Source organism: Bdellovibrio sp. NC01 (assembly GCF_006874625.1).
In the GTDB taxonomy this organism is placed as follows: Bacteria; Bdellovibrionota; Bdellovibrionia; order Bdellovibrionales; family Bdellovibrionaceae; genus Bdellovibrio.
The window spans coordinates 3,850,469-3,906,572 of sequence record NZ_CP030034.1 but is presented as its reverse complement, the minus strand read 5'-3'; the positions used below and the strand labels follow the sequence as shown (position 1 = coordinate 3,906,572).

General features: G+C 44.0%; 63 protein-coding genes and 1 tRNA gene (2 of these 64 cut by a window edge). 29 read left to right on the top strand and 35 right to left on the bottom strand.

Annotated features, from left to right (window positions below):
• From DOE51_RS18765 to DOE51_RS18735, 7 genes are all read left to right on the top strand, one after another.
• Positions 1–1,283, top strand: partial view of an Rne/Rng family ribonuclease gene (locus tag DOE51_RS18765; RefSeq protein ID WP_142698049.1) — the 3' portion only. It extends 238 nt beyond the left edge of the window; only the last 1,283 of its 1,521 coding nucleotides appear in the window; its start codon lies off the left edge, out of view; it ends in the stop codon at positions 1,281–1,283.
• Positions 1,284–1,373: 90 nt separating this feature from the next.
• Positions 1,374–3,227, top strand: a complete 1,854-nt coding sequence (locus DOE51_RS18760; RefSeq protein ID WP_142698048.1) for a hypothetical protein — start codon at positions 1,374–1,376, stop codon at positions 3,225–3,227.
• Between the two features lie 338 nt (positions 3,228–3,565).
• The gene (gene rplU, locus DOE51_RS18755; RefSeq protein WP_142698047.1) at positions 3,566–4,135 is read left to right on the top strand and encodes a 50S ribosomal protein L21; all 570 of its coding nucleotides are present in this window, start codon (positions 3,566–3,568) and stop codon (positions 4,133–4,135) included.
• A 28-nt stretch (positions 4,136–4,163) separates the two neighbouring features.
• Positions 4,164–4,424 carry a 50S ribosomal protein L27 gene (gene rpmA / locus DOE51_RS18750; RefSeq protein WP_142698046.1) on the top strand — a complete coding sequence of 87 codons (261 nt, stop codon included), beginning with the start codon at positions 4,164–4,166 and terminating at the stop codon, positions 4,422–4,424.
• Between the two features lie 114 nt (positions 4,425–4,538).
• On the top strand, positions 4,539–5,570 hold the full coding sequence (gene obgE, locus DOE51_RS18745) for a GTPase ObgE (RefSeq protein ID WP_142698045.1): 1,032 nt from the start codon (positions 4,539–4,541) through the stop codon (positions 5,568–5,570).
• A complete protein-coding gene (gene nadD, locus DOE51_RS18740) occupies positions 5,570–6,589 on the top strand; it encodes a nicotinate (nicotinamide) nucleotide adenylyltransferase (protein ID WP_142698044.1) in 1,020 nt (339 codons plus the stop codon). The genes obgE and nadD overlap by 1 nt, the downstream gene beginning before the upstream one ends.
• A gap of 3 nt (positions 6,590–6,592) precedes the next feature.
• A complete protein-coding gene (locus DOE51_RS18735) occupies positions 6,593–7,063 on the top strand; it encodes a 23S rRNA (pseudouridine(1915)-N(3))-methyltransferase RlmH (protein WP_142698043.1) in 471 nt (156 codons plus the stop codon).
• 38 nt (positions 7,064–7,101) lie between these two features.
• Here the strand turns inward: DOE51_RS18735 and DOE51_RS18730 are convergent, their stop codons facing one another.
• Entirely contained in the window at positions 7,102–7,887 is a 786-nt protein-coding gene (locus DOE51_RS18730) for a protein-glutamine glutaminase family protein (RefSeq protein WP_142698042.1), read from the bottom strand.
• 99 nt (positions 7,888–7,986) lie between these two features.
• Here DOE51_RS18730 and DOE51_RS18725 point away from each other — a divergent pair, with 99 nt between their 5' ends.
• The 3 genes from DOE51_RS18725 to rimO are packed head-to-tail and all read left to right on the top strand — an operon-like array spanning position 7,987 to position 10,695.
• Positions 7,987–8,664 carry a ComF family protein gene (locus DOE51_RS18725; protein WP_142698041.1) on the top strand — a complete coding sequence of 226 codons (678 nt, stop codon included), beginning with the start codon at positions 7,987–7,989 and terminating at the stop codon, positions 8,662–8,664.
• Positions 8,665–8,671: 7 nt separating this feature from the next.
• Positions 8,672–9,322 carry an outer membrane lipoprotein carrier protein LolA gene (locus tag DOE51_RS18720; protein ID WP_142698040.1) on the top strand — a complete coding sequence of 217 codons (651 nt, stop codon included), beginning with the start codon at positions 8,672–8,674 and terminating at the stop codon, positions 9,320–9,322.
• Positions 9,319–10,695: a 30S ribosomal protein S12 methylthiotransferase RimO gene (gene rimO, locus DOE51_RS18715; RefSeq protein ID WP_142698039.1), complete on the top strand. Its 1,377-nt coding sequence runs from the start codon at positions 9,319–9,321 to the stop codon at positions 10,693–10,695. The genes DOE51_RS18720 and rimO overlap by 4 nt, the downstream gene beginning before the upstream one ends.
• Here the strand turns inward: rimO and DOE51_RS18710 are convergent.
• Positions 10,692–11,918 (bottom strand): tetratricopeptide repeat protein, encoded by a 1,227-nt coding sequence (locus DOE51_RS18710; RefSeq protein ID WP_142698038.1) that lies wholly within the window; start codon positions 11,916–11,918, stop codon positions 10,692–10,694. The genes rimO and DOE51_RS18710 overlap by 4 nt on opposite strands.
• A 19-nt stretch (positions 11,919–11,937) precedes the next feature.
• Here DOE51_RS18710 and DOE51_RS18705 point away from each other — a divergent pair, with 19 nt between their 5' ends.
• From DOE51_RS18705 to DOE51_RS18695, 3 genes are all read left to right on the top strand, one after another.
• A complete protein-coding gene (locus tag DOE51_RS18705) occupies positions 11,938–12,837 on the top strand; it encodes a hypothetical protein (protein WP_142698037.1) in 900 nt (299 codons plus the stop codon).
• A 143-nt stretch (positions 12,838–12,980) separates the two neighbouring features.
• Positions 12,981–13,334, top strand: coding sequence for a DUF2203 domain-containing protein (locus tag DOE51_RS18700; RefSeq protein WP_246845544.1), 354 nt, complete (start codon positions 12,981–12,983; stop codon positions 13,332–13,334).
• Positions 13,331–14,953: an NAD+ synthase gene (locus DOE51_RS18695; RefSeq protein WP_142698035.1), complete on the top strand. Its 1,623-nt coding sequence runs from the start codon at positions 13,331–13,333 to the stop codon at positions 14,951–14,953. The genes DOE51_RS18700 and DOE51_RS18695 overlap by 4 nt, the downstream gene beginning before the upstream one ends.
• A gap of 104 nt (positions 14,954–15,057) precedes the next feature.
• Here the strand turns inward: DOE51_RS18695 and DOE51_RS18690 are convergent, their stop codons facing one another.
• Entirely contained in the window at positions 15,058–15,675 is a 618-nt protein-coding gene (locus DOE51_RS18690) for a PolC-type DNA polymerase III (RefSeq protein WP_142698034.1), read from the bottom strand.
• Between the two features lie 69 nt (positions 15,676–15,744).
• On the opposite strand from DOE51_RS18690, the gene DOE51_RS18685 reads away from it, so the two are divergent.
• Positions 15,745–16,047: a 2Fe-2S iron-sulfur cluster-binding protein gene (locus DOE51_RS18685; protein ID WP_246845190.1), complete on the top strand. Its 303-nt coding sequence runs from the start codon at positions 15,745–15,747 to the stop codon at positions 16,045–16,047.
• On the opposite strand, the gene DOE51_RS18680 is transcribed toward DOE51_RS18685, so the two are convergent.
• From DOE51_RS18680 to DOE51_RS18610, 15 genes are all read right to left on the bottom strand, one after another.
• Positions 16,044–17,255: a hypothetical protein gene (locus DOE51_RS18680; protein ID WP_142698033.1), complete on the bottom strand. Its 1,212-nt coding sequence runs from the start codon at positions 17,253–17,255 to the stop codon at positions 16,044–16,046. The genes DOE51_RS18685 and DOE51_RS18680 overlap by 4 nt on opposite strands.
• Positions 17,252–18,568, bottom strand: a complete 1,317-nt coding sequence (locus tag DOE51_RS18675) for a glycosyltransferase family 39 protein (protein WP_142698032.1) — start codon at positions 18,566–18,568, stop codon at positions 17,252–17,254. Before DOE51_RS18675 ends, DOE51_RS18680 begins: the two co-directional genes overlap by 4 nt.
• A 2-nt stretch (positions 18,569–18,570) precedes the next feature.
• Positions 18,571–19,713 (bottom strand): RodZ family helix-turn-helix domain-containing protein, encoded by a 1,143-nt coding sequence (locus DOE51_RS18670; RefSeq protein WP_142698031.1) that lies wholly within the window; start codon positions 19,711–19,713, stop codon positions 18,571–18,573.
• Positions 19,713–20,474 (bottom strand): tetratricopeptide repeat protein, encoded by a 762-nt coding sequence (locus DOE51_RS18665; RefSeq protein ID WP_142698030.1) that lies wholly within the window; start codon positions 20,472–20,474, stop codon positions 19,713–19,715. The genes DOE51_RS18670 and DOE51_RS18665 overlap by 1 nt, the downstream gene beginning before the upstream one ends.
• A gap of 26 nt (positions 20,475–20,500) precedes the next feature.
• On the bottom strand, positions 20,501–21,643 hold the full coding sequence (locus tag DOE51_RS18660) for a class I SAM-dependent RNA methyltransferase (protein ID WP_142698029.1): 1,143 nt from the start codon (positions 21,641–21,643) through the stop codon (positions 20,501–20,503).
• Between the two features lie 3 nt (positions 21,644–21,646).
• A complete protein-coding gene (gene ndk, locus DOE51_RS18655) occupies positions 21,647–22,072 on the bottom strand; it encodes a nucleoside-diphosphate kinase (protein ID WP_142698028.1) in 426 nt (141 codons plus the stop codon).
• A gap of 14 nt (positions 22,073–22,086) precedes the next feature.
• Positions 22,087–22,389, bottom strand: coding sequence for a hypothetical protein (locus DOE51_RS18650; RefSeq protein ID WP_142698027.1), 303 nt, complete (start codon positions 22,387–22,389; stop codon positions 22,087–22,089).
• Between the two features lie 147 nt (positions 22,390–22,536).
• Positions 22,537–23,421 (bottom strand): LamG domain-containing protein, encoded by an 885-nt coding sequence (locus tag DOE51_RS18645; protein WP_142698026.1) that lies wholly within the window; start codon positions 23,419–23,421, stop codon positions 22,537–22,539.
• Positions 23,421–25,712, bottom strand: a complete 2,292-nt coding sequence (locus DOE51_RS18640; protein WP_142698025.1) for a hypothetical protein — start codon at positions 25,710–25,712, stop codon at positions 23,421–23,423. Before DOE51_RS18640 ends, DOE51_RS18645 begins: the two co-directional genes overlap by 1 nt.
• Positions 25,713–25,851: 139 nt before the next feature.
• The gene (locus tag DOE51_RS18635; RefSeq protein WP_142698024.1) at positions 25,852–27,012 is read right to left on the bottom strand and encodes an AGE family epimerase/isomerase; all 1,161 of its coding nucleotides are present in this window, start codon (positions 27,010–27,012) and stop codon (positions 25,852–25,854) included.
• A 51-nt stretch (positions 27,013–27,063) separates the two neighbouring features.
• Positions 27,064–27,273 carry a hypothetical protein gene (locus tag DOE51_RS18630; RefSeq protein ID WP_142698023.1) on the bottom strand — a complete coding sequence of 70 codons (210 nt, stop codon included), beginning with the start codon at positions 27,271–27,273 and terminating at the stop codon, positions 27,064–27,066.
• A 46-nt stretch (positions 27,274–27,319) separates the two neighbouring features.
• Positions 27,320–28,759, bottom strand: coding sequence for a catalase (locus DOE51_RS18625; protein WP_142698022.1), 1,440 nt, complete (start codon positions 28,757–28,759; stop codon positions 27,320–27,322).
• 11 nt (positions 28,760–28,770) lie between these two features.
• Positions 28,771–29,259 (bottom strand): ankyrin repeat domain-containing protein, encoded by a 489-nt coding sequence (locus DOE51_RS18620; protein WP_142698021.1) that lies wholly within the window; start codon positions 29,257–29,259, stop codon positions 28,771–28,773.
• Positions 29,260–29,392: 133 nt separating this feature from the next.
• Positions 29,393–30,298, bottom strand: coding sequence for a cation:proton antiporter (locus DOE51_RS18615; protein ID WP_142698020.1), 906 nt, complete (start codon positions 30,296–30,298; stop codon positions 29,393–29,395).
• Entirely contained in the window at positions 30,295–30,816 is a 522-nt protein-coding gene (locus DOE51_RS18610; protein ID WP_142698019.1) for a hypothetical protein, read from the bottom strand. Before DOE51_RS18610 ends, DOE51_RS18615 begins: the two co-directional genes overlap by 4 nt.
• Before the next feature lie 147 nt (positions 30,817–30,963).
• On the opposite strand from DOE51_RS18610, the gene DOE51_RS18605 reads away from it, so the two are divergent.
• Together DOE51_RS18605 and DOE51_RS18600 are read left to right on the top strand one after the other, a co-directional pair.
• On the top strand, positions 30,964–31,410 hold the full coding sequence (locus DOE51_RS18605) for a hypothetical protein (protein WP_142698018.1): 447 nt from the start codon (positions 30,964–30,966) through the stop codon (positions 31,408–31,410).
• A gap of 70 nt (positions 31,411–31,480) precedes the next feature.
• Complete coding sequence (locus DOE51_RS18600) at positions 31,481–32,392, top strand: hypothetical protein (RefSeq protein ID WP_142698017.1); 912 nt, start codon at positions 31,481–31,483, stop codon at positions 32,390–32,392.
• Between the two features lie 97 nt (positions 32,393–32,489).
• On the opposite strand, the gene sucD is transcribed toward DOE51_RS18600, so the two are convergent.
• Genes sucD through mdh form a run of 3 tightly spaced genes read right to left on the bottom strand, consistent with a single transcriptional unit; the run spans position 32,490 to position 35,489 of the window.
• Positions 32,490–33,362, bottom strand: a complete 873-nt coding sequence (sucD, locus tag DOE51_RS18595) for a succinate--CoA ligase subunit alpha (RefSeq protein WP_142698016.1) — start codon at positions 33,360–33,362, stop codon at positions 32,490–32,492.
• A 6-nt stretch (positions 33,363–33,368) separates the two neighbouring features.
• Positions 33,369–34,532, bottom strand: coding sequence for an ADP-forming succinate--CoA ligase subunit beta (sucC, locus tag DOE51_RS18590; protein WP_142698015.1), 1,164 nt, complete (start codon positions 34,530–34,532; stop codon positions 33,369–33,371).
• 12 nt (positions 34,533–34,544) lie between these two features.
• The gene (gene mdh / locus DOE51_RS18585) at positions 34,545–35,489 is read right to left on the bottom strand and encodes a malate dehydrogenase (protein ID WP_142698014.1); all 945 of its coding nucleotides are present in this window, start codon (positions 35,487–35,489) and stop codon (positions 34,545–34,547) included.
• Positions 35,490–35,636: 147 nt separating this feature from the next.
• On the opposite strand from mdh, the gene DOE51_RS18580 reads away from it, so the two are divergent.
• From DOE51_RS18580 to DOE51_RS18515, 13 genes are all read left to right on the top strand, one after another.
• A complete protein-coding gene (locus tag DOE51_RS18580; RefSeq protein ID WP_142698013.1) occupies positions 35,637–36,392 on the top strand; it encodes an ABC transporter ATP-binding protein in 756 nt (251 codons plus the stop codon).
• 84 nt (positions 36,393–36,476) lie between these two features.
• On the top strand, positions 36,477–37,208 hold the full coding sequence (locus DOE51_RS18575) for an ABC transporter ATP-binding protein (protein ID WP_142698012.1): 732 nt from the start codon (positions 36,477–36,479) through the stop codon (positions 37,206–37,208).
• Positions 37,205–37,987, top strand: a complete 783-nt coding sequence (locus tag DOE51_RS18570) for an ABC transporter permease (RefSeq protein WP_246845189.1) — start codon at positions 37,205–37,207, stop codon at positions 37,985–37,987. Before DOE51_RS18575 ends, DOE51_RS18570 begins: the two co-directional genes overlap by 4 nt.
• The gene (locus DOE51_RS18565; RefSeq protein ID WP_142698011.1) at positions 37,984–38,703 is read left to right on the top strand and encodes an ABC transporter permease; all 720 of its coding nucleotides are present in this window, start codon (positions 37,984–37,986) and stop codon (positions 38,701–38,703) included. Before DOE51_RS18570 ends, DOE51_RS18565 begins: the two co-directional genes overlap by 4 nt.
• A gap of 8 nt (positions 38,704–38,711) precedes the next feature.
• Entirely contained in the window at positions 38,712–39,488 is a 777-nt protein-coding gene (locus DOE51_RS18560; RefSeq protein ID WP_142698010.1) for an MlaD family protein, read from the top strand.
• A 15-nt stretch (positions 39,489–39,503) separates the two neighbouring features.
• Entirely contained in the window at positions 39,504–40,151 is a 648-nt protein-coding gene (locus DOE51_RS18555; RefSeq protein ID WP_246845188.1) for a hypothetical protein, read from the top strand.
• A gap of 448 nt (positions 40,152–40,599) precedes the next feature.
• Positions 40,600–41,340: a hypothetical protein gene (locus DOE51_RS18545; protein WP_142698008.1), complete on the top strand. Its 741-nt coding sequence runs from the start codon at positions 40,600–40,602 to the stop codon at positions 41,338–41,340.
• Complete coding sequence (locus tag DOE51_RS18540) at positions 41,328–41,765, top strand: hypothetical protein (RefSeq protein ID WP_142698007.1); 438 nt, start codon at positions 41,328–41,330, stop codon at positions 41,763–41,765. Before DOE51_RS18545 ends, DOE51_RS18540 begins: the two co-directional genes overlap by 13 nt.
• Positions 41,766–41,793: 28 nt before the next feature.
• Positions 41,794–42,003, top strand: coding sequence for a hypothetical protein (locus DOE51_RS18535; protein WP_142698006.1), 210 nt, complete (start codon positions 41,794–41,796; stop codon positions 42,001–42,003).
• Positions 42,004–42,009: 6 nt separating this feature from the next.
• Positions 42,010–43,056 carry a PLP-dependent cysteine synthase family protein gene (locus DOE51_RS18530; protein ID WP_142698005.1) on the top strand — a complete coding sequence of 349 codons (1,047 nt, stop codon included), beginning with the start codon at positions 42,010–42,012 and terminating at the stop codon, positions 43,054–43,056.
• Positions 43,057–43,066: 10 nt separating this feature from the next.
• Positions 43,067–44,230: a cystathionine gamma-synthase gene (locus DOE51_RS18525; RefSeq protein WP_142698004.1), complete on the top strand. Its 1,164-nt coding sequence runs from the start codon at positions 43,067–43,069 to the stop codon at positions 44,228–44,230.
• A gap of 52 nt (positions 44,231–44,282) precedes the next feature.
• Positions 44,283–44,358: transfer RNA gene (locus DOE51_RS18520), tRNA-Phe, on the top strand.
• Between the two features lie 156 nt (positions 44,359–44,514).
• Positions 44,515–45,048 carry a hypothetical protein gene (locus DOE51_RS18515; RefSeq protein WP_142698003.1) on the top strand — a complete coding sequence of 178 codons (534 nt, stop codon included), beginning with the start codon at positions 44,515–44,517 and terminating at the stop codon, positions 45,046–45,048.
• Between the two features lie 49 nt (positions 45,049–45,097).
• Here the strand turns inward: DOE51_RS18515 and DOE51_RS18510 are convergent, their stop codons facing one another.
• The 14 genes from DOE51_RS18510 to rpsB form a co-directional block, all read right to left on the bottom strand.
• Complete coding sequence (locus tag DOE51_RS18510; protein ID WP_142698002.1) at positions 45,098–45,586, bottom strand: hypothetical protein; 489 nt, start codon at positions 45,584–45,586, stop codon at positions 45,098–45,100.
• A 144-nt stretch (positions 45,587–45,730) separates the two neighbouring features.
• The gene (locus tag DOE51_RS18505; RefSeq protein ID WP_142698001.1) at positions 45,731–46,321 is read right to left on the bottom strand and encodes a DNA-3-methyladenine glycosylase; all 591 of its coding nucleotides are present in this window, start codon (positions 46,319–46,321) and stop codon (positions 45,731–45,733) included.
• Positions 46,306–47,004 carry a peptidoglycan editing factor PgeF gene (gene pgeF, locus DOE51_RS18500; RefSeq protein ID WP_142698000.1) on the bottom strand — a complete coding sequence of 233 codons (699 nt, stop codon included), beginning with the start codon at positions 47,002–47,004 and terminating at the stop codon, positions 46,306–46,308. The genes DOE51_RS18505 and pgeF overlap by 16 nt, the downstream gene beginning before the upstream one ends.
• On the bottom strand, positions 47,001–47,993 hold the full coding sequence (locus tag DOE51_RS18495) for an RluA family pseudouridine synthase (RefSeq protein ID WP_246845187.1): 993 nt from the start codon (positions 47,991–47,993) through the stop codon (positions 47,001–47,003). The genes pgeF and DOE51_RS18495 overlap by 4 nt, the downstream gene beginning before the upstream one ends.
• Positions 47,994–47,997: 4 nt before the next feature.
• Positions 47,998–48,627 (bottom strand): helix-turn-helix transcriptional regulator, encoded by a 630-nt coding sequence (locus tag DOE51_RS18490; protein ID WP_142697999.1) that lies wholly within the window; start codon positions 48,625–48,627, stop codon positions 47,998–48,000.
• Between the two features lie 8 nt (positions 48,628–48,635).
• Positions 48,636–49,601 carry a P-loop NTPase gene (locus DOE51_RS18485; protein WP_142697998.1) on the bottom strand — a complete coding sequence of 322 codons (966 nt, stop codon included), beginning with the start codon at positions 49,599–49,601 and terminating at the stop codon, positions 48,636–48,638.
• A gap of 17 nt (positions 49,602–49,618) precedes the next feature.
• Positions 49,619–50,323, bottom strand: a complete 705-nt coding sequence (gene tsaB, locus DOE51_RS18480; protein ID WP_142697997.1) for a tRNA (adenosine(37)-N6)-threonylcarbamoyltransferase complex dimerization subunit type 1 TsaB — start codon at positions 50,321–50,323, stop codon at positions 49,619–49,621.
• Positions 50,320–51,996: an RIP metalloprotease RseP gene (gene rseP / locus DOE51_RS18475; RefSeq protein WP_142697996.1), complete on the bottom strand. Its 1,677-nt coding sequence runs from the start codon at positions 51,994–51,996 to the stop codon at positions 50,320–50,322. The genes tsaB and rseP overlap by 4 nt, the downstream gene beginning before the upstream one ends.
• 76 nt (positions 51,997–52,072) lie before the next feature.
• Positions 52,073–52,906, bottom strand: a complete 834-nt coding sequence (locus tag DOE51_RS18470; RefSeq protein WP_142697995.1) for a phosphatidate cytidylyltransferase — start codon at positions 52,904–52,906, stop codon at positions 52,073–52,075.
• A complete protein-coding gene (locus DOE51_RS18465) occupies positions 52,878–53,609 on the bottom strand; it encodes an isoprenyl transferase (RefSeq protein ID WP_142697994.1) in 732 nt (243 codons plus the stop codon). The genes DOE51_RS18470 and DOE51_RS18465 overlap by 29 nt, the downstream gene beginning before the upstream one ends.
• A 13-nt stretch (positions 53,610–53,622) precedes the next feature.
• Positions 53,623–54,189, bottom strand: coding sequence for a ribosome recycling factor (frr, locus tag DOE51_RS18460; RefSeq protein WP_142697993.1), 567 nt, complete (start codon positions 54,187–54,189; stop codon positions 53,623–53,625).
• Positions 54,190–54,203: 14 nt separating this feature from the next.
• Complete coding sequence (pyrH, locus tag DOE51_RS18455) at positions 54,204–54,917, bottom strand: UMP kinase (RefSeq protein WP_142697992.1); 714 nt, start codon at positions 54,915–54,917, stop codon at positions 54,204–54,206.
• Between the two features lies 1 nt (position 54,918).
• Positions 54,919–55,848: a translation elongation factor Ts gene (tsf, locus tag DOE51_RS18450; protein ID WP_142697991.1), complete on the bottom strand. Its 930-nt coding sequence runs from the start codon at positions 55,846–55,848 to the stop codon at positions 54,919–54,921.
• Between the two features lie 111 nt (positions 55,849–55,959).
• A protein-coding gene (rpsB, locus tag DOE51_RS18445) for a 30S ribosomal protein S2 (protein ID WP_142697990.1) crosses the window boundary here: on the bottom strand, positions 55,960–56,104 show its 3' end. 782 nt of this gene lie beyond the right edge of the window; 145 of the gene's 927 nt are visible here — the last part of the coding sequence; its start codon lies beyond the right edge, outside the window; its stop codon occupies positions 55,960–55,962.

Here is a 56,104-nt window from a genome sequence, read left to right as displayed (position 1 = left end):
ATTTCTTATCAAACGTCGATCGCGACGAACCACTGGAAATGGAAGGCGATGATGACAAACCACCAAGTCATCACAACAAAACTCCAATTCAAGATTTGCTTAAAGAAGGCCAATCGATCCTGGTACAAGTGGCAAAAGATCCACTGGGCACAAAAGGCGCGCGTTTAACAACGCACATCTCGTTGCCGGGTCGCTTCGTCGTATTCTTGCCGACGGTAAGACACTTGGGGATTTCTCGTCGTATTGAAGACGAAGAAGAACGCGAACGTTTGCGCAAACTTGTACAAAAAATCAATCCATCAGGCGGCGTAATCGTCCGTACTGCTGGTGACGGCGCTTCGGAAGAGATGTTAAAAGCCGACATCGAATACTTGGATCGTTTAAGCAAAGAGATTTTCAAAAACTACGAAAAGAAAAAAACTCCAGGCGCACTTCACACCGAGCTTGATGTTGAACTTCGTGCGCTTCGCGATTTGATGTCTGAAGATGTGACAAGCGTGTGGGTTGACGATGTCGAGATTCACAAAAAAGTTGTGAAGTTCGTATCGCAATTCATGCCGAAGTATAAGCAGAACATCGTGCTGTACGAAGAAAGAAAACCTCTTTTCGATTTGTACGATATCGACATCGAAATTTCACGTTCGATGGAAAGAAAGATTTGGTTGAAGTCGGGTGGTTACATCGTGATCGACGAAGCGGAAGCTTTGGTGGTGATTGACGTCAACACTGGTAAATTCGTAGGTAAAAAAGACCTTGAAGATACAATCTTGAAAACCAATCTGGAAGCGGTTCGCGAGGCGGCCCATCAACTTAGAATTCGTAACTGCGGTGGTATTATCATTATCGATTTCATCGATATGGAAAAAGAATCTCACCGCGATAAAGTCATGGAAACTTTGGCTGAAGAATTGGGTCGTGACCGCGCACGCACAAACGTCGTGTCGATGTCACAATTAGGCTTAGTTGAAATGACTCGTAAACGTATTCGCCCAAGTTTGATTAAAACTTTGTGTGAACCATGTTCATACTGCGATGGTAAAGGTTATATCAAACGCAAATCAACAGTAGCGAATGAGATCTTCCGCGAACTTGAACGTGATGCCGACATGCTGACGAATAAAAAAACCAACGTTGTCGTTCACTGTCACAGCGAAGTTGTTGATTGGATCTACGAAGTGGAAGGTGAAAGCCTAGAGGGCATCGAAAAGAAACTCGGTCGTTCCGTCGCGTTTAAAATTGAACCAAATTACCATATCGAACAATACGAAATTTTCTTCGTATAACCGTTTCTAATAAGTAAATACCTTGGTCATGATTCATATCGTGACCAAGGGCCTGTTCAGTAGCCTAGCTTACGTTCCGAATAAACAGATATGAATCAACTCGTTTTGGCTCTATCTATTTATATCGTCATGATGCTTGGGCAGTTCGCTCACGCGGATGCGCCAGCTTGTTTGACCAAACCGGATTCCGGCCTAAAAGGCCTTGCTGCATTTTCAAAACAAACCTGCCAAGACACTTTAAAATCAAAAGAGTGCCAGGATCTATTTGCCAAGATGCGCGCCAATGGGGAAAAACCAGAGGAAAAAGCGCTGAAGTGTTACGACCGTAGTTCAATCACTGCTTTCTTTGAAGATGATTTTGATTATCGCGTGGGTTGTGCGATCGGTGGCTGGAATTTTGTTAAAGACACCGTTGTCAGTCTGTGGGATGCCGCTAAAGGCGTAGGCAGCGCCGTTAATCAAGTCGTCATTGATGCCAAAGCGGCGAAAGCAGAAAACGATATTTGCGACGCTGACTTTAGTATCAAAAAGAACCTATTTAAAATTTATAACGATAGTGTTCCAAAACTTTTGCAAGCAGATGTGCCTGCAGATGCAATGCTGAAAACTTTGAAGTGCGGCAATATTAAAGCCACACTGAAGATGATTGCGCTGACAAAAGAACAAGAAGCGAACAACAATCTGATGCGCAAAGTTCTAGCCAAGAAACCTCTGACGGCAGATGAAGAAGAACTAAAAGCCTTCAACGCCTCTAAGATTTCAAAAAGCAACATCGACCTGATTGGACTTGCGAAAGCAAAGATCAACGAGATGGGCGTGAAGCTTGAATGTTATAACGCTCAAGAACGTGCGGCGATGATTTGCGAAGCAGTTGCTGAAGTCGCGTCCCTTGCGGCAGGTCCTGCGGGTGCAGCTTTGAAAGCGGCCAAAGCAAAAAACATTTTCAAAATCGCAGGTATTGCAGCGGATGCAGAAAAAGCCGCAGCCACTGCGAAGACTGCGGAAACTGCAGCGACTGCAACTCGTGCTGTGGCAAGTACTGCCGCTGACAATGCGAAACTTGCAGCAGAAGCGACAGCTAAAATGAAAGCCGGTGCCTCCCAAGAAGAAGTTTTAGCAAGTGTTGGCAAAATCAACGACGCTGCTGACGGTGGTAAAGCTCGACTGGCTTTGGCAGAAGATACATTGAAGCGTCCGCTTTCAAAAGAAGAACAGGACTGGGTTTTACAAGCTCACAACAAAGCCTCTGATAAATCATATCGTTTAAAAAAAGATGGCTCGGCAGATGAATTGTCTGTCGCTGATTTAAAAGACAAATTGAAAGACCGCCCGAAAACTCTATCAGCCAGCGAATCACGTGATCTGATTGAAAACGGCATTCTTGGAAGCTCATCGGCCGCCACGAATCCGTATTTACGCTTACAAGCCCAGAAGGGCATCATCGCGGGCTTAGAAAAAGGTTCGAAAGACGTTGTCCAAGATGGTTTCAAGGCTGGCCAACAATATTATAAGAGCATCACGCCGCAATCACTGCACGCTGACTATCGTGGCGCAAGCGACATCATGGAAGCGAACACGTTTGGTTTAAACACCAAAGAATCAGCCGACCTCTTTGATAAATTCCTTGCTGTGAACAAGGCCGACGTGAACTCGAACTATAAGTCGATGATTGGTTCTTTATCTAAAGAGATCAAACGTCTTGAAAACGTGAAAACGCAAGACGCTGAATTCAACGCTTATAAAATCTGGCGCGCCAAAGAGCTGCGTTTAGAATTGACCGAGCGCTATTATAGTAAGAAGTACGCCGACAAATGGGGCGACATCGATATAGATAAGATCGGTGAGCGCGAAACCAACATTCGCCAATCTTTATTCGCTGACACCAAAAAAGCCCGCGAGTATGCGCAAAAAAGAGGTTGGCCAACTTCGGGCGAAAATAACTAAATCGCCCTTAATCGATCTGGGGTTTTTGGCCCCGATCCGAATCTTCCTATAAACAATGCACGGCCACTTTTTATGACGCTCTTTCTGATGAGCGTCGATTTTTCCCAAAGAATGAATTTTAGCTGCCTGTTCCTTAAGCTAAGTACTCGATAATTATCAGCTTTAAAAGAACATCTAGAATCTTAAAAAACCTTTCTTTTTTATTGCCAAGCCCCACTTCGCCACGTAACCTCTTCTTCTCCCTGAAAAGCTGAAAAAAATAGCATGTATTAGGTTGACAAAGCCTAGTGCGAGGTGGCATTTACCATTGGCTTAATTCGGGTAGCTGGAGGTCAAAGATGTACGCAATTATTCGTACTGGCGGTAAGCAATATAAAGTTCAAGCGGGTGATGTTGTTCAAGTTGATAAAGTTGAACAAAAGCTTGGAGCAGAGTTTGATATCAACGAAATCTTGATGGTTGGTGGTGAGTCCACTCATGTTGGTCAACCTCTTGTTAAAGGTGCGAAAGTAACTGTTGTAGTTACTAAACAAGCACGTACAAAAAAAGAAATCGTTTTCAAAAAGAAACGTCGTCAAGGTTACAGAAAGTTTGCAACTCACAAACAAGAGTTCACTGAACTTTTCGTGAAAGCAATCACTTCACCAGACGGTAAAACAACTAAAACAGATGCTGCGCCAAATGTAGTAGACGTTGATGCTAAACGTGCGGATGCTAAAACAGCTCGCATGGCTGCTCGCAAAGAACGCGCTGCTAACAAATCAAAAGGCGAAGAAGTTGTAAAAACAGCGGCTAAAAAAGTAGCGAAAAAGAAAGTTGCTAAGAAAGCAGTTAAAAAGACTGCAAAAAAAGCGACTAAAACTGGCGCGAAGAAAAAAGCAGCTAAAAAAACTTCTAAAAAAGCGTAATTAAAGATTTTTTTAAGAGAGGTTAGTCATGGCAAGTAAGAAGGCCGGCGGTAGTACAAAGAACGGACGTGATTCACAGAGTAAACGCTTGGGCGTTAAACGCTTCGGTGGTGAACAAGTTCTTCCAGGCACAATCATCGTTCGTCAACGTGGTACAAAATTCCACTTGGGCAACAACGTAAAAATGGGTCGCGACTACACGATCTATTCAGTAATTGATGGTCTTGTTAAATTTGAACGTTTCTCTAAAGAGCGTTTCAAAGTTAGTGTTTATCCTAAAGCAGGTTAGTCGTTAAGACTCTCTACGCTCGATAAGCACCAAGAGTTTTTTTCAATACAGAAAAAGGAGCCATCCACGGCTCCTTTTTTGTTGTATATCACTCTGCATAAACGGTGCTAAAAAATGAAATTCATCGACGAAGTTAAAATCACAATTGCATCTGGTCGCGGTGGCCAGGGTTGCGTAAGTTTTCGCAGAGAATCCGGAATGCCTCGTGGCGGCCCAGATGGCGGCGACGGCGGTAAAGGTGGGGATGTCTACATTCGCACTTCTCGTCACATCAATTCCCTTGTCGATCTAAGACAAAATAAAAGATATGCCGCTCAGAATGGTGAGATGGGCTTCGGCCGTCAAAAAGCCGGTCATGACGGTGAAGATCTTGTGATGATCGTTCCTGAAGGAACAATCATTCGTAATCTTGAAGGCGAAATCATCGTCGATATGACTGGTATCGATAACTACCTTCTGCTTAAAGGTGGTCGTGGTGGTAAAGGAAATGAATTCTTTAAAACCAGCGTGAACCAAGCTCCAGAACATGCACAGCCAGGTGAAGAAGGTGAAGAGATCGAAGTGGAGCTTGAACTAAAGCTTATCGCTGACGTCGGTATCATCGGTTTCCCGAATGCTGGTAAATCAACTTTGATCTCTCGTATCTCTGCAGCGAAACCTAAGATCGCAGATTATCCGTTCACAACTCTGACACCAAACTTGGGTGTGGTTAAAGCGGGTGATTATAGTTCTTTCGTTGTTGCTGATATTCCAGGTCTGGTGAAAGGCGCACACGAAGGTGTGGGTCTTGGTATTCAATTCTTGAAGCACGTTGAACGTACTCGCATCTTTATCCATTTGGTGGATGCATCAGGTATGTCAGGTCGTGATCCTCTTCAAGATTTCGAAGACATTAACTATGAACTTAAAATGTACGACGAAAAAAATCAGGACAAAGAAGGATTCTTCCCTCTTTCCACGCGTCCTCAGTTCGTTGTTCTTAATAAAATAGACACTCTAAGTGCTGATCAACTTCAGAAGCTGATTAACTCGTTTAAGAAAGCTACCGGCAATGCTCCTTTAGCCATTTCTGCGGTGACCGGCAAAAACATCAATGAATTAGTCATTGAGTTGGGTCGTCAAATCCTTAAAGAGGAAGAAGCATAATGAAAATCGGTATTTTTGGTGGAAGTTTTAATCCTCCGCACATGGGTCACATCAACGCCATTCAAACAGTGGCGAAAAAAATGGGCTTGGGCAAAGTTCACATCGTTCCCGCTGCTCAAAACCCACTAAAAACTCCTGTTGAGGGTCCAACAGCTGAACAACGTGTTGAATTGACGAAACTTGCTTTCGCTCAATACGGCGACACGTACTTCGTTGACGATCAAGAAATCAAACGTGGCGGCTTAAGCTACACAGTTGATACAGTGATGAATCTTCGCAAAACATACGAAGCTTCTGATTTGTATTTGATCGTTGGTGCTGACAAATTTGAAGAGCTAGCGCAATGGAAAGACTTCCAAAAGATTCTTTCTGAAACGAACTTGGTTGTTACAACTCGTCCTGGTTATGACGTTCCAGAATCTTTGGAAGAGATGCCAGGTTACTTGAAACCTTTGGTTGCTGATTTCGATTTCAACTTCATCGAATTAACAACAGGTCGTAACATTCAATTCATCACTTTGCGTGATATTGAAATTTCATCTTCAGAAGTTCGTAAATGGCTTCGCACTGGTAAACCAGTCGAAAAGTATTTGCCACTTTCTGTTGAGTCTTACATTAAAGAACACAAGCTTTACAGAAACCTTGGCGAGCGCATCGGTGACTACAAGAAGTTTACTGAATTCTGCGCGAACGTTTTGTTCTCTAGAAAAGGTATTGCGGTTCGTGGCTTCGATTTAACTGAAGCTTCTGCGCCTAGCGAATACACTTTGATCGCTTCTGGTACATCAACTCGTCATGCGGCTGCGATGGCTGAAAACGTAGTGATGGCTGTGAAAGAAGAATTCAATCTTCACCCGCAAAGCGTTGAGGGTATTGATGAAGGTCGTTGGGTTGTTGTGGACTACGGTTCATTGATCATCCACTTGTTCTATGATTTCGTTCGTCAGGAATACAATCTGGAAAATCTTTGGAAGCAAGGTAAAGACCTTGGTTTGAAAGATCCGCATCCAGAGGCGTAATTCATGAAATTCATCTTGTACAATCTCGCCACGGCTAAAGAGGCTTGGGCTGATGCGGTCAGCGAGCTGTACAAGAAGAAGATCTCGTTCTTTATTCCCTTCGATATTCAGTCACTTAAAGCTAAGAAGTCTGCGCGTGAAGATGCAGACTTCAAACGCAACGAAGAATCCGAACTCATTCTGAAAAATATCAATAGCGACGACTACGTGATCTTATTCGACGAACGTGGCTCGGTGTTGGATTCGATTCAATTTTCTAAAAAAGTAGAAAACATCTTAGGCAGTTCAAAGAAGCGCGCGATCTTTATTATCGGCGGTGCTTTCGGTGTGAATGAAGATGTGCGCAAACGCGCGGATTTAAAGGTGGCTTTGTCGCCGATGGTGATGAATCACTTAATGGCTCAAGCAATGAGTCTTGAGCAGATCTATCGTGCCTTTACGATCATTAAGAAAATTCCCTATCACAATATCTAGTACAATTAAAAAAGGCTCCCTGGTGGAGCCTTCGTTTTTTAGTGTTTCCAAGGAGGATTGTCGCCAAGTTCCTCTTGCGGATTGCGGTGGAGTTCTTCAAGTCGATCCCATTCGTCTTGCAAGAAACCGCGCTGTTCGTTTTCAGCTTGTTCCAAACTCATCGGACGACCTTTTGTGCAGTCGCCATCTGGATCGAAGGTATCGTGTGAGCAGATCGCGTATTCAACGTGCGTTTGATCGCCGCCAACGGCTGTATTCCACTCTGTCAAAGTCATGGGCTGTTGAGGATTCAAAGCCGGATCGACGACGTAAGGAGTTGTGCCCACGCGATAGATCACAGCAACGTGGTACCACCACTGAACCGAACCGCTAGAAGCGTTGTCAGTTTTTGCGGAAAGATCACCGAACACGAAGATCTTTTTTGGCTCTACGAATTTTTGTGCAATCAATTTTTGTGACGCCATTTCAGCGCGCGCATAACAACCGTCATCAGGGAACAACCATGTTAAACGGCGAGGAAAGTTTGGATCTTCCGTTTTCAAAAAGCGCGTATCGCGAACATAGTTAAATTGTGCCGTCAAAGCTTGCAATGAACCTGCGTCAGGAAGTTCTTTAACGTTCAATTTTTCCATCGATTTTTTAATACGCTCAGGAGTCGTTTTAGAAATCTCAACGCTGTCGGCATCAGAAATTGAATCGCCGTGGTTGCGTTGTGAAGCCTCACGGTAAGACTCGCCCGAGTAACGGTGAGCTGAAAGACCTGCTGCCACAGACAGTGCTGGAGCGATACTGATTGCGAAAAGAACCCCTACAATACTTTTCATAAACCCCTCTTAATTTCGTTCTAGGCCGGGGTTTTTGGCTTGTCAAAGAAAGAACTCAACAAAAGGTAAGTGGTTACGATTTTGCGAAAGGGTTGCGACATGAAAATGATGTGGCAACTCTTGCAAGCTTACTTCTTTCCCTGTCTGTATTGCGGATCCTTACAAGGAACGAAGGCTTTGTTGTGTGAACGATGCGCACGGCAATTGGAATATTACGAACATGAACAGGGACTTTTTCATTACAACGAAGCGCCTTATCCGATCTTTGCGCTGTATGAATGGAATCCCGGGCAGAGTGATCTTTTAAGTTCGACCGTCTTAGCACTTAAGCAAGGTCAGCGGCGGGAAGCTTGGAACCATTACGCGCAGAAATTTTCGCAAAAGCGCATGGCGCTTAACATGACTCCGTCTAAAAAGATTCGTTTTGTCCCAGCGCCTTCTTCAAGCGGGCATAAAGATCACGCCTTCGCCCACGCCGAAGCCCTGGCCAAACACTTTAGCGGCGAGGTCGTTCCGTGCTTAAAGAAACTTAAAAAGAAGAGCCAGCGGGGAGGAAACCGCCAGCAGAGGCAGAGACTGCGCCTAGGGCTTGATGAAAAATATTCAGAGGTGTCCAAGGATTCGACAGATACGCTGTGGGTTTTCGTGGATGATATTCTTACTACGGGCTCTACAGCACATGCCGCCTATGAAGTCCTTGGGAGTCCGACTCACTTTGAAGTCTGGGTCTTGGGAAGACGGAGCCTCTCTTGCGGAGCGTCCAGGTATCTGCTATAACGCCCGAATGATTAGAAATATCAGCACCTTGATTTTTGTCCTTACTTTGTCCATCTCGGGCTTAGCAGCACAAAAAACAAATGAGACACTTCAGAAACTTTCCAAAACTTATCTGGCAGCAAAGCTTGTTGAAATGAATGTGGAAAAGACTGTGAAGCTTGAGCTTCAAGGTCGTGAAACAAAATACGACGGCAAGATTTATCTCGCGAACGGAAAGTTCCGTTGGGAAAACACAACTCCAGAAGAAACATTGTTGGTCTTTGATGGTTCAACAATTTGGAGTGTGCAAATTCCTCCGAAAGAATTCGGCGGAGCACCTCAAGTGGCTCGCGGCAAAGTTGATAAGAAAACTAAATCACAAATTCTTATCTCGACACTTCTTGGTGGCAATTTAGAAAAGAACTTCAAAGTTGTTGATGAGAAAAAAGAAAACGGTACTTCAAAGATTGAAGTCGCTCCTAAGACTGGTGAGCTGCAAGTGAAAGCACTGACTCTGACAGTCGATACTAAGAAATCTCAACTGACTGAGATCTCTTACAAAGACGATCTTGGAAATCTCACGACGATGAAATTCTCCAACATCAAATTTTTGAAAAAAGCTGATAATACGAAATTCAAATACGAACCGCCTAAAGGTGCGCAGGTGACGGATCTATGAAACAAGAAACTTCTCAAACTTCAAACAAAGTTCATTTCATTAGCTTGGGTTGCCCTAAGAACCTCGTAGACAGTGAGATCATGGCCGGCACTTTGATGAAGGACGGTTATCAAGTTGTTGGCGAAGCTGAAGACGCTGATACAGTTATCGTCAATACTTGCGGTTTCATCGAAGACTCGAAAAAAGAATCTATCCAACGTATTTTGGACATGAGCGATCTTAAAGCAGAAGGCAAAATCAAAAAGGTTGTTGTCGCTGGTTGCCTCACTCAACGTTATAAAGATGAACTAGTTGAAGGTTTGCCAGAGGCAGATCTTTTCGTTGGCTCTGGTGAGTTCCAAAACATCGCTAAAATCTTGAAAAAATCAGATGAAGGCGAAAAACAAAAAACGTTCTTCAATCTTCCTACTTACTTGCAAGAAGAAGAAACTCCACGCGTGAACTCTCAACCGGGTCACCGTGCTTATTTGAAAATTTCTGAAGGTTGCATGAAGCGTTGTGCTTTCTGCGCGATCCCTTTGATCCGTGGTAACTTGCAATCTCGTTCTATCGACGCCATCGTTGCGGAAGCAAAATTGTTGGTAGCGGGCGGCGTGAAAGAGTTGATCATCATCAGCCATGACTTCACTGATTATGGTTTCGATATCCGTCGCAAAGATCCAACTCGTAAAGAAAGCCCTGTTGAATTATTGAAAGCCCTTGATCAAGTTGAAGGCCTTCAATGGATTCGTTTGATGTACTTGTATCCAGATGGAATCACTCAAGAGATGGTTCAAGTTATCAAGAACAGCAAAAAGATCGTGAAATACTTCGATATGCCTTTGCAACACATCAACGATCAGGTTCTTAAATCAATGAACCGCAAGATGACTCGTGATGAAATTGAAACGGCGTTGATGAACATCCGCGAACATCTTCCAGAAGCTGTTGTAAGAACTCAGTTCATCGTTGGTTTCCCTGGCGAAACTCAAGAGCAATTCGAAGAGTTGTTGGCGTTTATCGCTGAACAACAATTCGATCGCGTTGGTTGCTTCAAGTACTCTCCTGAAGAAAACACTCCAGGTGGTCGTATGGACAATCAAATTGACGAAGAAACAAAACAATTCCGTCATGACGCTGTGATGGAAGTTCAGCAAAATATCTCTCGCGAAAAACACCGCGACTTCGTTGGTAAAACTATCGACGTGATTGTTGAAGGTTTCTCTGAAGAAACTGATTTGTTGTTGCAAGGTCGTTTCTGGGGTCAAGCTCCAGATATCGATGGCGTTGTTCTTATCAATGATGGTGAAGCTAAAGTCGGTGACATGGTTAAAGTACACATCACCGACAGCATGGAATACGACCTTCTTGGTGAGATCGTAACAGAAAACTAGAACGTACAGTTGTCGGAAGCAGTTTCAAACTTTCCGATCCAGTCGTTCACTCGTGCATTTCTTAAAACTGTCGTGGCTCTTCTAAAGGCCACGGCATTTTTTTTATCGTACTTACAAGCGTTCTTGTAAGCGATAAGCGAAATTTCATACTTCTTCATGTCGAACGATGTTGCCGCTAAACCCAACCAGCTGCGCGCTGATTCAGGGTCTGCTTCTGTACCGGCTTTGTAGTACTTCATGGCATCGACTGAATTCTTAGCCTCTTCCAAAGTTTTACCGTATGAATACTGTGCATATTCAGATTTCGGGAATTCGTTGGCAGCTTTCTTTAGCGTCGAAGTCGCCTCATCGGTCTTCCCAGCGGTTTTCAGGCTGTTACCTAGGTTCACCCATGCGTCGGCGGTTTTCGGGTCTTTAACGGTGGCCTGGCGGCACGTATCGATGGCTGTTTCAAACGTGTTATCGTCTTTGGCATTCACTTCACAGAGTTTTTGCAAGTAAGCGCCTTTAGCGCCCAAGTTATCGATCATATCTTGATACAAGATACGCAATTCATACAAGTTCGGTGGATTGCGTTTTTCATAAAGACTTGCAACGCCCAAGTATGCAGGTTCGTATTTGCTGTTAGCTTCGATCGCACGTTTGTAGGCATCAAGAGCGTCTTTGGTTTTTTTCTGAAGAACGTAAGCATTACCCAACAACGTCAAGGCTTCGAAATCTTTTTCGTCTTTACCAACCAAGATATTCAACGCGCGAATCATTTCGCCGGGTTCTTTACGTTGTTCATGAGCGCGTGCTAACAACAAAATTCCATTACGATCTAATTTGTCGATTTGTTTCCACAACAACAAAGTCGTCTTTTCATAATCTTTCTTTTGATAAAAAAGATCTGCGAGATCTTGAATTTGTTTGATGTTGCGTGGGTTCTTTTTGATTTCAACTTTCAACGCTTCAATCTTTGCATCCAACGGATCCGCAGGTGTCGTCACAGTCGCTGCCACAGTTGCAGGTGTTTCCGGTGTCACTGCGGGGGCGGGAACTGCTGTCTTAGCCTCTGCTGGAGCGGCTTTCGCGGGAAAACCTGCGGGTGCTGGAATTGGCGGAGGAGTTTTCGGCGTGACCTGACCTGAAGTCGGGGCCTGTGCGAAGGCGATGTCTTGAATTGAGACAAAAGACAAGATCAATGTTAATACGCAGCGATTGAAATTCAGTCTGTTATTCATGTGTTGTATTATGACTTAAATGCCTTCACGAGTGAAGAAATCTAAGTATGTAGCTGGACTACTCATCGGGGCCAATGAACGCGGCCAAGCAGCGATTGAGTATATTCTTCTTTTGATCATCTCTGTATCGATGGTGTTGGCACTTATTTATCAAGTCTTTAAGCCTTTCCAAAAATTTGTGGATAATTACATGGGTTCGTACACGGCGTGTTTGCTTGAAACCGGTGGACTGCCAACATGGGATGCAAGTGATGCGGATACTCCAACCGCGGCAGACATGGGTTGTGAAATTGCCGAGTTTGAAAAAGTCGACGGAAAGTTCGGAACTGGGTCAGGCAGTAGTTCCGGTGGTTCTAAATCAGGTGATAGTGATTCATCTGATTCCAGCAAGTCTTCATCGAGTTCATCCAGTGATTCCAGTTCGGGAAGTTCCGGAAGCAATAGTTCATATGCAGGTTCGGCATCACGTAACGGTAGCAGGAACATGCGTTCGCCTCGTCGTGCGGCTGCGGGAATTGATGGTGGCAATGCTTCCGGTGGAAAAGTCGTTGAAATTGCTCTTGAGGGTGGTGGTTCGGGAAGTTTCTTTGGCGGTCGTGGCGGCAGCAGTTATGCCGTTCGTAATCGTAAAAAAACTACACAAGTGAATATGGCCGGATGGACAGAATCCGAGCGCAAAAAACTTGAAAAGAAAAACGACACAGGAAGAACGACAACAATTGCTGGCGATGATTTTCAAAAACCTCCTAAGAAAATTGGTGTGAAACCTCCAGAGAAAAAAGCGGAAGTCGAAAAAGAAGAAGAGCCGTTTACCGTTGGAAATTTTATACGCTATTTATTTATTGCCGCATTGATAATTGCGCTCGTCATTTTCATTGGGGGCCAGGCCGTTTCAATGTCGAAAGGTTCCGAAAGTTAGCGTTCTGTTAACTGCGTCGCGTTTAGAATTTTTCCATACATTTTCTTAACTATTCTTACAGCGGTCGCTTTATCTTGAAACCCATCGTCCTTTCATACATACAGGTCGACGTACCGAGATTGTTGGGGGGACATTTGGATACTGTGATTGAAATCAATCGCAAGAAAACGTTTACATTGGCTGATGCACGTCATCTTTTGCCAATCATCTTCCGTTTCACAGAAGAGTCCTCTCGTGAAGTAAAAGCTCATGTTAATCGCATTGAAGCTTTCTCGGATAAAACTCATCCAGCCGTAGTTAAAATCGAAGAACAAATCAACGATGTCATTGAGCGTTGGCAGTCTAAGATCGAAAAGCTGGGCGGCGAGCCTAAAGGCCTTTGGATGGCCGATTTTGACAACGGCGAAGGCTATTATTGCTGGAAGTACCCAGAGAATGAAATAAATCACTGGCATGGCTACCAAGATGGGTTTTCTGGGCGTATAGTTCTGGAATGAGAATCGCCTTAGCACAAGTAAATCCAACTTTAGCAGATTTCAAACTTAACAAAGAAAAGATCCTGGATTTTATTCACCAGGCTCAACAAAGAAAGTGCGACCTTGTGGTTTTCCCCGAGTGCACTCTTTTTGGTTATCATCCGTTCGATCTTCTTGAGCGTGCAGAGCTGGTGAAGAAACAAGAAGCGGAATTCAAAGATCTCGTCAAAAAAATTCCAAAAGGCATGGCCGTGATTATGGGTTTGATTACTCGTAATCCTGAAAAGAAAGGCCGTCCTTATTTCAATTCCGCAGCGTTCTTGGTTAAAGGACAAAAGCCACGAATCTTCAATAAACAACTTCTCCCGACGGGTGACGTATTCGATGAAGCTCGCTTTATCGAGCCGGGTGATTTTTCGAAAAATTACTTCACTTGGAAGGGTAAGAAATTCTTCCTAACTATTTGTGAAGATATTTGGGGCTGGCCAGATGCCAAAGGCAAATCACCATATAAAGTGAATCCACTTGCGAAAGTGAAGAAACAAAAAATTGATATGGTTGTGAACTTGAGCGCTTCACCATATTTCGTTGGCAAGATGAAACAACGTGAATGGGTGACTCAGCAAACAGCGAAATATTTTGGTGCTCCAATTCTTTATGCAAATTTAGTTGGTGCTCAAGATGAAATTATTTTCGACGGGGCAAGCTTCATCATGGATAAGAACGGCAAAAAATTAATGACGTGCTTACCATTCGAAGAAGACATCAACGTTTTCGATCTTGATACAAAAGAAGTCTGGAATAAGAATCCACGCATTGAACAAATTGAAGAACTTCGTCGCGCGCTTGTTTTGGGTCTTCGTGATTTCTGTGAAAAAACGGGAATGAAGAAGGTTCATCTTGGTTTAAGCGGTGGTATTGATTCGGCTGTGGTAGCGGCTTTGGCCGTTGATGCCTTGGGGCCTGCGAATGTCGCGGGTGTTGGCTTACCGGGTCCTTACAACGCACCGGAAAGCTTGGCCTTGGCGCATGAGCTTGCCAAAAATTTAGGTATCGATTTCAAGATTGTCGAAATCGGCCCTATGTATGATCAAGTTGTGAAGGGTCTTGAAAAGGGTATTAATCTTGAAGGCTTCAGTCTTGTGAATGAAAACCTGCAAGCACGTCTTCGTGGTTTAAGCTTGATGGCCTTTTCAAATAAAGAAAACAGCATGCTTCTTACAACGGGTAACAAGAGCGAATACGCAACTGGATACTCGACGATGTATGGTGACATGTGCGGTGGCTTAGCTCCGATTGGTGATTTGACGAAGGAACAAGTTTACGCTTTGGCTCGTCACTATAACAAAGAGGGCGAAGTGATTCCTGTGGATATTATCGAGCGTGCTCCATCAGCGGAACTTCGTCCGAATCAAAAGGACCAAGATTCTTTACCGCCGTATGCAGAGCTTGATAAGTCTGTGTCTTACCTTGTGGAAAAAGAAGGACCGGCGAAAACAAAAACAGATAAATGGCTTTTGCCGATTTTGATGCGCACGGAATTCAAACGTTGGCAGGCGCCACCGATCTTGAAAGTGTCTTCGCACTCATTCGGTCGTGGTCGCAGATATCCGATCGCTCACCGTGCGAAAGAAATCTAATTCAATTTTACAGTTGAAACGAAAAAAGGCTGACGATCTGTCAGCCTTTTTTATTTGAAAACTAAGTTGTTAGAATTCCTTCGACGTTACGAAGAAAGATCCAATTAAAGAGCGCCGAAGAAATCCATTTGTTTCGGTTGGCGCACGATTTGTGGGAAGCGGTATTCAGGTTTACCAGTCAAAGCAACCAAGTTCGCAGCTTGTGGAGCAGCTCCACCAACTGAAATTCTTTTGATCATTTGATAGAACATGTGACCCAAGTAAGTCGCATCGGCTTCCGCTCTGTGGAATTCAGCAGTAGGAATTTTCAAGTGCTGAACCAAAGTTCCCAATTTGTAGTTTGGAAGACCTGGGAATACTTTTCTTGCGATTGGCAATGAATCCAGAATCACTCCACGTGGAGCTTTTGATTCATGCTTTTTGATATCAGCAGATAAGAACTGGCAATCGAAAGGCGCGTTGTGCGCAACCATCAAATCGTCACCACAGAATTCTGCAAAAGAATCCAAAAGAGTGTCGATTGTTGGTTGGCCTTTAACCATGTGGTCATAGATTTTATTTACGTTCGAAGCACCTGGTGGGATCGGACGAAGAGGATCTACGAATGTTGAATAAACGGCTTCCGGCTCGCCATTTACAAAGCGAACAGCACCGATTTCAATAATTTGGTCAACGCCAGGAACCGTACCAGTAGTTTCGAAGTCAAAAGCTATGAATCTCATGAATTCATTGATACAAAATGGATGGGGCTGATTCAACTAAAGAGTGCCCTTTTGAAGGAGTTCCCGGACATGAAGTCTAAGTCTGGAAAATCTATAACCTTTTTGCCGGAAAACGAACTTGTCTTGGTGAGTCAAAAAGACGAGAGCGTTTTGGATGCGGCTTTACGCGCAGGCGTAGAGATCAATCATACGTGCGGCGGCTATGGAACGTGCGGAACATGCGTAGTTTTTGTGCGTGAGGGACTGGAAAAACTCCCTGAACGCAATGAAATTGAAGCCGAAATCGCCACTGACCGAGGCTTCAGCGATGATGAACGCCTGTGCTGTCAGATGCCGCCTATTGAAGGCCTGGTGCTGGAAAAAAACTATTAGGGCTTAATGTAGAACGGATTCGTGTAAATCCACGTGATCCATTTTTTAGCGTCAGGCAACGGCAACATGGGGCTTACGCGCACTTGCACACGATAAGTCCCAGCTTCGCTAATTGGGAATGTTGTTTCGGTTTTATTAATTCGCGCAACGGATTCGCCATTTCTATAAATCACGATTTCAAAGAAATCTTTCGGTTCGGCCGGAAGCTTCACGCGCAAGTGCATCCCTTTTGTCAGTTTCACTTCGCTACCCATCAAGAACGAATGACCCTCTTTATCTTCAACCGTTGCCACGAAACCTTTGGGATCACCCAACATGTCCAAAGCTAAATAGGAGTTTCCGTTTTTCAAAGCATTGAAAACTTTCACGCGGTCACTGTTAAAGCTTCCTGTTAATTCAGACTTCAACAAGATGTGATTGCTCATCACTTCGAAAGTTCTTTTATAACTTGGGAAACGCACAAGATAATTTGCAAGAGGAATGGCACGTGCAGAAGCTTCAGTGCCTGCGTAAGCAACGATTTTACGTTGTGTACTTAGTTTATCAAACAAGGCCACTTCGTCTGTGGGTTCCGTGTAAAGACGCAACAAAGACAATCGTGGATTGAAAGGATAAATCAGCAAGCTCCAGATAACCGAAAGTTTTGATTCACCCCAAGCACGATTCGATAAGCTCTTTTGATTCCATAACTCGAACCCATCAAGACCTGTAGGAATATCGCCGTTCCAGTTGTAACCAGCTTTGTAGGGATGGGCCAAGATCGTCAGAGTGTCTTTGCTGGCGCCCGTTTTTTGCGACAATAAATCGGCAAGCTTCACTTGGGCTTCACCCAAAGTGTTGCCGATGCTTTCTTGCGTGAGTGAATAATAAATCAAACGCGCATCAAGGTAAGAATATTTTCCGGCAGAAAAAACTAACAAGTTGCCGTGATAAGATTCAAAAGTTGTTGGTACGTTAAACATGTTCACGTCAGTGAACATCATGAAATCAAGGTTCGCTAGTTTTGCAGAAGTGATAACAAAGCTTGCGGGGGCAGAACCAGAACTTAAATCGGTGTGGATGTTCAAAGCACCTTTGTAGTCGTAATAGCTGGAAGCATGTTCAATCGCCAGCTGTTTTGGAATAACGCTGACCTCGTACTGGTTAATGTAAAAACCGTACAAGAAATAAGTAACTGCTAAAAAGGCGATGACGACTAAAGACTTCATGGGTGTGTGAATTCCAACAACACAAAATCAGGGGAGATTTTCTTAACTTCCCGTTGAACCCATTGTTGTTCGGAAAGCCATTCAGGTACACCATTTCTTTCGCGCTTCACTAAATAAAACTTATTTCCCGCAGGAACAGCTTCCGGAAGTGTGTCAAAGAAATCAAAACGGCTAATACCTTTCAGCTTAAACACCGGTGTTTTGCTAAAATACCAAAGAGACGCCGACATTTGATAACTGGCAGCATAAAGCGGCGAGTATTCATGTGCGATTTCACTAAGCTCTTGAAGTTCAAACGGTTCACGAATCTTGTCGTTAGAATTGCGAATCGCAGGCACAAATAACGCCGTTAAAACGAAGATAATGATGACAGCCCAAAAACCAACGTAATAGCGCAACCATTTTTGAATCTTTGGGTGAGCGGCTGCAAGGATACAAACCGCAGGTAAAGCAATAATGGGCCAATTTGCTTCCACCAATGCGCGGAACGAAGTCAAAAAGAAGAACGCAAGAGGGAACCAAGCAAAGTAATAAACGAAACGAATTTTATCAGGAACCTTCGCGCGCAAGGCAGCCCACAAAACCCATGGGAAAATAATCCCGATTTGCCCGAACACGTAAGAACTTGTCCACGAGAAGTGATAAGACTCGCGCTCAAGGCCGTGTTTTAGTTGGAATGTAAAGGAAGCCCATTCGTTTTGATAGTTCCACAAAATCACAGGCAAACAGAAAATTAGACCCGTGAGGATAGTTAGCGGAACATATTTCCACTGAATCTCTTTCCATTTTTTTTCGAACAGAAAATAGAGAATCAATGCCGGCACAAACAGCACGATGTGATATTTTGCGCAGAAACCAAGTCCTAAAGAAGCACCTAAGAGCAAATAACTTTGCGCGGATTTCTTTTCTAGAACCTCTTTCAGCAAATACAGCGAAAGCATCCAGAAGAAAACGACCGGCAAATCAGGTGTCACGATCATTGAGCCAAAACCCAATAGCGGCGAAAACAAAATTAAATACATCCACCAGCGGATTTTATTCAGATCAAAAACATCTTTAAGAAATAAAATTCCAAGCGCTAGTGTGCAGTGGCCTAAAAGAACCGCGGGCCAACGAACAGCATTCATGAACGGCTCAAGAAAGTGACCCAAATAGAATAACCACGCCACCATCGGGGGGTGATCGAAATAACTAAGTTGTAAGCGGTGAGACCAAACCCAGTAATAGGCTTCGTCGGCACTAAGTGGAATCAATGCCGACAGGACAAGTTTAACGATAAGGCTGATAAGCCAGATGCGCTTAAGATCTTTCAAGACTAGTAGCTCAATTTAATTGGCTTACCTAGGTCACCCGGGATGCCGATTTCTTTACCATTCAAGATCAAGTTAACTGCGCCACCGTTTGAAAAACTGATTTTCAAACCGCTGCGGCTTTTAAATGTATGAACTTGTTCAGCAGACAAACGAATTTTTTGTGGTTTGCCGTTTGGAGCAGAATATTCGATATCCACAGAATCCAAAGCTTCAACAATCAACTCGACCGGTTTGTTTTTATCTTCCGGTTTAGGTGACGGAGATGGGCTTGGTGTCGGTGACGCTGTTACAACCGGAGTTGCAGCAGGTGTTGCCGATGCTGCAGGAGACGCCGCTGGTGTTGGCGAAGCTTTCGTTGCAGGGGTCGCAGATGGCGTTGGTGCCGGAGTCACTTCAGTCGTCGCCATTGTTGCAGGAACTGGCGTTGGCGAAGAGTGAGTTAAATTGCTAAGTGGCGATGGTGCCGGCGAAGCTTCAGGATTTGCCGATTCAACCGGGGCCGTCGTTGCAACAGGTGTCGCGCCTTCCATCGTTTTTTCAACTTGAGCTGTTGGCGGAACTTCTGCCTCTTTTGTATATTTGTCGATCATCTTTTTCGTGAAGATGATTAAGCCAACAAGAATCGCACCAATTACGATCACCGCGATTGTTTTCGTATTTTTCTTTTCATTCAACGGGCTGTACGGTTCTGCTTTCGCTGGCGCATTGCTTGGTTGACGAATCGGCGTGACAGTTGCTTCTGGTTGAACTGCTTTTGGAGTTTCTTTTTTCGGCGCTGGTGCCGGAGCTGGAGCTTCGGCTTTTACTTCAGGTTCGACAACTGGTTTGCTTGTCGCTTCAACGGGCTTTTCTTCCGCTGGAACTTCTTTGACCGGAGTATCAGTGGGACGGATGTAAGGTTGCGGGCGAGTAGAGCCCATTTCCTCATAAAAAGTTTCAAGAACTTTATCAGCGTTTAAATGAAGGTAACTTGCGTAGCTTTTTACGAAACCACGAAGGAATGTTTTTGCAGGAAGATTTTTTTCGTCGCCTTCTTCAATCGCTTTAAGAACTTTGCTGCTGATCTTAAGAGCAAGACTGACTTCATTTAGGGAAAGTCCTTTTTCTTCACGGGCTTTTCTTAAAATTTCACCAGTTTTTTTCATTAGTGTCCCTTTCGAATCAGATCCAACATGCCCTTCGCCTTTTGGCGATATTTTCCGTCGGGATATAATTTAATCAGCTCTTCAAAACGTGCCATCGACTTTTCTTTGTCTCCCAAGCGATAGTAGGCAAGGGCGCTGTAGAAATGTGGCTCATCAAAAAGATTTTTTTGGCAGAAGCCGATAGCGCGATCTAATGCTTCGGCGGCGCGACTGTAATCTTTTTGTTCAAAGATCGAACGGCCGTAGTAATCGCTTGCGATGCAATCATCGGATTTAAGTTTTAAAACTTTCACGAAAGCTTGTTCGGCTTGCGTGAATTGTTTTTGATTGAATTTCGCAAGACCCAAATTGATGTAAGCACGATCTGCTCCACCGTAAGTCAAATCTGCAAGTACGATGTTCAATTCTTTTTCTGCTTCAGCGTACTTTCCTTGCTCGATCAAAACACGAGAAAGATTGTTGCGAGCATCGGTATAGTCTTTTTGTAATTCGATGGCTTTGCGGAATTGTTTTTCTGCAAGCTCGTATTTCTCGCGCAAGAAATAAACTTGTCCCAAGTTGTTAAGGATAAGCGGATTTTGCGGATCAAGTTCTTGAGCCTTCAAAAGTGCAGAAAGAGCACTTGGGTAGTTACCTTCTTCGATCAGTGAACTTCCCATACGCAGATAAAGATCTGCCTTTTCTTTTTCCTGTTTAGTTGCGCAGCCCATCATGGTGATACTCACCGTAAGCGCGCATAAAGCGATAATCCATTTACGCATCCTAAAAAGGTATCATTCAGAGAGGATTAGTCAACCCTCAGCTCTGCAATAGTCTCTACATGGTCTGTCTGAGGGAACATCTCGAAGGCTTGAACCTTTGCCAGCTGGTATTTGTGACCTAATTTTTGTGACCATTCAAAGAACCACTTCAAATCTCGAGCTAAAGAGACCGGATGGCAGCTAATGTAGATGATCTTTTTGGCTTGGCTCGCCGCTAATGCACGCATGATGTACTCACTTGCACCGGCACGGGGAGGGTCTAGTAGCACAAGGTCCTGTTTTCCTACGGAAGCGCGCTTCATATAGCTTTCAACGTCAGACAAGAAATAGCGAAGACGCTTATCCTTGTTTTGTGCTCGGCCTCTTTCCACAAGCTTTGGATTTAACTCAACTGCGGTGATGCCCGAGTTTTTGTATTTCGCAGCCAATGGGAACGTAAAGTTGCCGGAACCTGCATAGAGATCAAACACGTGTTCGTATTGATGATCACCGGCCCACTCTAAGGCCGTCTTTAACAGGTCTTCATTTTGGAAACGATTTACTTGAGAAAAGCCGATGCCGTCGTCTTCGTCTGTAATCAAACCGAAACGAACTTCTTCTTGGTCAGAGATGTACATCTCCATGCGTAGAAGATCTTTTGATTTCTTTGCTTCAGCGAAAGCGCGAGCTTCTGGGAATTTTGCAGTCAGGACTTCTTCGGTGATCGGGCAATCCGTGATCTCTACGATGTCATGGGAATTGCGCGCGAAGAAACCAAATTTGCCATTGTGATATTTTGGTTGAATACGATTGCGATAGCGGAAAACGCGGGGGCTTTCTTTTAGCGGAAGGTATTCAAATTCCAATGTGGGATTGAATTTCTTGATCGTTTCAAGAACTAAAGATTCTTTCTGACGACGTTGTTCTTCTTCGGTGATGTGTTGCCAATTGCAACCACCGCAAACATTCGCGACAGGGCACGGAGGTGTGCGACGAGATGGTCCTGGCTTCAGGATCTCGACGATTTTTGCTTCCGCAAAGTTTTTCTTTTTATTCGTGAATTCAACAAGAAGTTCGTCCTCAGGGGCGGCCTGAGGTACAAAAATAACAAGGCCATCGTGGCGGGCGATGCCCGCGCCTCCGATGGCCAATTTCTCGATCTTAATTTTGATCTGAGAAGAGGAAACCATTAACTATGTGTTGCAGATTTCGTGTTTTTCGAAGAACAAAGCAAGTTCGCGAGCAGCTGATTCAACAGAGTCAGAACCGTGAACTGCGTTTTCGCCTACGTTGTCGCCGAATTTAGAACGGATTGTGCCAGCGTTAGCTTTTTTAGGATCAGTTGCACCCATGATTTCGCGGTTTTTCAAAACTGCGCCTTCACCTTGCAAGCACATCAACATAACTGGGCCAGAAGTCATGAAAGAAACAAGTTCGCCGAAGAATGGACGAGCTTTGTGTTCAGCGTAGAATTCGCCAGCTTTATCAGCAGTCAAAACTGTGATTTTTGCAGCAGCGATTTTCAAACCGTTTGCTTCAAACATGCTAACGATATCGCCGATAGCATTTTTTTTCATCGCGTTTGGTTTAATGATAGAGAATGTTTGTTCGATTGCCATGAGGAATCTCCTTGTTAATTACAAACTGTTTTAGAAATTTCGAAGAACGTAGGAGTTTTAACGAATTGAGTGTTGCATGTCCACTCTTGAGTTCTTCCAGTATGAACATTTCGGACTGAAAGCTTGGTTTCAACCGCTAGATCCATACCTTGCTCAGGTTTCGCAAAGTCCTGATAAGTGATTTGGTAAGACTGATCGCCGTTAGTGAGGTTCAAAACGAACTCAACATCTTCCGTCGTCATAATCACGATTTCGTTGATTCGGCCGGCAAATGCTGGCGCAGAAACGAGCAAAAGTGCCGCTACCAATTTCTTCATTTTTAGCTCCTGGTTTTGGAGCTTTGAATAGCGGCGATGGGGCCATCCTGTCAATGAATAGCGACGTAATTACCGTAATTTAGATTAGATCATTTAAAGTTTTGTTTAATTTATAGGAAGTTTAACAAAAGCCTGATTTGGAACGAACTAATTGCACTTTTGATGGCGGTAAACACGGGCCACTTCTGCCGGAGTTAGCACCCTGTTCCACACCGCGAACTCGTCCATGGTGCCTGAAAATGCACTGGAGGCAGGGTTCGTGGAAGTGCTACCGGGGTTGCCTAACAAATAGAAGGGATAACTAGCGTCAGAGGCTGGCGTTCCAGAACCATTTTGCGAATAACTGGTGTCACCACTGGAGGTATCAATGCGTGAATCAGCAACGTTATAAACGACCTCTGTTCCATCCACATATATTTTTACGCCCGAAGCATTCAAGCTTCCATCCCACGTGACGATGACCTGATGCCAGGCATTTGAAAGATAGGCGGTCGTTAGAGTCGGCGTGAATTTTTGCATGTTCGTTGTCGGTGCGACTTTCACAAACACAAAACGGCGGTCATCTTTCATTATGAAAAAATATCCAGCAGAACCGTTGTTATCACTTTTATAAAATAACTTTCTAGAAGTTCCGGTAGTCGCTTTAATCCACATCATGAAGCTGCCGGCCGAAAGATCATTGAGCACGGCTGGCGTTCCAGCACTAACGATATCCGCAGCAGTCGCATTCGCAGTGATGCCTTGATTTAAAATTCCTGTTGCATAGGCAAGAGAGCTTGAACCATTCGTTACCGTCGCGGTAGGGCCACCTGCAATCGCAGACGCCAGCGTCGATCCGTTACCGACTGTGCCAATCGTGCCATCCATATTCCAGTACGCAACTAAGTTTGCTGCAAAGCCCGGTGTTTGTGGATTGTAAAGCACGCGACACTCGGTCACATCAGTGCCTAAAAGACCGCGAAAAAATAAATTCTGAGCGAATGAAATAGAAGGCAGAAATAAAAATGCTAAAACGAATTTAGCAAATTCCATTATTGGAATCCTGTCGACCACGTGATGTAGCAGTCATAATTCGTACCGTTGTAAACGGACAAGATCGCATAGACGGAGTGAGTTCCCGCAGTCGTCGCTTGATTCGGCGGAGAATACTTGCTGGTATTGCAACCCGTGAATGTATACGCACGAGAGGTCGTATCTTGAATCACCAGAGTATAAGTACCACCGTGGGCGAGATTATTAAGCGTAATCGCAGAGCCACCAACGCTTGTTAATAGTTGCGTGTTACTTGTCGACACATCCACCGTTGCGCCAGTGAATGGTGCTGGCGGAGTACTGACGATGGCACCAGCAACCGTCAATTTCGCAGCAGGAGCCGTTGTGCCGATGCCGACATTACCGGTTGAGGTAATACGCATTCTTTCAGCAGAGTTCACTTGCATCGACATATATTGATTTGCAACCGTATCGTCCGTTCTATAACGGATGTAACCTTGTTGCGCTTGTGCAGTGTCACCAAAATAAATTGAAGCGTTGTTAGTAGATGAAGCAAACATATTAATTGCAACACCACCAGCACCTTCCTTATCGAAAGAAGCAACTGATTCTGCAGAAGGTCCGTTGGCTGAAAAGACGTCCCCTTTGACTGCTAAAATACCGCCTTTAATTTGCAATTTATAAGCAGGGGAGTTCGTGCCAATACCGACGTTACCCTGCGAAGTGATGCGCATTCTTTCTGTGCCTTGCAACGTGTTCTTTGTAGGTGTGGTAAAGAAGATGATGTTTTGAACAGCAGCTTGAGCTTGCGCAAAACTGCCACCGTCATTCTGCCCACCAATAAGAACTTCATCACGATCCAAGTACGAGTTACCACCGATTAACGAAAATGGTGTGTCCGTCGTATATGCTGGAACTTGTGAAAGGGATTGTGTTTGATTCACACCGTTGCTGGTCGGATCACCAAGAAGTACCGTCGCGACGTTATTTGAAGGAACTACGGTCAATGCTGCGGGTGACGAAGTCGTATTTACGCCAACTTTTCCAGAATTCACTGACAGAGGGGAATTCGCAAATGTCGAAGCACTACTATAATAAGGAATATAATTTGTTGTTCCCGTACCAGTCATGATTCCCGCAGGTAAATCACTCGAAGCGATTGTTCTAAAAGTCGGAGTACCTGAACCAGAAGTAGGCGCCGCTAGGAAAGTATTTTGCGCATGGGAAGAGTAAGTAATGTTTGATTCACCAATCGCAATCGCAGAACAAGTGAACGATCCACTTGGCGAAATAAATGTCAGTGTCTGGTTCGCGGCACAGCTTGCAGGGAATTGTGATTGTGTCACAAGGCCACTTAGTGCCGTTGAAAGACCCGAGATATCACTTGTTGTTAAAGTTGCTGGCGACCATTTTGAAGAAGCAAATTTTAAAACCTGACCGGCTGTTGGTGCCGTTGAATCAACGTCTTGACCGTTGATTTTTGCAACTGTTGGATTTGGATAAGTTCCTGATAAATCCCCACCTGCAGAACCATTGGGTGCACGTGAATCTGTAAAGCGTGAATCATTTCCTGCAGCGACTGTATTTGCACCCGTGCCTACATTCAAAGTTAGCAACGGAGTGGCTGATCCATTTGCAACCGTTAAATACGAATTTGCAGAAGACACATTGGTAACCGTACCACCCGAAGCACCACTGACACCGGCACAACCAAATTGTTTTGTTGTGGCATTCCAAGTTAAGAAACTTCCGCTATCGCAAGTGGTGTTGCTGTTGACTTCGGCTTTAAGGACGAAATCACTTGCCGTGTTTGTTCCAAGCTTTTGTGCAGAATCTGCGAAACCCGCAAAGGGTACGGATCTTACGATGGAATCGGGTGAAATGGTTTGCCAGCCGCTGCCATCAAAGAACTGCACGCGCAATTTTCTGTTATCTCCAGCAGACCCATTATAAGTGCCCGAAGCATTGCTGCATGAGTAAGAGGCGCCACTTGCAGAACACGTTCCGCATGTGAATGATTTTGTATTATTAAAAGCATCAAGAATCGTGAACGAACCTGTCGTTGGATATTGTACGCTGCCCGAACCAATGGGCACGTCAAACACACCACCAGAGTTCACCATGTTATAGCCGGAAACTTGTTCTTGATAGATAAGGCAAGTGCCTGAAGGATCTAAAATCTGAAAGAGAAAATTGACGTTTGCGTACTGAAGAGGGGTGCCGTCAGTTTTAAGAATGCGTCCCTGATAGGTCAACGCCGCGGGCGACGCAAAAGTGCGTAACGCCGCAAACATGATTATGAAAAGAATCAGGAGACGCTCAGTTTTCATATATAACTGATCGGTCTACCTTAGTAAAAATGTAGTTAAATCGCCGTGAATTCACGTCATATTAGAGTGAGATTTGTACCGTATATGAGCGCAAGCTCGCGGAACAGTCTCACCCTGAGACGTTTATGTAAAATAGCTGTTAATTCACCTTAGGACGATAGTTGAGGTATTCTTCCATCGCATTCACAATATGATAAAGCGAACTTGCTTTCGCAGATGTTCCGCTAAACGTATCAGATGCAGATAGTTGATCGAACCACATGCCTTTCATCGGTGTCTCAAAAAACTTGAACAATGTCTCAAGAGCTTCGTCAGCACCTTTGGCGTAAATGTGTTTTTGATCGCTCGCCGCTTCAGTGCCCAGACGTGCGGCTGCTTTAATACGTTCGCATTGTGGCCAGAAGCGTGATGATTGAAGTTTCGGAGTGTAGTTACTCCACATTTCATCGAAGGCAATTTTACGAATGCACGAAGTGCCGTATTTATCTGCCAACAAATACAATTTATGACGAACAGCTTTTAAATCTTTGCCAGTTAGATCTTCATACAATGACATCAACCATGCCCATTCGTATTGATGGCCTGGTTCATAAACAAACGCGCCGTCTTCCATGATGTGATTCCAGTGTTCATCAAAGTATTCACCTAGAACGTGCGTTTTTGAATCAATGAACTTGTTCAAAGCCAGCGTGATCAAATCGTGACCAAGAACTTTCCATTCATCATCTTTATCGATTTGCATCCACGCGATTGCGGATTCAAACATGTGCATGTGTGGATTTGATTTGTAAGAAACCCCACCTTTTTCATCTAGCTCCGTGAATCCGCCACCTTTAACTTTGCGCTCGCGGTACAAGTACTTCACTAATTCTTTCGCGCGCTTTTTAATTTCTGGATCGGGAGTGACTGAATAAGCTTGCGCCAGTCCGAACAATGCAAACGCCTGAGTGTAAAGATCTGGATTTTTACTTTTTGGAGTTCCATCAGGATTGATCGAATAAATGAATGCACCAGAAGGATCAGAGAATTTAGTCATCAAGTAGCGTGCGCCGTTCATCACAGCTTCGTTTGCAACGTCTTGAGGAATCACACCAAGTCTTGCGCCAGTTAGGAAAGAATACATTTGGCGGGATTGCACCATCGCACGACGAGGAACATCCATTGGTTCGCCCGTGAAAGTCAGACTTTCAACGAAGCCGCCATTTTTAGTATCAATCCCTTTTTCAGTCCACAAAGGGTAGACGTCTTGGGAAAGCCATTGCTTAATCTTTTCGATATTTTTTTGTACTTGTGGATTCATGAACCCAGAATTCAATTCTGGCTTGAATTGGTCAAGGACTAACAAGCAGTCCTAAAGATGATCGATAACCAAGTAGGGGATGACTACATAAAGAGTCACATCACGAACGATGTAATAGGTCACAACAGCGGCGAAGATCTTCCAGCCGTACTTTTTGCGCAAGCCTTTAAAGCCGCTTTCTTTGAATGTCGCTTTCACTTCTTTCAACATTTTCATGCCGGGAAAACTCACTCCTTCAGATTGGTATACAACAGCTTTCATAGGACCCTCAACTCGAAAAGGGGAGGAGCATCCTCCCCTTGGTTAATTACAGTGAAACTCCAACTTTACGCGCGATAGACTCGCCATACTCCGGATCACATTTGTGGAAATGTTGAAGATTGGCACGCACGATTGCGGCGGGAACACCTTTCATGGCGTTTGCTAGATTGGTCGTTAAACGATCACGTTCCTCTGTATTAAGAAGGCGATATAAATCACCAGCTTGAGAGAAATCATCGTTACCTAAATGAGAATTAAAACGATCTGCATCGCCGTCGATTTTTAAAGGCGGCTCTGCGAACTCTGCCTTCTGTGTTGGACCGCCAAAACCATTTGGCTCGTAATTATCCTGACGTCCATAGTTTGTGTCGAATCTCATCGCGCCGTCGCGGTGATAAGTATTCACTTCTGAAAATGCGCGGTTCACTGGAAGAAATTGATAATTCACTCCCAGGCGATAGCGTTGGGCATCGGGATAACTAAAAATACGCGCCTGCAACATTTTATCAGGAGAAAAACCAATTCCCGGAACAACGTTGCCTGGTGAAAAAGCTGCTTGTTCTACTTCTGCAAAATAGTTTTCGGGATTACGATTTAATTCCATCACACCCACATCGATCAGCGGATAATCTTTGTGTGACCAAATTTTAGTAAGGTCGAATGGATTAACTTTGTAAGTGTTCGCATCAGTTTCTGGCATGATTTGCACTTTCACGGCCCAGCGAGGGAAGTCTTTGCGTTCGATCGCCTCGAACAGATCACGACCCGCATAATCTGGATCGCTGCCAGCAAGTTCTTGGGCTTTTTGTGCACTTAGGTTTTTAATTCCCTGCAAAGTTTTGAAATGAAATTTTACCCAGAAGCGTTCGTTTTTAGAATTAATCAGACTATAAGTATGGCTGCCATAGCCATTCATAAAGCGATAACCATCAGGGGTGCCGCGATCGCTGAATAAAATCGTAATTTGGTGTAAAGCTTCTGGAGCGAACTGCCAGTAGTCCCACATGCGCGTTGCATTTTTATATCCTGTTCTTGGGTCTCTTTTTTGAGAGTGAATGAAGTCGGAGAATTTTAAAGGATCACGTTCAAAGAACACGGGCGTGTTGTTACCAACCAAATCCCAATTTCCTTGTTTCGTATAAAACTTAATTGCGAAACCACGTGGATCGCGTTCCGTATCAGCAGAACCTTTTTCGCCTGCGACTGTTGAAAAGCGTAAGAATAACTCTGTCTGTGTTCCTTTTTTGAATACATCTGCTTTCGAATATTTTGAAATGTCATTTGTAATAGTCAGTGTGCCATACGCGCCAGAGCCTTTGGCGTGCACAACACGTTCAGGGATTCTTTCACGAGCAAAATGCGCAAGTTTTTCTATTAAGTGCACATCCTGCAGAAGCAATGGACCACGCAGCCCCGCAGATAAGGAATGTTGATTTTCAGGAACCGGCGCACCAGCAGCAGTTGTCATAGTTTTAGTGTTCGACATGATTGAATCTCCTAAGAGTGTTTAAGGCGATAGCTAATTTGATTTACGAAAAACGAGATAAGATGACCAAGGCGTTGGAAAACGTTCGGAGTTTTCCCGTGTCGTTCCAACAACGGAATGATTTCCCTGCGCCCAAAGGTTCTTGCGAAATCCAGTGCCGTTTGATTCGCGAAATTTTTGGAATCAATGCGGGCGCCCTGTCTTAAAAGAAGTTGCATGATTTCCGTGTGACCCTTGAAGGCCGCACCCATGACGACAGTATTACCGCCTTTGTCTGCTGAATTAACGTCAGCACCGGCTTCAATAAGAAGTAATGCAGCATCATATTGGTCATTGTAAGCAGCAAGCATCAACGGCGAATAACCTCGATGATTTTTCTGATCGACATCGGCACCTGCCAGGATTTCGCGGGCAATCGTGCCCAAATCACCTGTGCGGGCCGCTTGAAGTAGAAGGGGTTCTTCAGTTTTGCTTTTAAGATACTCTGTGTAAGAACGCATAACCGTATCTCCTTATGCATAGAAGATCGGTCATTTATGTGAGTATATCCAATATTCGATTTCGATAGTCGTTATAGGTAATATCTATAAAGTCGTAATAAAGAATATAAATTACTTATAGACGACTAAGAGGCTATTCTTCTTTAAGTTTCCAGATATGAGTCAACGGCTCAGGCAGCAGAGACGTCACAACGGCCATGATGACCAACGTTGCAAATAGAGTTTGATCGATAAGATTCTGTTTTAATGCGAGTGAAGCAATAATGATTTCAACGGCGCCACGGGAATTTAAGGCAAGCCCAATGAGTGTGCTACGTTTATGAGAATAGCCGATCTTCTTTGCGGCGAAATATGATCCTACAAATTTTGTCGTGCACGCCACAATCATCACAATAAGGATTTGTGTCAGATGCAGGTTTTGCCACAGATTAAGCTTCCATCCGATGCTAATAAAAAAGACCGGTCCGAAAACCCATTTAGACGCTTGAACTAAATAACCGCGCAATCTGGGTTGGCCAAAACGTGTGTCAGAAACGATGAGTCCTAAAAAGAAAAATATGACCGAGATATGACTTTGCAGCCAAGGACCGATACCTTCGCTCGGTAATAAAAAAGCAAAAGCAACCCACGCAATGATGTCACACAGTGTAGCGGCGCTAACGATAAGCCTGCCCATCTCGCTTTCATATAAGCCCAGATCTTTTAAAATTTGAATAGCGACGGGCAGAGCTGACACTGATAAGGCGATAGCAATAAATATTGCGGTATTCATTGCCAGTGGTTGCCCATTCCCGTCAGTGATAAGGAAGAAGGCCATTAACAAACCGACAATAAAAGGCGGCAGAAATGCGCCGAAGCTGAGTTTAACTGCTTTTGAAAACGGCTCGCGGGTTTTTTTAAGACTTAATTCAAGCCCGGCGACAAATAAAAATAAATTGGAACAAACAGCAACCAGGCTCGAAACTTCTGTGGGAAAGCGCCATCCCAGTGCGCTCGGTCCTAGAAGCAATCCAATAAGCAAAAATAAAAACAGTTTCACTTACGATGCTTTCTCCAGGCGAAGAACACCAAGGTGCCTAGCGAAGTTAACAGTGCCAGAATAAGATAAACAGTATTTTCCGGAGAAGGATCATTAGAGGCACGGATTCCAAAGAAATAGACGACAGTTTTTAAAATGATACCTGACTGAATTAAAACCCAAATATAGGGCCACAGTTCGCGGTAAGTTTTTTGTTCTTCCGTCAAAGGTTGCACTGGCTTGTGTTTCAGTGGTTGAAATCCCCAGAAACTATTGCGATGAAAATCTGTGACGATCTCGGCCCATACTTGACGAAGTTTCTCGCCATCAATGGGAGCGGTTGCTTTTGCAAACAATTCTTTTGCTTGCGCGCATGCCCGTTGTTGAATCAACTCGCGATCTTCAGCAGAGAAATAACCGCGACCTTGTGTAGAAAAATCGTCATCGAAGTTTTGATCAATCACTTTTAAATAGCGTTGCGCTTCTTCTGTTAAAGAAACGTCCGTCAGATATTTTGCCGTGAAAGATGGGTTATTCATTGGCCGCTAACTTATTCCGGGGATTAATACTTGTCAAAGGCTCGTGGAACACAGGATTCTCATTGAGTTATTGTTTTACGTAATCCCGTGTAACAGGCTTGATTAAAGGCGTTGCCGGGAATAACTACGGCAAGTATAGGAGATTTTATGAAATTCATTCTTAGCCTCGCGTTGTCGGCATTTGCTGTTCCAGTAATGGCCGTGTCAGTCACTCAAGTAAATTGCAAAACAATTGAAGGTCGCGAAACAGTTAGAATTCTTTTCGATAAATCTGTGAACCCGGCACAACCGTGGACAGGTTTTGGCTATTTCGGCGCAAGCTTGGAAGTGAAAGTAGTGAATTCACGCCAAAGCTATAAACGTTCAGATGTGCGTATGTCGCCAATTAAGTCTTATGACGATGTTGATATGCGTGGCGATGCTCAAGGTTTTGATGGTGGGGCGCTTTATCTTCAACTCTACCCAGAGATTGTGAATGGACAGGCAACCGGCAAATTCACAGGTCAATTATTCGTAAACGATCTTGATGCTCGTGCATACTATGACTTTAGAAGCGAAGGTCGTACGCCGGGTCTTGTTTGCGTAGGTCAGTAATAATGCAATTAAGGTTCAACTCTTTGCGATAAGGGTTGAATCATCTATCCCCGGGCCATAGCCTTCTTTTATGAAGACACCTCAATGGTTGGGCCTTTCGATCGCTATTCACGGACTCGCACTGGGCGCGGTCTTTCTTTTTGAATTTAAAAATTCAACGCCTCAACAAGTTGTCGAGTTCGAAATTCAATCGGCTCCCGTGGCGGCGTCATTCAAACAAAATAAAAATCACGGCACGGGCAAGTCTTCAGCGCAAACTGCTGTTGCTAATAATAACTCAGGCAAAGGCAAAAAAGTTTCTTTAAAAGGAACGGATCTTTTCGGTCAGCAGTATAGCTTTAATCAAGCTGACACCGGTTCGGGATCGGGGGATGCAGCAGCTCCGACAACAGACTTCACCGATCGCCAAAATTATATTTTCGACGCTGGTAGTATGCTTGCTGATACCGATCAATGGGAATTCTACCGCCAAGTTTTCGAACGAATCGACAGCCAATTAGTCTTTGATTCCATTCTTGCTCAGTATAATCATTTCGGAAATGTGTTTGTTGAATTTGAAGTGGATGCTCAAGGGCGTTTCGTGGATCACAGACTGAAGATCTCTTCTGATGATTCAGTTTTAAAGGTGCATTCGATGCGCGCATTACGTAAAGGTTTGAAGGAACCATTTAGAAAAGAAAAATGGAATCCTTCAGGCAAGAATGCCATCTTGCAGGCGCATTTTGAATTCCTTCACGGCGACACCGCAATTAATTTTAAGAAGCAAAAAGAATTCGGCAAGGCGATCTTCGTCTTCAAGCGTGCGACAATTGAGGGACCCATCACCAACGACATCGTCGACACAGTTGTTTCAAAAGAAACGATCATCAATCCCTACTTAATTGGTGAGCGCCTAGAAAAGTACAATAAGAAAAAGCGCCTGAAAGCTGGCGAGTACGATCCGTTTGCAAGCTACCGCAACGATCCCGATTATAATCTTTAATTTGGACATAAAAAAAGCGGATCTACTTTCGTAAATCCGCTCTCTAATTTCTAAATAAATTTAAAAACTACTCCTGCGACGCAGGAGTGTAGACCAGCTATTTTTTAAGCATTGATTGCATAGTCACGCCCATATCCGCAGGAGAGCGAGAGATTTTGCAACCAGCTGCTTCTAGTGCTGCGAATTTCGCTTCCGCAGTACCTTTACCACCGCTGATGATCGCACCAGCGTGACCCATACGTTTACCAGCAGGAGCCGCAGCACCAGCGATGAACGCAGTCACAGGTTTTTTGAAGTGATTTTTGATGTATTCAGCAGCTTCTTCTTCTGCAGAACCACCGATTTCACCGATCATGATAACGCCGTCAGTGTCTGGATCTTCATTGAACAATTTCAAAACGTCGATGAAGTTTGTACCGTTCACTGGGTCACCACCGATACCAACTGCTGTTGATTGACCAAGACCCAAAGCCGTCAACTGTCCAACAGCTTCATAAGTCAAAGTACCAGAGCGAGAAAGAACACCGATGCGACCTGGTTTATGAATCGAACCAGGCATGATACCGATTTTGCATTCGCCTGGAGTGATAACGCCAGGGCAGTTAGGACCGATCAAGCGAGTACGTTTGCCTTGCATGTACTTCTTAACTTTAACCATGTCCAATACAGGGATACCTTCAGTGATACAGATCACTAGATCCAAATCAGCATCAACAGCTTCCATGATAGAGTCAGCTGCGAATGGAGGTGGAACGAAGATCACAGAAGCGTTACAGCCAGTCGCTGCTTTAGCTTCTTTCACAGTGTTGAACACTGGAAGACCGATGTGTGTTGTGCCACCTTTACCTGGAGTCACGCCACCAACCATTTTTGTACCGTAAGCCAATGCTTGCTCAGAGTGGAATGTCCCTTGAGCACCTGTGAAACCTTGGCAGATAACTTTTGTGTTTTTGTTAATAAGAATTGCCATCGTCGATTATCCTTTAACCGCAGCAACGATCTTTTTAGCTGCATCTGTAAGATTGTCTGCTGGAGTAATGTTCAAGCCAGACTCTCTCAACATTTTTTTACCAAGTTCTACGTTTGTACCTTCAAGACGTACAACCAATGGAACTTTAAGACCCAACTCTTTAGAAGCAGCGATAACGCCTTCTGCGATGATGTCACATTTCATGATACCACCGAAGATGTTTACCAGGATGCCTTTAACGTTTTTGTCTTTAAGGATGATTTTGAACGCTTCAGTTACTTTCTCTTTATTAGCGCCGCCGCCAACGTCCAAGAAGTTTGCAGGCTCAGCGCCGTGCAATTTGATGATGTCCAAAGTCGCCATCGCAAGACCCGCACCATTCACCAAGCAACCAATATTTCCGTCCAACTTGATGAACGCTAGATCGAATTTAGAAGCTTCAATTTCAGAAGGTTCTTCTTCGTTAAGGTCGCGCATTTCAACGATATCTGGATGTCTGAACAAAGAGTTTGAGTCGAAGTTCATTTTCGCATCAAGAGCGAATACATCATTTTCTTTCGTCACAACAAGTGGATTGATTTCTGCGATAGAGCAATCAGTTGCGATGAAGGCGTTGTAAAGACCTTGGAAGAATTTAGTCGCTTTACCAACAAGAGCTGGGTCCATTCCGATTTGGAATGCCAATTCGCGAGCTTGGAAAGGCATCAAACCAACAGTTGGATCGATGTCTACTTTTTTGATCGCGTTTGGATTGTGTTCAGCAACTTCCTCGATATCCATACCACCTTCAGAAGAAGCCATCATTGCAGCTCTTCCAGTTGCACGGTCGATCAAGCAAGCAACGTAGTATTCTTTCGCGATGTTGCAACCTTGTTCGATGAAAACTTTTTGAACAACTTTACCTTCAGGGCCTGTTTGGTGAGTTACCAAAGTCATGCCGATCATTTTTTTAGTGTAGTCAGCAACTTCGTCCAAAGACTTCGCAACTTTAACACCGCCGCCTTTACCGCGACCACCAGCGTGGATCTGAGCTTTAACAACCCAAACTGATCCACCGATTTCTTTCGCAGCTGCTACAGCTTCTTCTGGAGAGTGAGCAAGCTTACCTTTAAGCGTTGCTACTCCGAACTTTCTCAAGACTTCTTTGGCCTGATACTCATGAATATTCATTTTAATTCCTTACTACTGAACAGTTTTAAGAGCTGATACTAGAGTGCGAACTGCATCTACTGATTTTTTGAACTCTTCTTGTTCAGCTGGGTTCATTTCGAATTTGTGAATTTTCTCTACACCTTTGCCACCGATAGTAGCAAGGACACCAACCATCAAACCTTCGTTAACACCGAACTCGCCAGTCAATTCAACTGCAACTGGAAGAACGCGTTTTTGGTCTTTCAAGATTGCCTCTGCCATTTCAACTGCGCCACGTGCTGGAGCGTAGTAAGCAGAACCCGTTTTCAAGTGACCACCGATTTCAGCGCCAGCTTGTTTTGTACGAGCAACGATTGCTGCGATTTTGTCTGCAGGCAATAGCTCAGTCAAAGGGATGCCTGATACAGAAGCGTGACGTACCATTGGAACCATCGCATCACCGTGGTTACCAAGAACGATACCGTTTACGTCTTTAACAGAAACATTCAATTCTTCAGCGATGAATGTACGGAAGCGAGCAGAATCCAAGCAACCGCCCATACCGATTACGCGCTCACGAGGGAAGCCCAAGATTTGTTTCGCGTAAACAGCCATAACGTCCATTGGATTACAAACAACGATAACGTATGAATTTGGAGCGTATTTTTTAACGCCTTCGCAAACGTCTTTAACGATTTTTGCATTGATACCAACTAGTTCATCGCGGCTCATGCCTGGTTTACGTGGCATACCTGCAGTGATGATAACAACGTCAGAGTCAGCGATATCTTCGTACTTGCTAGTACCTTTTACGCGAGTATCGAACATTTCGATTGCTGAAGCTTGAGCAAGGTCAAGCATCTTACCGATTGCAGCGCCTTCGTTAACGTCAAGAACTACAACATCACCTAGTTCTTTTTGTGCTGCCCAGTGAGCAGTTGTTGAACCTACGAAACCTGCACCGATAACGGCGATTTTTTTTCTTGTATGAGCCATGGTATGAATCTCCTCTAAGGCATCAGAATGAATGAAAAAATTTTGAACTTGCGTCGATGACCCATTCAATATCAAATCGTAAACAGAGACAAGGGATACTGCTTGGCGCAGGACTCACGAATTGCGACTCTTCGAGGGTGGATCAACATGAGTATTATACGTCTGCAAGATGTGACTGTGGCTTTTGATTCACAGATTGTTTTGAGCTCCATTAATTTGGAAATCAAAGCAGGGGAGTCCTTTGTCATTGTGGGGCCAAGTGGACAGGGAAAAACGGTTTTGCTGAAAACCTTGGCGGGACTCATAACTCCGCAGAATGGCAAAGTTTTTGTGGAACAGCAGGAGTGGTTGACACTCAGTCCCAAGGCGCGTTTGCCGCTGCTTAAGAAAATGGGAATTCTGTTTCAAAAAAATGCTCTGTTCGATTCACTGACTTGTCTGGAAAATATTTGTTTTCCTTTGCGCGAAACAACGGAACTTTCTGAGACAGAAATACTGAACAAGGCTGAGTATTTTCTCGATGCAGTGGGCATTCCACATGCGCGCGATCTTTTTCCCGACGAGATCAGCGGCGGAATGCAAAAGCGACTCGGAATCGCTAGAGCGCTGGCTCTAAATCCAGAAATCATTTTCTACGACGATCCCACTGCGGGACTTGATCCCATCACGTCGAAAAAAATCATCGAGCTGATCATCGACTTGAAGAAGAAAAACAATTCGACAGTTGTTGCGATCACGAACGACATGAATCGCGCATATCAACTTGCAGATCGCATCGGCATGGTTGTGAATCAAGAGCTGCTTATCACGGGCACTCCGGAACAAACAAAAAATCATCCTGATCCACGCGTGCATCAATTCATTCGCGGAATGGTCGAAGGACCACTGACCGCACAAGCGTAGTAAGAGCTGTTCACGCGAGAGAGACGACTAGTCCTATAGTACTTTATCCATTGACCCACTTAGGTCCGGAACCTACGATGAGTTGTGATTGAGTTTAAGAACCTCGTAAAACGATTTGGTACACGCACGGTACTCAACGGATTAAATCTAGAAATCCGCGAGGGAGAAATCATTTTTGTGCTGGGGACATCTGGCACTGGTAAATCTGTCTTATTAAAAAATATCGTAGGACTTTTAAAGCCTGATGAAGGCGAAATCTGGATCGACGGTGAAGAGGTTTCGCAATTCACTGAAGATCAGTATTTTCCCATTCGCAAAAAATGCGGCATGGTCTTTCAACATCCCGCACTTTTTGATTCATTAACAATTTATGAAAATGTGGCTTTCGGTTTACGTCGTCATTTTCAATTGAGTGAAGACGAAATCAAAGCGCGCGTGGGCAAAGCACTTAATCTTGTGCATATTCAAGGTGTCGAAGAAAAAAGACCGGCACAAATTTCTTACGGCATGCAAAAGCGTGTCAGTCTTGCGCGCACAATTGCTTTACAACCAAAAATTCTGCTTTTTGATGAACCCACGACGGGTCTTGATCCCGTCACAACGACAGCCGTGAATCAGTTGATTCAAGATCTTTCAAAAAAACTAAGAACGACATCCATCGTTGTCAGTCACGACATGAATTGCGCCCTTTCAATCGCGGACCGCATCGTGGTTCTTGATAAAGGACAAATTGTCGCACTAGGAACGCCAGATGAATTGAAACGTTCTACTCATCCATTGGTGAAGGACTTCTTGGAAGAGGTTCTTCACGCATGATGGGTCTTTTCATTCACCTTTTAGACGAAGTGGGTGGCAACCTTTTGTTCTTTAAAGAACTACTGATTTCGCTACTTAAGAAGACTCCAAAATCGCGCGATGTTTTCGATCAGATCTGGAAAGTCACGACAGACAGCTTTTTCACAACAGCGATGGCAGGCTTTTTCGTCGGCGCAATTATGAGTGTGCAATTTGCGATGTTGATGAAGGAATTTGGCGCTTTGGGATATTTGGGTGGCCTATCAACAAGTGCGACATTCCGTGAAGTGGGACCCTTATTAATCGCCTTCATGCTTAGCGGAAAAGTCGGTGCTTATACATCAGCGGAACTGGGTACGATGCGCGTGACCGAACAAATTGATGCTGTTCGCTGTTTGGGAGCAGATCCGATTCAGGAAATTATTGCACCACGATTCGTGGGTATCATCATTGCCAGCTTCTTCTTATTGGGCGGCGGTTTGATCATGTCGGTTCTGGGCGGCATGTTGATGGGAAATCTTTTTGCCGGTGTGAACTTCGAAGAATATCTACGTCATATTCCGACAATTGTTAATCCGATCTCGATTCTTAGTGGGCTGGTAAAATGCGGTACATTTGCCGTGGTTTTAGCGACGGTTTGTACGTTTAAAGGCTATTACACAAGTGGCGGAGCAAAAGGCGTCGGCAGATCTGTCGTTTCAACGGCCGTTACCACGATGGTTGCAATCGTCGTGATGGATTGGTTCACAAGCTTTATCGGAGAGATCATTTTGCAAATGATCAGAGGTTATCGCTCATGATTTCACTCTTTGCTGAAACCTTTTTTGGTATTTTTGTATCGCCATTCCGTCGCAAAGAATTCCTGCAACAACTTCATTTTGTGGCAAATCGCAGTTTAATCATCATCGTCTTCTGCGTCTGTTTCGCCGCGATCGTGACCATTCTTGAATCGTCATTTCATATGAAGATGGTGATTCAGAACGATTCGATGGTTCCTGGTTTCGCTGCCGTTCTGATTTTACGCGAACTTGCAGCAGTTGTAATGGCGCTGTTGTTGGCTTCACGCGTGGGCGCGGGATATGCGTCTGAAGTGGGAAGCATGCAGATCACTGAACAAGTGGATGCACTTAAGATGTTGGGAATTGATCCAGTTAATTATCTGGTTGTCCCACGCTTTTTAGCCTGCATTTTGGGTGCGATGATGTTGACGGTGGTCGCAAATATGACGTGTTTGCTATCGGCAATGATGATCAGCCAATCTTATTTAAGTTATACGCCGGGGATGTTCTTGTCCTCGATGCATCGTTTTGTCCAGTTCCGCGACATCATTTTTGCGATGATTAAAGGAGCGTGTTTTGGTGCGGTGATCCCTATCGTCGCATGTTACTTCGGTTTCAACTGCCAGCAAGGTGCTGAAGGAGTTGGAAAAGCGACGACAAATACGGTGGTCGTAGCCTCGATCGGAATCATTGTTATCGATTTTATTTTATCTTACACTTTTAGCCACATGTACTAGGAGCGTTTATGAAAGTGGAAACAAAAGTAGGTCTTTTAGCGCTGGTCAGTTTCGCACTGATTGCTTTGTTCGCTTACTTTATGGGACTGGTTTCGCCATTCTCAAATACTAAAGAGCTCAACGTCATGTACAACTATGCGGGTGGAATCGAAGAGGGTTCTCCAGTTCGCGTGATGGGTATTAAAGTGGGAAAAGTTAAATCAATTACTTTTGATCCTGCTTTTAAGATGGCGAACGGCGAAGAAGCGAAGCTTCGTCTGACTATCACAATTGACAAAAAAGCCTGGACCAGCGTCCGTAAAGACTCGAAATTTTTTATCAATCTTGCGGGTGTGATCGGGGAAAAGTTTCTGGAGATCTCTGCAGGTTCGATGGATGCCGGGGAATTTTCTAACGGAGATTATGTTCGTGGTGAAGATCCACCACGTATCGATCAATTGATTTCACAAGGTTATGGCTTAGCGGGAAAATTAATTGAAATTGTGGAAAAGAACCAGGGATCTGTGACAAACGTCATCAAACAACTGGATAATTTGACTACGAACTTCAATAAAACGCTAATGCTCTTGGATAAGACGACGAAGAATCGCGAAATGGCAAGATTGCTTGATAATGCAGTCAAAATCAGCGATGACTTGGCGTATCTGACAGGCAATTTGCGTTCTAAGAAGGCCGAAGAAACTTATGACCTTGTTCATAAACTTCTTTTCCGACTTGAACCAGTTGACGGCCCGGCTCTGAAAAAGTTTTTCCAAACTGAAGGGGTTCGCGCGAGAGTTTTCTAATAACAGGAGGTGTTCATGCTTAACTCATTCACACGTTTTTCCGCTCTTGCAGTTATTGTTATGGGCGTAAGCGCAGCACAGGCAGCGGCTTTGAGTGCCAACTCTGAAACGATCAGCTCTAAAGCTCTATCGATTGAAAAAGCCTATAGCCAAGATATGAAAACTGAATCCAATACAATGAGCTACTCTTCAACACTTAAAATGCGTGAAGAATTGCGCATGGGTGCTGGTATTTCCGTTGGTGGACAACTTGGTTCGGTGGGTATCAACGCTGAATTCAATTTTGAAGATGAAAACAGTGTTATGGCGGGTTTCGGTACCGGTCCTGGCTACAATTCGATCTCGTTGGCATGGAAACATGCGTTTGAGGGCGATTATATTGCTCCTTATTTCACGGCAGGTTATTCGCGCTGGTATAATTCACGCGGACATAGCGATGCGTGGAAGGATTCAGACATCCTAGACCGAGTTTTGACAAGTGACGAAAAAGCGACCGGCCGTTTTGGTACGAACTTCGTGAACGGTTCGTTTGGCATTCAATATAATCAGTTGTCGGGAACTTTCTATGGTTTCTCTGCTTATGCAGAGATCGTTGCGATGTATGAAATCACGCGCTCGCAATTGATTCCATCGGGCACTGTTGGAACTCTTTATTACTTCTAATTTCTTCACCAAAATTCGAAACGAAAAAAGGGAGCACATTGCTCCCTTTTTTTTACTCTTCACACTGCAGAGTTATCTAAATTTTATTTTTCTCTATCGCCCGGAAATCCGCTCTGGATCAGTGTTTCAGGCATAAAAAAACCCCAGAGTTGCCTCTGGGGTTTTAAGTACTAAGCTAGTACTAAGAAATTACTTCTTAGCTGCTTTTTTAGTAGCTTTTTTAGTCGCTTTTTTTGCTACTTTTTTAGTAGTTTTTTTAGCTGCTTTTTTTGTAGCTTTTTTTGCTGCTTTCTTTGCCATGTGCTCCTCCTAGGATGCAAACGTTGTTGTTGTTACTTACTTTGTAAAAAACCTTACTTACCCTAAGTCTTCCTAATTCGACCATCGACGTCAACAAAAAAATTGCTTGCATATTTTTTGCGGAGATCGCGATCCGTGGAGGTGGGTGATGATCATCCTTTTTTCGATTTCGATGCTCGGACAAGCGCTCATACATCGAACTCTTTTGCGGATCTCTCAAGAATTTGCGATCTCTCAACACACATTTAGGTCTTTGATGATCTTAAATGCGGTGTTGGTGTCGTTTCTTGCCATCAGCTTTCACTCATCACCAATCTCACTCTGGCTTTTCATCGGCATTATTTTAATAACTTTAAAGTTTTTCCCGGGTATTTTGCGTTTTTTTATGATGAGAACACTTTCAAGCGCGTTGATTCCGTTACTTGATAGCGTGATTTTGGGTCTTCAATCAGGAAAATCTTTCCGCTTCGCACTTCATGCAGCGATCGAAAATCAAAACGGTTGGCGCAGAAATCAGCTGCGCGAAATTTATAATTTCATCATCACATCAGATGCGGTTCACTCCGCGAAATCCGCTCTGCTCAAGGATTTGCAGGCAGAGCTTGCAGAAATTGATCGCTCGAATGCACGCACGATTGATCAAGTGAAAGCGTTGCGAAGGAACCTTAAGCTACGCGAAAATTTTCGACGTAGGTCTGGACAAGTGACCCAGCAAATAAAAATGCAGGCGATAATTGTCACCGCGCTTTTTTCTGCGCTTCTTTCTTTTGTAATTGTGCAATTTGGGTTCTTTCAGCATCGATTTTTAATCTTGGCATCATTTTTTATTTTCATGATCGGGCTTTTTTGGATCTTTAATGTGGGGAGAAAGATGAAATGGAAGGTGTAGCACCGCCGCTTGAACTTCTTTTAGCGGTCAAAAGAAGTTTAGAAAAGGGTCAGACCGCGAAACAAGGCATTCTTAATTATTTAAAACGATGTGAAGGCGAATTTCCGACCACTGTTTCAAAATGGATGGCGCTATTGCATCAAGGAAAAGAGACGCAGACGCTGATTTCCGGGATTTCATCACAACATCGGCAGGTTCTTTTGCAGCTTTTGGAGCGCGGAATGCGTGGTGAGGCCATTTACAATGTGCTTCTGACTCTGGAAGAAGAGATCATGGAGGCATGCCATGAAGAACTGACAAATAAATTGGCGCGCCTTCCCTTTATTTTGCTTGTTCCGCTGTTGTTATTTCAATTTCCAGCATTCTTGATGCTTCTTTTTGGCCCGCTTCTTCAAAATTTTTTTCACTCTTTAGGGGGCGGATGATAGAGTGGCGGTGTTGGAGGATAAGCCCATGTCAAAAGAGCTTGTGACCAGAAAAAATCTGGAAAAGTTGGTCGATGAGTTGATGAAAGATCAGCCGAATCGTCAAACAGTCAAGAAGCTCACTTCTGAGCTGGGCATGGCTTATTCAGTCGATCCATTGACTCAAATGAATACAGTTCTGCAGTCGATGAACTCGGTCTATCTTCCTTCCAACAGAAGAGATGATCTAGAAAGATAGTTTTTCATGTCACATATCCTTGATTCCATCTTGGAAACTGTTGGCGATACGCCAATGGTGGCTCTTCATAATGTTACGAAGGGTTCAAAACACAAATTTTTCGCGAAAATCGAATATTTTAACCCAGGCGGCAGCATTAAAGACCGCGTTGCGGTTGCAATTATCGAAGAAGCCGAAAAACGTGGCGATTTAAAACCGGGTGGTACAATTGTTGAGGCCACTTCAGGAAATACAGGTGTGGGTTTGGCTTTGGCGGCCGCAGTTAAGGGCTACAAATGCATCATCATCATGCCTGAAAAGATGAGTGAAGAAAAAAGAGCTCTTCTTCGCGCCTACGGTGCACAGGTTGTCATCACTCCGATGGTTGAACCAGATCATCCAATGAGTCATTACAATGTCTCTAAACGAATCGCAGCGCAAATCCCGGGCGCGTTTTTGGCGAATCAGTTCTTCAACCCAGATAACGTAACGAAACATTATCAAACGACAGGTCCAGAAATCTGGAAACAAACGGATGGTAAGATCGACATGCTTGTCGGTGGCGCTGGCACCGGCGGAACACTTTCAGGTTGTGCAAAATATCTGAAAGAGCAGAAAAAAGACGTCAAAATCATCTGTGCCGACCCAGTGGGCTCGATTCTTTACGATTTGTACTATCATAAAAAGATCGTTGATCCTCCAGGTTCGTACAAAGTTGAAGGTATCGGCGAAGATATGCTTCCAGGCAATGTGCACTTGGATATTTATGATGGTTTTATCCGCGTTAATGACCAAGAAGCATTCGATATGACTCGCAGACTGGTGTCTGAAGAGGGTTTGCTGGTCGGTCCTTCAAGCGCAACTGCTTTAGTGGGCGCGATCAAAGCATCTGAAAAAGTTGAAAAACCGATGAATATCGTTGTGGTTTTCCCAGACAGTGGTCGTCAGTATCTTTCAAAAGCCTTCAACGATCGTTGGATGGTGGATAATGGTTTGTTGAAAGAAGAACAAATCAAAGATGCTTTCAACCGCGTGATTTCTGCTGAAGACGCTTTAAAAATTTATAACAAATAGTAGGTATACGATGAAAAAAACAACTCAAGATCTTGGTTTTGCGACAAGAGCTATTCACGCAGGACAATCTCCTGATCCAACAACAGGCGCGATCATGACTCCGGTGTACATGACCTCGACTTATGTACAAGAATCTCCGGGCGTTCATAAAGGTTGGGAGTATTCTCGTACTCACAATCCAACTCGTCGCGCTTATGAAAATTGCATGGCAAGTTTGGAAAATGGTAAATTCGGTTTTGCATTTGCTTCTGGTTGCGCGGCCACAACGACGATTCTTCATCTTCTTAAAGGTGGCGATCACGTTGTCGCGATGGACGATATGTACGGCGGCACTTTCCGTTTGTTCGATAAAGTTTTGAAGCATGACGGAATGGAATTTTCATTCGTAGATTTGACCAAATTTGAAAACTTCGAAAAGGCGATCAAACCAAATACTAAAATGGTGTGGTTGGAAACTCCGACAAATCCTACTTTGAAATTGGTTGATATCAAAAAAATCGCTGCTCACGCGAAAGCAAAAGGCATCTTGGTAGCGGTTGATAACACATTCATGAGCCCTTACTTCCAAAAACCTTTGGATTTAGGTGCCGATATCGTTGTTCACTCAGCAACAAAGTATATCGGTGGTCATAGTGACGTGGTCGGCGGTATCGCGGTGACTTCACGTGAAGATTTGGCTGAAAGAATCCAGTTCTTAACGAACTCTATGGGTGGTATCCAAGCGGCGTTCGATGCGTTCTTGTGCCTAAGAAGTTTGAAAACGTTGCCACTTCGTATGAAGGCTCACCAAGAGAACGCGATGGCGATTGCGAAATTCTTGGAGTCTCATCCAAAAGTTGAAAAAGTTATTTACCCAGGTTTGGAAAGCCATCCGCAACATGCTTTGGCGAAAGCCCAAATGTCAGGTTTCGGCGGTATGATCACGTTCTACATCAAAGGTGGAATGGAATCGGCTCGTAAATTCCTAGAAAACGTGAATGTTTTTTCTTTGGCAGAGAGCTTAGGTGGGGTTGAAAGCTTGATCGAGCACCCAGCAATTATGACGCATGCCTCCGTTCCTCCTGAAAATCGTAAGGCTTTGGGCATTGATGATTCCCTTATCCGCCTTTCAGTAGGTGTGGAAGATCTACAAGATCTACTAAATGACCTAAAATCCGCGTTCGATAAGGCTTAGTGTTTGACATCAAAGAGGCCAAAAGATAAACATTTGGTCTCTTTGAACGAATGGCTTGGTAGCTCAGCTGGTAGAGCAGAGGACTGAAAATCCTTGTGTCGGCGGTTCAATTCCGTCTCAAGCCACCATTTTTCTCACTATCCCTGCTTCATTATATTTCGCCTGTGTTTGAAAAATCTGATTCACTTCGGCTTCGCCGAAGTAGTTTTTTTCTTTAATGCTTATTAAAACGTTGGCCAGATTACGGAAAGCTCCTCAGAATATTTCTATAAGGAGAATCCCGTATGAAACTCGCTATCTCTTTTCTTTCTTTTTTGGTGCCGTCTTTTGTATTTGCGGCTCAATCGCAAGGTGTGACGCCGGACTTCACTTGTATGGCGGAACTTCCAACAACTTCATTTTATTCAAAGCCGATCAAAAATGAAGATGGTGATGAGTTGGTTGAATTCAAAGTGCAACATCACTTTGGCGTCGACAATGCTCCTGTGTTTCAAGGAGTTGTGACGGGACATGATTTCCCTTATCTGCAACAGCGTTTGGAAGTTATTAAAAAACTTGGCAACACGTTCACAGTGAAATTTAAAAAAGTAAATTGTTTGAAAAGCGGGGATGAATTGTTCTCGTGCGGATCAGGAAGCGACAGTGAAATCAATGGCGTTCCTGTGACGGGATTTGGTTTCACAACTCGTGTGATCGATACCAAAGTTTACGAATATAAATTCAAGAGCAATCAAGTGACATTCTCGTTCACGTATGAAGGAATGTCTTATGATATTCCGATGCAGTACGGGCCGGATGAATGTAATTTCAAAAACTAGAACGAATAGAAAAGCAAAGGCCCTCGATGAGGGCCTTTTTTATTTCCAATTATTGCGGAGTTGGTTCGCCTGCGCAGTTAGGAATCGTGTAAGACTTTGTGAAACGGTACTGTTGGTATGTACGTTTCGGAGTTAGCAATTGATACACTGGAACTTGAACTGTCATCGGGTAAGAACCAGTAATGCGTTGTTTTTTGCAAACTGTGCGGCTGTTTTGTCCACCTTGAGAAAAACAGTTTTCTTGCACTAGGCTATAGTGAATTGGCGTCGAAAGAATTTCTCTGCCAACAACTACGATTTCTTGGCGATCGCCGTAAGTGCGAGTTTCAGTGATGTCGACTGGTTTCGTTGTTTGAAGACGATCACCGTTACGGCACACCATCATGTAATCAATTGAACGACCCATATATACAGTAGGTGCTTTTGGATTTAGATATGGAGTCGCGTTGATTTCTTCCCAAGAAGAATTTGCGTTCACAGTGGCAAATGCAGACGAACAAGCGATCAAAGTAAGTAAAGACAAGAACAATGCTTTCATGGATATCACTCCTGATATGTTTCCGGGTTATTGGTTTTTTCCTCTTGAGCTCAAAGAGATGCCATAACCTGCATCGTCGACACAGTTTTAAACAAGTTACCGATCAGTAAGCGGAACACAGAGCGTTCCACGAACTTTCATGGCCTATTTTTTAGAGACATAAAGATTATCTTTTAGATAAAAACGCAAAGGCCACGACGCAGCTTCGCCCGCGTAATCCACGCCCACACGGGGTTTTGCGACGATTTGTTTTTTTAAAACTTCAAAGCCATCATCACTTACGTAAAGTTCCGAACGCTTTTTCCACAGCTTAATCCCATCGTGTGAACGATTAATGCCATAGTACTTACACAGTTTTCCGGGACCATTTGTTTTCAGATCTTTTTTCTTCACACCATGTTGTGAAGGAAGCGGTTCTACACCACGAATAAGAACTGCTTGCGGATTGCCTTTTTCTCGAGTGACAAAATTCAAACAGAAATACATTCCATAAATCATATAGACGTAAGAATGGCCGCCTTCTTGATACATAGATTGTATACGGGGAGTATTTTTGTCTCCATACGAGTGGGCTGCGGGATCATCGATTCCAAGATAGGCTTCGGTTTCAACAATGCGTGCGCGAAATTCTTCATTTTGAATTTTGATATGTAGAACTTTTCCCAACAGATCTTTTGCGATCTGCGTGGTGTCTTCCATATAGAATTCTTGCGGAAGAATTAAGAGATCCGACATATAAAGCTGACCTGTCTGCCGGCTTTTTCTTTGTCTCTGCGGTGGGAATGGAAATCGGGATTTGTGAACGTATCAATATGCAGATCAAAAACTCTGTCGGCTTGAATGTTCATAGACTGAAGTTGTGCTTTAACGACTTGATTTAAATCGACCAAAGCTTTGTCTTCAGAAATCTTTTCTGTGAATAAAGTGCGTTGTGCTTCGGTCAATGTGCCAAGGCTGCCAAGAATTTGATCGCGCACATCCAATCCCACTTCGAAAGATTTTTTTTGAATGTGGGGTCCGATGATCACATCAAGTTCTTCTGCGGGAATGCCGCTAGCAATAAGCTTTTCAATGGTTTTGATGGTGATGCGATTGGCGACACCTCTCCATCCGGCGTGAACGCCTGCGATGGTGCCGGTTCCTTGGTGATAAAATAACAAAGGAACGCAGTCGGCGGTGATCACGCAAATGCCGACGTTTTTATTTTTAGTGATATGCGCGTCGGCGATCACTTGTAAATCAGTGGAACTATTTTCTGATTCAACAACGGCGTCGCTGTGAATTTGTTTTACACGAACAAAATCAATATCGGGATATGCTGCTTTTAAAGCAGGAATTTGCGCATTCACACCACCGAATAACATTATCAGGTGGGGAGTACGAATTTCATATCCCAATGGTGTTTGTTCTATGTTCACACAAGACCCCATTTTTTTAGCAGAACTAGAATGTCCTCGGGCCAATCTTTTTTGAAGGAAAGGCGTTCCCCTGTGCGTGGATGAGTAAATCCTAATTCCGCCGCATGCAACAGAAAGCGAGGCAGATTTTTAAGATCTTCCTGAATGGATTTTTGCTCAATAGATTTTATCTTTCTGTCAGCACCGTAAAGAAGATCCCCGGCAATTGGCAAAGAATTTTCTGACAAGTGCACGCGGATTTGATGAGTACGGCCAGTTTCAAGTTTCAACTTCAGATAACTTAAACCTGCTTTACGATTCAAAACTTCATAGTGAGTCACGGCCCACTTACCACTTAATGGTGGATCTTCTTGATCGCTCAAAGGATAACCATCATCACCTATGATCGAAGCATAACGTTTGCGATCAACCGGATGACGAGCTAAGAAGCTGCGGAATGTTCCTGACATTGTGCGAGCCGTACCAATAGAAACCGCAAAATAAATTCGGTGAGTGCTGCGCTCTTTAAACTGTGCGGTTAAAGATTCGTGGGCCTTATCGTTTTTAGCGACGACAATAATTCCACTAGTTTCTTTGTCTAAACGATGAACGATGCCGGGACGTTCTTCACCGAACTTCATAGACAAATCATCGGTATGTGAAATCAGCGCATTGACTAAAGTATCGTGTGCGTGACCTGCAGCGGGATGGACAACAAGACCTGCGGGTTTGTTGATGACGATGACATCTTCATCTTCAAACAGAACATCTAATTTTAGATCGTAAGGTTGAAGTTCAGTCGGTGTCGGATCGGGCAGTGTGATTTCGATGGAATCGCCCTCTTTAATTTTTGCAGAGGCTTTTTCGATCTTGCCGTTCACCATCACAGCTGAGTTATCAATCAGATGAGCTGCGCGCGAGCGCGTTTCGATTTCGGGAATAAGAGCCAACGCCTTATCAAGACGAAGACCTGCCATCTGTTCGTCGGCGGTAACTTTTAAATTTTTCACGGGATTATTTTCCTAGAACCTGTTTGAAGTTCTTCATGTAGGAATCAGCTACTTTTTTATCGTCAAGAACCAGAGCTCTTGCGATTTGTACGACGTAACCACGTACGAAAACGATAGCTGGAAGATTTGCTGCATCCATTTTCTCTAAAGCAGTAACGTACCAAGAATTGATCTTAGTGATTTCGGACATGCGCTCGACAGAGATTTGCTTGTATTCACGAACTTTCTTAAGGAAAGCGCCATCCCAGTTTTCTTGGGCTGCGATTTCTTTTTCGAATTCAGGATCTTTTTTGTAAGCAGCTTCTTTCTTTTCCACTGGTTTTGGTTCAGGGAAAACTTGTTTGCTGGCTTCAATGATCGATGCATAAGTCAGGTCGTTCAATGAAGCGCGACCGCTTAATAATCTTTGATCGTAAATATTGCGTAGGATTTTATTACCAAGGACCTGGTAGGCTTCTTCGATCATCACAAGAAGTTCACGAGCTTCTTGTTCAGAGAAAATTGTATAGATCGCAGGATTGTCACCAGAGTACGTATTGCGTGCACGCTCGTAAGCTGCGCTGACCTCATGCTGAGGAGCGCCTGCTTGTAGTTCCAAGATTTCGTAGTAATTATATCGAGCTGTTGCTTGCATCGTAGGTATTATACTACGGCGCGAAGTTCCTCAGGATCAATAAGTTGTTTGCACGTCGCTAAGAATTGTCCCGCCAGCGCTGTAAACGGTTGCGCTACAAGCACGTGTTCGCGGCCTTTCACGGACTGCCACACAGCGTTGTCGAACTCGATACCAGCGACGTAATCTAGACCAAGGTCGTAATACTTATTGCACACACTTTTGATCGAATGCCCTAGATCCATGTTAGTTTGGCTGCGAGCAGAGTTCACAATCAAACGAACTGGGTTAGATGACATAGTTTCAAAGAAGTCGTATTGAAAACCTTCTTGTTCTTTCAAGTATGAACGGAACGAGAAAGGCTTCGCCAATGTTCTTTGACGGTGACTTCTTAAAGTTGAAATCATTTGTCCGTAAGCATCTGGTGTCGCATTTTGTTTTAACGAATGACAAACATAAGCTTCGATAAAGCGATATGTTTTTTCGATGCTTGTTGGTTCCGGCGAAGTAACTAAGAATTTTTCATCAGCAGATTTGAACAAATCAAGATGCGGTTCCAAAGCACCAGCACCCAAATCAACGATCACATAATCAGCGCGAAGTGACTTCATTTCCGGAATCAAGTTTGCAATTTGCACAGAGTTGAAATCAATCGGAGTCCACGAATCCCAGAAGCCTTGCACATAAGACAAGTTTGCAAACTGAGTTGGAATAACAATTTCTTGCAGAGTTTTGACGCCTTCAAAGAAATGGCGAATGTTCATGTGTGAAGGATTCACACCCAGAGTTGTGTGGATGTTTGCACCACTCAAATCAAGATCGACAACAACAACCGAATGACCCAGTTTAGAAAGAGTAATTCCCAAACTTGAAGAGACAAACGTTTTTCCAACGCCGCCTTTTCCAGAAGCTACAACCCAAACTTTAGCTGGCGAAGAAGAATCGCCGGATTTTCTTGGCACGAGTGTTTCTAAGTTGTCGTTCTCAAAGTCCATAAGACCGCCCTCATCATCTACTTGAGTGGAGAAATTAAAATTCCTTTTTTTGTCTCTTCGGCTTCAGAGGCGCGAATATAAAGAGGAACGAAAGATTTCCAATCTAAGGTCTGCCCTTTTATTGCGCGTTTTTCCGCCATCAGAGCCAAGGTTCTCGCGTGAGGAAAGTCCAGGAGAGCGTGATCCCTATGCATTTTCAGTTTCAATTCTTCGGGGAAATACTCGTGATAAGTTTCCCAACCATCGCCAACAACAGTCACGTCGCGATCGATGTGTTTAGAAAGTTCACGAACGGGAATGGCGTCAGGACCTTTCAAATAAGTCGGCTCTTCACCAGACATATCGAATAAGCCTAAGTACACCATGTTCTTGTAAGCATTGATGATTGCTAAAACTGGATACTGTGATCCGCGCGCTTGTTCAGCCAATAACATCAATGAATCAATCGTGATCAAAGGTTTATTGAACGAGTAAGCAAACGTTTTCCCAGCATTGGCAGCAACACGAATACCTGTGAAGCTACCTGGGCCTTGGCCCACGGCAAAGGCATCAATATCTTCAAGCTTAATTCCAGATTTTGAAAGACAGGATTCAACAAATGGAGACACGATTTCGCTATGAGTTTTTTGGCGCAGAGAATTTTCCTCTGCCACCAATTTTCCATCGATAACGACCGCGACACCGCCAAGATGGGTGCTGGTCTCCATTGCTAATATTTTCATAGACCTAATAAACGAGTGAAGTCATTAAACAGAGCGAAGATCATTAAGCTCATCAGTAATGCCAAGCCCACTTGTTGTGCGACTTCCATTTTCTTCATGCTTAAAGGTGCGCCCTTTACGAGTTCGATTACATAGAACACCAAGTGACCACCGTCAAGCACTGGCACTGGAAGCAAGTTCAAGATGAACAAGTTCACAGAAATAATCGCCATCATTTGCAAGAACTGAGTCATACCGATTTTAAATGTTTCACTAGCAGCTTGGCCGATAGACAAAACACCACCGATATTTTTCGGAGAAATCTTCGCTTCAAACAAACGCACGAAGCTCATCACCGTCATGACCGAAACATCCCAAGTTTTTTGAGTACCGCGAGCAAGGGCTTCGATTGGGTTCGAGAACTTCACGGTCATCAACTCTGGAGCGGCCATGTTCACAACTGGCGCGATACCGATTGTGTAGCGTTTTTCTTCCGCACCACTAGAGTTCATTTGTGTCGTCATTTTCGGAGTGATTTTCAAATCAACATTTTGATTGTCGCGTAGAACTGCAACACTCACTGGATTTTTGCCGTCGAAAGATTTGATGTTATTGATAACATCTTCCCACTTCGCCAAAGTCACATTGTTGATTGCAACAAGACGGTCGCCCTCTTTCAAACCAGCCGCAGCTGCAGGGGAGCCTTCCATTACTTTGCTGAGGTAAAGTTCTGAACTTTCAAGACCCAAGCTTTGCATTGAATATGATTTGATCGATTCAATCGGAGCCATTGTGACCGTGATTGGTTTTTCTTCCTTATCACCTTCACGCACGCCCATCACTTCAAGAGTCAAAGTGTCTTTGGCATTCAATTTTGCAAATGCAGAATCAAGTTGTCTCCAGTAAGTCACTTTTTGACCATTGATTGAAGTCAATGTGTCGCCAGTGCGCAAGCCCATTGCGTAAAGCGGGGAACCTGCTTTAACACCAACAGTTGTGCCCGCAGACATCGGTGTCAAACCTTCAACAGTCGCAACATAGTCGTAACTGCTAAGAACGTTTGGATTTGGTTCTGCTTTTGCGTTAACGGAAATCTTAGATTGCTCTTGCGAACCTTCATGTTGAACCACGACGTCCAAGTGCAAATCACGATTTTCTTTTTGCGAAAGAATTTTTTGGAAATCTTCCCACGTGTTGATCGCTTTATCGTTCACAGTGATTAAACGGTCCCCTGAACGGAAGCCCGCTGTGTAAGCCGCTGTCTGTGCAGATACGTCACCAATCACCGGAGTTTTTGCATCTTCACCCATCATCGCGACAGCGAAGAAAATGAAGATCGCAAAGAAGAAGTTCATCAATGGGCCCGCAAGAACGACAGCAATTCTTTGCCACACGTTTTTGTGAGTGAATGAAACTTTTTTGTCTTCTTCGGCAATCACGTCGCCTGGTTGTTCACCAAACATTTTTACGTAACCACCAAGAGGAATGATTGAAAGAGCGTAAGTTGTATCGCCCTTTTTATATTTCAGAATTTTTTTACCGAAGCCCAAACTGAACACTTCGACACGTACACCACACCATCTGGCAACCATGAAGTGACCAAGTTCGTGGATAAAAATCAGAACCCCGAGTAGAACAACAAACGGGACGATTGCAGATAGGCCTTGATGTAGAAAATTTAGAATCATATCCATCCGTTCATTCTAGTAGTGTGGAACGGATGTGAGCTAGGAAATTACAATTTTATTGCAGGGGCGCTCGACTTTTCTCTTACGACAAAAGGTGAGACACGATCACAACACCGAATAAAACGACCGGAGCTGCAAATAATACGGCGTCAATTCGATCTAATACGCCGCCGTGGCCAGGCATGATTTTACCGGAGTCCTTAACATCTGCGACTCTCTTTAGTAAGGACTCAAAAAAGTCTCCAAATTGGCCGACAAATCCTGAGACAGCCGAAAGTCCTAAAATGAAACTCAACTTATAGTCGCCCAATAAAAACTTCCAGCAGATTAAGCCCGCGATCAAAGAACCAAAGATACCGCCAACAGAACCCTGCCAAGTTTTCTTCGGCGATACGTTCGGCATCACCTTATGTTTGCCAATCAACACACCAAATACGTAAGCCAACGTGTCCCCGGCAAACACAACACCCAAAAGGAAAACAAACCAATACAAGCCCTGCATCAAATCTAAAAGTCTGAATGCAAACGCCGGCATCAAACCGACATAGACCAAACCTAGAACCGATTTCGCTTGAAAATCAGCGATGCGCGAAAGTTCGCCCGTTTTGTGAAGCGCTAACAAACTAAAGATGCAAAGAAGAACAACGGAAAGAGCAAAAGTAAGAACACCGATATTCAACGCAACACTTGTCAGACCAAATGTTAACCACGTGAAGATCATGTACGAGATTTTCAAGAACCATGACGATTCTTTTTTAAATGCGATGCCAACGAATTCCCATGAACCAACAGCAACCGCAAACGCGATCATGATTTTAACGCCATCGATTCCAAGGTACATGTACAGGCCAACGATAATGGCCAAGGCTAGAAGTGCAGAGACCGCTCTAGTTAGAAAGCTTTTCCAAGTTGTCATTCGTCGCGACCTTCCCATAACGGCGTTGTCTTACTGAAAACGCGTTGAGCGCTTCATCTAAGTGAGCCTCTGTGAAGTTCGGCCACAATGTTTCAGTAAAGTAAAACTCAGAATAAGCAGCCTGCCAAAGAAGGAAATTAGACAATCTTTGTTCGCCACTTGTTCTGACAATCAAATCAGGATCAGGAGTAGGGTAAGTGCTTAGCGATGTGCTAATCAAGGCTTCATCGATATCGTCAGGAGCAATATGACCATCAGCAATTTGCTGAGCGATTTCACGCACGGCCAATGTGATCTCTTGGCGAGAGCCATAGCTCAAAGCAAAGACCAAGTTCAGGCCTGTGCACTGAGATGTAGCTTCGGCAGCCGATTGAATAGCTGAATGAACGTCAGATGGAACGCGCGACAAATCACCGATCACAGAAAAACGAATATTTTCTTTTACTAGATTTTCTGTTTCACGACGCAAGTAACGACGAAGAAGTTTCATCAAGAAAGAAACTTCAGTCTGAGGACGGAACCAATTTTCAGTAGAGAAAGCATAAAGAGTCAGATTCTTAATGCCTTTGCGAGAACACGCCGTAATGATTTTTTTAGCGACGCGTGTTCCTTTGATATGTCCAAACGTGCGCGGTTTGCGCTTGAGCTGAGCCCAACGACCGTTACCATCCATAATGATTGCAATATGCTTAGGTAGAGTCATGGGCTCCTAGGACCTAGATCGTTAAGATCGACTTTTCTTTTTCGTCAGCTACTTGATCAACTTTCTTGATCATATCGTCTGTCGCTTTTTGGATGTCAGCTTCTGCTTTTTTAGCTTCGTCTTCGCTTAATGGAGTCTTTTTATCAGCCTTCATTTTTTTGATTTCGTCATTGGCATCACGACGAGCCATACGAACTGCAACACGAGCTTCTTCAGCGATCTTCTTAACTTGTTTTGCCAAGTCTTTACGACGTTCTTCAGTCAAATCTGGAACTTTCAAACGAATCACTTTACCGTCGTTCATTGGAGCCATGCCCAATTCAGACTTGATGATGGCTTGTTCGATATCTTTAAGGATAGAAACTTCCCAAGGCGCGATAAGGAAAGATTTAGCATCTGGTGTAGAGATAGATGCAACTTGAGAAAGTGGAGATGGATTGCCGTAGTAATTTACGCGCACGTTATCAAGCATAGAAACTTGAGCACGGCCCGTACGGATCTTTTTAAGTTCTTCGCCCAAAGCAGCCAATGATTTTTCCATTTGTGCTTGAGCATTCTTTTTCACATCAGCGATTGCCATAGATGACTCCTGTTTTATTGTACGAGTGTACCGATGTTTTCACCTTGAACGGCTTTCAGGATATTTCCTGGAACCATAAGGTCAAAAGTAATAATTGGAAGTTTGTTATCCATACACATACTGATCGCAGTAGAGTCCATGACTTGCAAACCGCGGTTCAATACGTCGATGTAGCTGATCTTGTCGAATTTCTTCGCGTCAGCGTGTTTTGCAGGATCTTTATCGTAGATACCATCTACTTTTGTCGCCTTCATGATAACTTGAGCATTGATTTCCATCGCACGAAGGGACGCCGCTGTATCTGTAGTGAAGAAAGGATTTCCAGTACCTGCACCGAAAATCACCAGACGGCCTTTTTCAAGGTGACGAATTGCTCTGCGACGGATGTAAGGTTCAGCGATTTCAGCCATTTCGATAGCTGTCTGAACACGAGTAGGAACACCGGCTTTTTCAAGAGCATCTTGCAAAGCCAGAGCATTGATACAAGTCGCAAGCATACCCATATAGTCTGCACTTGCGCGATCCATGCCTTCAGCCGAAGCGGCAACACCACGATAGATATTGCCGCCGCCGATTACTAGACCTATTTGAACGCCTGATTTGTAAGCTTCTGCTACGTCTTGCGCGATCTGTGTGATCGTCGCAGTATTGATACCAGTCCCTTGCTTACCAGCAAGAGCTTCACCACTTAACTTTAGCAATACGCGCTTATAAACAGGCTCTTTCAAACTAGTGTCCTTTCATTTGCGCAGCAACTTCAGCTGCGAAGTCGTTAGACTTTTTCTCGATACCAGCGCCCAACTCAAAACGTACGAAACGTTTTACAGTCACGTCAGTGCCAAGCTCTTTACCAACAGATTTCGCCAAATCAGAAACTTTCATGTCTGGATTTTTAACGAAAGCTTGGTCCATCAAGCAGTTTTCAGCCAAGAATTTACGGATTTGACCATCAACGATTTTTTCGATCATTTCTGGTTTTTTGCCTGATTCAAGGTTTTTAGCAGTCAAAATTTCTTTTTCTTTTGCAACTACGTCTGCTGGGATTTGGTCAGAAGAAATAGCCATTGGGTTCATAGCAGCGATGTGCAATGAAACGTCTTGAGCAAAAGTTTTCAACGCTGGATTAGAAACAGCAGCTGGGTTAGCAGCAGCAACTTCAATCATAACGCCGATTTTACCTTCACCGTGGATGTACGTGTGAACCAATGTGTTTGCAGTCGCAGTGTATTTTTCGAAGCGGCGGATAACGATGTTTTCACCGATAGTCGCGATTGCTTCTTTCAACATGTCGCCAACTTTTTTAGTTGGGTTTTTGTGGAATGCTTGCTCCAAGATATCGCCAACTGCGTTTACAGCGTTCAATACGTGGTGAGCAACGTCAGTAACTAGGTTTTTGAAACCATCGTTACGAGCAACGAAGTCAGTTTCAGAGTTGATCTCAAGGATCACACCTGTGTTACCAACAACTTGTGCGAATACAGTACCTTCAGCAGCGATACGGTCAGCTTTTTTAGCTGCAGCGCCAAGGCCTTTTACACGCAACCATTCAACGGCAGCTTGGAAATCGCCAGAAGTCGCTTCAAGCGCCTTTTTGCAATCCATCATACCTGCATTTGTTTTTTCTCTTAGCTCTTTAACAAGAGTAGCGGAAATAGACATTAGGAAGTCTCCCTCAAAAATAGGTTTTTTAAAGAATGAAAAACGAGAACAGAAGGGGCAAACAAAGAGAAGGGTGGTCAAGCCACCCTTTCTTCACTTATCTGACTGAGACTACTCAGCAGATTCGTCTTTGTTTTCAAGCTCAGCTTGGATCTCAACTTCTTCTGCTGTACCAGCAGCAACAAGTTTACGACCTTTGTTGGCTTTAACAACTGCAGGGCCTGCAGATTTTTTAGGAGCTTCTTTCGCGCCAGCT

What these genes read in the sequence shown, in the direction of transcription:
- DOE51_RS18580 (WP_142698013.1), top strand. Translation starts at nt 35,637, where the DNA reads ATGAGTATTATACGTCTGCAAGATGTGACTGTGGCTTTTGATTCACAG.
- rplU (WP_142698047.1), top strand. Translation starts at nt 3,566, where the DNA reads ATGTACGCAATTATTCGTACTGGCGGTAAGCAATATAAAGTTCAAGCG.
- tsf (WP_142697991.1), bottom strand. Translation starts at nt 55,848, where the DNA reads ATGTCTATTTCCGCTACTCTTGTTAAAGAGCTAAGAGAAAAAACAAAT.
- DOE51_RS18545 (WP_142698008.1), top strand. Translation starts at nt 40,600, where the DNA reads ATGATCATCCTTTTTTCGATTTCGATGCTCGGACAAGCGCTCATACAT.
- DOE51_RS18470 (WP_142697995.1), bottom strand. Translation starts at nt 52,906, where the DNA reads ATGACAACTTGGAAAAGCTTTCTAACTAGAGCGGTCTCTGCACTTCTA.
- DOE51_RS18720 (WP_142698040.1), top strand. Translation starts at nt 8,672, where the DNA reads ATGATTAGAAATATCAGCACCTTGATTTTTGTCCTTACTTTGTCCATC.
- sucD (WP_142698016.1), bottom strand. Translation starts at nt 33,362, where the DNA reads ATGGCAATTCTTATTAACAAAAACACAAAAGTTATCTGCCAAGGTTTC.
- DOE51_RS18760 (WP_142698048.1), top strand. Translation starts at nt 1,374, where the DNA reads ATGAATCAACTCGTTTTGGCTCTATCTATTTATATCGTCATGATGCTT.
- rimO (WP_142698039.1), top strand. Translation starts at nt 9,319, where the DNA reads ATGAAACAAGAAACTTCTCAAACTTCAAACAAAGTTCATTTCATTAGC.
- DOE51_RS18640 (WP_142698025.1), bottom strand. Translation starts at nt 25,712, where the DNA reads ATGAAAACTGAGCGTCTCCTGATTCTTTTCATAATCATGTTTGCGGCG.
- DOE51_RS18490 (WP_142697999.1), bottom strand. Translation starts at nt 48,627, where the DNA reads ATGCAAGCAACAGCTCGATATAATTACTACGAAATCTTGGAACTACAA.
- DOE51_RS18515 (WP_142698003.1), top strand. Translation starts at nt 44,515, where the DNA reads ATGAAACTCGCTATCTCTTTTCTTTCTTTTTTGGTGCCGTCTTTTGTA.
- DOE51_RS18510 (WP_142698002.1), bottom strand. Translation starts at nt 45,586, where the DNA reads ATGAAAGCATTGTTCTTGTCTTTACTTACTTTGATCGCTTGTTCGTCT.
- DOE51_RS18650 (WP_142698027.1), bottom strand. Translation starts at nt 22,389, where the DNA reads ATGAAGAAATTGGTAGCGGCACTTTTGCTCGTTTCTGCGCCAGCATTT.
- DOE51_RS18645 (WP_142698026.1), bottom strand. Translation starts at nt 23,421, where the DNA reads ATGGAATTTGCTAAATTCGTTTTAGCATTTTTATTTCTGCCTTCTATT.
- DOE51_RS18695 (WP_142698035.1), top strand. Translation starts at nt 13,331, where the DNA reads ATGAGAATCGCCTTAGCACAAGTAAATCCAACTTTAGCAGATTTCAAA.
- DOE51_RS18680 (WP_142698033.1), bottom strand. Translation starts at nt 17,255, where the DNA reads ATGAAGTCTTTAGTCGTCATCGCCTTTTTAGCAGTTACTTATTTCTTG.
- DOE51_RS18610 (WP_142698019.1), bottom strand. Translation starts at nt 30,816, where the DNA reads ATGAATAACCCATCTTTCACGGCAAAATATCTGACGGACGTTTCTTTA.
- DOE51_RS18525 (WP_142698004.1), top strand. Translation starts at nt 43,067, where the DNA reads ATGAAAAAAACAACTCAAGATCTTGGTTTTGCGACAAGAGCTATTCAC.
- nadD (WP_142698044.1), top strand. Translation starts at nt 5,570, where the DNA reads ATGAAAATCGGTATTTTTGGTGGAAGTTTTAATCCTCCGCACATGGGT.
- DOE51_RS18710 (WP_142698038.1), bottom strand. Translation starts at nt 11,918, where the DNA reads ATGAATAACAGACTGAATTTCAATCGCTGCGTATTAACATTGATCTTG.
- DOE51_RS18540 (WP_142698007.1), top strand. Translation starts at nt 41,328, where the DNA reads ATGGAAGGTGTAGCACCGCCGCTTGAACTTCTTTTAGCGGTCAAAAGA.
- DOE51_RS18705 (WP_142698037.1), top strand. Translation starts at nt 11,938, where the DNA reads ATGCCTTCACGAGTGAAGAAATCTAAGTATGTAGCTGGACTACTCATC.
- frr (WP_142697993.1), bottom strand. Translation starts at nt 54,189, where the DNA reads ATGGCAATCGCTGATGTGAAAAAGAATGCTCAAGCACAAATGGAAAAA.
- DOE51_RS18465 (WP_142697994.1), bottom strand. Translation starts at nt 53,609, where the DNA reads ATGACTCTACCTAAGCATATTGCAATCATTATGGATGGTAACGGTCGT.
- DOE51_RS18670 (WP_142698031.1), bottom strand. Translation starts at nt 19,713, where the DNA reads ATGAAAAAAACTGGTGAAATTTTAAGAAAAGCCCGTGAAGAAAAAGGA.
- DOE51_RS18535 (WP_142698006.1), top strand. Translation starts at nt 41,794, where the DNA reads ATGTCAAAAGAGCTTGTGACCAGAAAAAATCTGGAAAAGTTGGTCGAT.
- DOE51_RS18630 (WP_142698023.1), bottom strand. Translation starts at nt 27,273, where the DNA reads ATGAAAGCTGTTGTATACCAATCTGAAGGAGTGAGTTTTCCCGGCATG.
- tsaB (WP_142697997.1), bottom strand. Translation starts at nt 50,323, where the DNA reads ATGAAAATATTAGCAATGGAGACCAGCACCCATCTTGGCGGTGTCGCG.
- ndk (WP_142698028.1), bottom strand. Translation starts at nt 22,072, where the DNA reads ATGGCAATCGAACAAACATTCTCTATCATTAAACCAAACGCGATGAAA.
- DOE51_RS18555 (WP_246845188.1), top strand. Translation starts at nt 39,504, where the DNA reads ATGCTTAACTCATTCACACGTTTTTCCGCTCTTGCAGTTATTGTTATG.
- DOE51_RS18735 (WP_142698043.1), top strand. Translation starts at nt 6,593, where the DNA reads ATGAAATTCATCTTGTACAATCTCGCCACGGCTAAAGAGGCTTGGGCT.
- DOE51_RS18505 (WP_142698001.1), bottom strand. Translation starts at nt 46,321, where the DNA reads ATGTCGGATCTCTTAATTCTTCCGCAAGAATTCTATATGGAAGACACC.
- DOE51_RS18690 (WP_142698034.1), bottom strand. Translation starts at nt 15,675, where the DNA reads ATGAGATTCATAGCTTTTGACTTCGAAACTACTGGTACGGTTCCTGGC.
- DOE51_RS18660 (WP_142698029.1), bottom strand. Translation starts at nt 21,643, where the DNA reads ATGGTTTCCTCTTCTCAGATCAAAATTAAGATCGAGAAATTGGCCATC.
- DOE51_RS18625 (WP_142698022.1), bottom strand. Translation starts at nt 28,759, where the DNA reads ATGTCGAACACTAAAACTATGACAACTGCTGCTGGTGCGCCGGTTCCT.
- rpmA (WP_142698046.1), top strand. Translation starts at nt 4,164, where the DNA reads ATGGCAAGTAAGAAGGCCGGCGGTAGTACAAAGAACGGACGTGATTCA.
- DOE51_RS18485 (WP_142697998.1), bottom strand. Translation starts at nt 49,601, where the DNA reads ATGGACTTTGAGAACGACAACTTAGAAACACTCGTGCCAAGAAAATCC.
- DOE51_RS18685 (WP_246845190.1), top strand. Translation starts at nt 15,745, where the DNA reads ATGAAGTCTAAGTCTGGAAAATCTATAACCTTTTTGCCGGAAAACGAA.
- DOE51_RS18730 (WP_142698042.1), bottom strand. Translation starts at nt 7,887, where the DNA reads ATGAAAAGTATTGTAGGGGTTCTTTTCGCAATCAGTATCGCTCCAGCA.
- sucC (WP_142698015.1), bottom strand. Translation starts at nt 34,532, where the DNA reads ATGAATATTCATGAGTATCAGGCCAAAGAAGTCTTGAGAAAGTTCGGA.
- DOE51_RS18665 (WP_142698030.1), bottom strand. Translation starts at nt 20,474, where the DNA reads ATGCGTAAATGGATTATCGCTTTATGCGCGCTTACGGTGAGTATCACC.
- rseP (WP_142697996.1), bottom strand. Translation starts at nt 51,996, where the DNA reads ATGGATATGATTCTAAATTTTCTACATCAAGGCCTATCTGCAATCGTC.
- DOE51_RS18560 (WP_142698010.1), top strand. Translation starts at nt 38,712, where the DNA reads ATGAAAGTGGAAACAAAAGTAGGTCTTTTAGCGCTGGTCAGTTTCGCA.
- DOE51_RS18600 (WP_142698017.1), top strand. Translation starts at nt 31,481, where the DNA reads ATGAAGACACCTCAATGGTTGGGCCTTTCGATCGCTATTCACGGACTC.
- DOE51_RS18570 (WP_246845189.1), top strand. Translation starts at nt 37,205, where the DNA reads ATGATGGGTCTTTTCATTCACCTTTTAGACGAAGTGGGTGGCAACCTT.
- obgE (WP_142698045.1), top strand. Translation starts at nt 4,539, where the DNA reads ATGAAATTCATCGACGAAGTTAAAATCACAATTGCATCTGGTCGCGGT.
- mdh (WP_142698014.1), bottom strand. Translation starts at nt 35,489, where the DNA reads ATGGCTCATACAAGAAAAAAAATCGCCGTTATCGGTGCAGGTTTCGTA.
- DOE51_RS18620 (WP_142698021.1), bottom strand. Translation starts at nt 29,259, where the DNA reads ATGCGTTCTTACACAGAGTATCTTAAAAGCAAAACTGAAGAACCCCTT.
- DOE51_RS18605 (WP_142698018.1), top strand. Translation starts at nt 30,964, where the DNA reads ATGAAATTCATTCTTAGCCTCGCGTTGTCGGCATTTGCTGTTCCAGTA.
- DOE51_RS18635 (WP_142698024.1), bottom strand. Translation starts at nt 27,012, where the DNA reads ATGAATCCACAAGTACAAAAAAATATCGAAAAGATTAAGCAATGGCTT.
- DOE51_RS18725 (WP_142698041.1), top strand. Translation starts at nt 7,987, where the DNA reads ATGAAAATGATGTGGCAACTCTTGCAAGCTTACTTCTTTCCCTGTCTG.
- DOE51_RS18530 (WP_142698005.1), top strand. Translation starts at nt 42,010, where the DNA reads ATGTCACATATCCTTGATTCCATCTTGGAAACTGTTGGCGATACGCCA.
- DOE51_RS18565 (WP_142698011.1), top strand. Translation starts at nt 37,984, where the DNA reads ATGATTTCACTCTTTGCTGAAACCTTTTTTGGTATTTTTGTATCGCCA.